Here is a 49,773-nt window from a genome sequence, read left to right as displayed (position 1 = left end):
CAAATCAATTGATAATGTGCTAATTTTCATGACGGACGTTCCCTTTTAACTGAGTGAGTTCAATTACCAGTTTGGCGCATTGACGCCGTTTTGGGGAGCGTCCATCTCATCACCCATCCTATTTTTTGCAGTTTAGTGAACTAAGTACTAGGCTTTTATCAGTGTGAAAAATAAGCAGGGTGTCTTATGGCAATTGCAAGAAAGCGCCAAGTAAGTTTGGTTGATACAAAGTACTACCATTGCATATCACGTTGCGTACGCCGTGCATTTTTATGTGGGGAAGACCACTTTACAGGTCAATCCTACGAGCATCGTAGAGGCTGGGTTGAAGATAAACTGCTTGAGTTAGCCAAAGTGTTTTGTATTGATGTATGTGCTTATGCTGTTATGAGTAATCACACCCATTTAGTGCTGTATGTTGATGATAAAAAAGCGAATAGGCTGAATGATAAAGCGATTGTTATTCGCTGGCACAAGCTGTTTAAAGGCACTGTACTTACGCAAAAATACATACAGGGTGAAAAGCTAAGTAAAGCTGAACTTATCTTTTTTAATCAAACAGTAAAACAATACCGCGAGCGCCTATCAAGTATTAGCTGGTTTATGCGGTTGTTAAATGAAAACATTGCTCGCAGAGCAAATAAAGAAGATAACTGCACTGGCCGTTTTTGGGAGGGACGATTTACGTCTCAAGCATTATTAGATGAAGCAGCCCTTGCGGCCTGCATGGCGTATGTCGATTTAAACCCCATTAGAGCCAAAATGGCTAACACCTCAGAAGAGTCAGACCATACCAGCATCAAACAGCGTTTAACGTATGCAAAGGATGGCAAGCAACCAAAACAACTACTGCGCTTTGCAGGCATGCCACGTCAAATTATGCCAAAAGGGCTGCCGTTTGAGCTTAAATCGTACCTTGAACTTGTTGAGCTAACAGGGCGCTGTATACGAGAAGACAAACGTGGTTATATTGAAAGTACACACTTACCCTTACTCGAAAGAGTTAATATCTCTCCAGAAAACTGGTTAAAGCTCACCACACAATTTACGCGTGTATTTCATGGTGCAGTCGGCAGGTCAGCCTCACAAGAAGGTTATTGTGAAAACTTAAACCGAAAGCGGCGAGCGAATATCAGTAACTGCGAAAAGCTACTGGCATAAAACTTAAACTACTCAGTAATAAATCACAACTGCATTATGCAGTCATTTTCATGCGTGTAATTTAGGTTTAACAGTGATAATTGCTTATTTAATGTGTAACGCGCGAGTAAAGATATAAAAAGAGGTGAACTCTTAGCCCAAAAAAGTAAATTTAGTGGCGCGCTAGATTAGTTTACAATTGGGGTGGCTGTCTAATTTAATGTATTATGAGGCAACGCAAACATGCCGCTGCCCTGCAGGCAATGCCATGTGGCGAAGCGGGGTCAATGTAAACAGCCATAACCAACAATACACACGATTCTGCGGTTACTTAAAAGATTGCAAAGTATGTCCACTACAACAGCAATGTATGCGAAAGCCACCCATTAAAACGGGGCGACAAGTACAGTTTATAAATAATAAATCACGCAAAAAGCTGAGCTATGTAGACAAAATGAAAGTAAAAATAGACAGCCCCATAGGTCGACGACAATATAGCAAACGACTTGGTTGTATTGAGCCAGTGTTCGGGAACATTACAGTGAATAAAGGCATGAATAAATTGACCTTACGGGGTCAAACAAAAGTGAATGCGCAATGGCAACTGTATTGCCTTGTTCATAATATAGAAAAGCTGCAGAACACGATGCATTAAGAAGGGTAAGCCCTCTTACTCTAAATAAAAGCCACTCAAACACCCGTAATCCCTTCCAAAACGCCAATTAAAACAATATCAAACACTTCTATATTCTGCGTAAAAATACAGTAATCAATTGAACCAAAATAGGAACTCAGCTATGGTTTGTTTATCAATAAAAAACAAATTTAAAAACGAGTTAATCTACAGGCTCGTTATACGCACAAAGGACATGTAGTTGAATAACGAAGCTGTTAAACCAAAATACTTAAATTACACTGAGATATTGGGTTTTAAAATTCCTTTAGTGTGGTGTTCGTTAGCTATGTTAATTGGCCTAATATTTCATGAAGTTGTAGAAGCTATTTTAGTACCGCCGCTAACGTTATTGATGGTTTATATTTGTCATAAAATAACCAGTTTTTTCTTGAGCTTTCAGGAACATAGTGGGATTTTGAGTGAGAAAGTTTATGGTGTGATAATTAAATTCATTTGGTTTAGTGCTGTACTTGGATTTTTCATACCTCTTTTTAGTGCCGCTTTTGAATCTGTAAACAACGAAGTAAATTTTGAATTTTTCAATGGTGTTTTCAGTATTGTCTATTTTGGTTTTGCTTTGGCAGCGGCTAATAAGTGGGGTAAAACCTATGTTCCCAAACATTAGCGTAATATGTGCGTATAACAAAAACATCAACTGGGAAACTACTCGCTGTAAAGCGCTCGTATTTTCCAGTTATATTAAGCGTTATATGCCACAGGAAATTTTGTGAAATTTTTTATGTTGGGTGCAAGCCCATCAAGCTGATTCGCAACGCTGTTGCAAAGAACAAAGGCGCAACAAATTGTGCCAGCACAGCTCACGGCTTATGGGAGCGTTAGCTGTATTGTCGTACTGTTGTGATTATATAATGTTACAGATTTGCCCTTGCCCTTGCTCAAAAAATATTCTGCACATATATTTAATTGGTACTTAATTGTTTTAATAAGAGGGATTTATGAAAATATTACACAAATGGATAATTTTGGCGGGTTTATTATTAGCCGCTCTTATTTCGTATGGCTACGGATTTTCTCAAGGCATAGTTATCTTTGTTGTTTTAGGTGTGGCTTTGGAACTTACATTTTGGTTTGGTGTTTTTGGTAAAAAGCAGCAATGTAACGAACACCCCCGCAACTAATCTACAGCTAACAACACGCCCTGAGGTGGACAGCAAGCGCTAAAGCTCACTTTCCACCGCAAATTTTAACAGCGGTGATCCTTTACTTTTCAATGCAGTTAAGTAAGTTGATTCATCGTATGGCGTATGTGTTTTCCAGCACCTAAATAGGATTCGTATCCACTTAAATACCAATGATTTGATGATGGTATTATGGGGCTTTCTTTTTGCCATTAGCTTTATTGTTGGTTATTTCATGTAAATTAATTCGGTATCACCAACATAAGCTTTGAATCTTCCCCATCGGTTAATATAGCTATATTTTCCTCAGTTGTTACAAACATATCTCTTAATCGCCCTGCGACCTCAGGAAATACGTGAGACTGCGTAAATTAACCATTAGCCAGATTAATTTACAATTGGAGTGGCTGTCTAGTTTAATGCGAGCTTTGATATCACGCGTAAACATTCAACAATCGATTGTACCCAGGTAGAAACCCGGCTATGGTTTGTTTATCAAGATAAATAAACCAGCTAATTTACAGATTCGTTATGTCTCACGGAGGTTTTATCGCTCTATGAATGTTTTTCTAATAATTGCAGGTACATTAAGTGCTGTTGTAGCAACTTTGCATTTGGGTTGTATCTATTTTGGAGGTTCTTGGTATCGGTTCTTCGGTGCAGGAGAGCAAATGGCATTACTTTCTGAGCAAGGAAGTATTAAACCAACTCTTATTACTAGTGTAATTGTTCTGATTCTATCAACTTGGTCATTGTATGCATTTTCAGCCGCAGGTGTTATTTTTAAACTTCCATTCATCCGCCTAGCTCTTGTATTAATAACTTTTATTTATTTAGCCCGAGGTGTTGCAGGGTTCTTTCTAATAAATAACCCTATGGGGCGTTCGCCTGAGTTTTGGGTTTGGAGTTCTATTATTTGTTTATCTTTTGGTATTGTTCACCTTGTTGGTTTAAAACAGCAATGGGCAAGCTTGTGAGTAAAGTGTAATCTAATAAAGAATCAAACAAGGGCTATTACAATTGGCTTTTGGTAAAGCATTATATTTATAGTTAACTACTTCTCGCTAATAATTGACGGAACAAGGAATATTAAAATGGATAAAATGTCAGTTCACATAACCTCTAAACCTTTAGAAACTTACCCGCAAAAACAAATTTTAAAGGTGGTAGCTGATGAAGTAACCGAAAAAGCGACTGTGCACAAAGCAGCGGTTCAAAGTGACCAAGTGGATATATCCGAAGAAGGAAAAGAAAAAAGTCTGGGAGATCAAAATCGTGAAGCGTTACGTAAATTATCAGGCAATGAAGATGCAAGTCAGGCATCACAATCTGAAGAAGATCCTATTGATGAACAGATTGCTGAAATACAAGAAAAGATAGAAAAACTATTACAGGAAACTGCATTATTACGCAGTAAAGATGATGAAGAGTCGCAGGCTAAAGTGAGGGTACTAGAAGCAGAAATTACCGGGCTTAACACTCAACTTATTGAATTATTGAGACAGCAATTAGAATCGGGTAAATAACAAGCACAGTAAGTATATGCAAAGGCAATTGGAGACAAGAACGTTATTAATAACATAATAAAGACGCTCGCTTTAATCTTAAAACTAAAGGGGTTAACCCCTGATCTTACTGATCAAATTACTTAATTAACCAAAGTGGCTTATTTAAAGCCGCTACTTACTTTTAAAGCGCAGCGGCTTTTATTTGCTTTATGAATTAGTTTGCTGTCATCAACATTAGCTTTGCCTCTTTACCGTCAGTTAATACCGCGACGTTACCTTTATCAGTTATAAACACATCTCTTAACCTGCCTGCGGCCTTGGGAAATACGTGAGACTGCGTAAATTCACCATTGGCCAGATTAACGCTGTAGAGCTTTTTATCGACAAGAGTAGTGATAAGCACATGTTGCTGTAATGAGGGAAACGCTGCATGTTTAGAGCCGTAATACGCCATGCCTGATGGCGCTATTGATGGCGTCCAATTAACACTTGGTTTTTGCATGCCTTTATATTCGGTAAATGGTGAAATACGCGCTTGCGAGTAATCTTTGCCATAGGTGATTACCGGCCAGCCATAATTAGTCCCAGCGGTTAAGTAGTTTAGCTCGTCACCGCCTGCAGGGCCGTGTTCGTTGCTAACAATTTGCTGCGTATCGTAATCATAAACTAAGCCTTGAGGGTTACGATGACCAAGTGAGTAAACAGCATGTGCATTTGGGTTTTTGTGATTAATAAATGGGTTATCTGTTGGTATGGTGCCATCTAGGTTTATACGTAATATTTTACCAAGTTGGCTGGTGATAACTTGTGCTTGCTCTCTAAAGTCAAACCCATCGCCCGTTGAAATTAATAACGTATTGTCGGGTAGGACAAGGGCGCGTCCTGCGTAATGTTGCGGTGTGTTTTTATCAGTCGCTACTTTATAAATAACGTTAGGCTTTGAAAAGTCAGTGCCATTAAACGTGGCTTTGGCAACAACAAGCCTGTTTTCGCTTGCATCACCTTGGGCATAGGTAAAAATAACTTCTTTGGAGTCGTTATAATCTGGTGATAATACAATGTCGAGTAAACCACCTTGGCCTGCAACGTATAAACCTGTTAGGTTTAATTTTACTCTTGATTGCACGTTGTTTTTAACTATAACTACGTGGCCATCACGCTCTGTAATTAACCATGTGCCGTTTGGTAGTTCAACCATGCTCCACGGAGACTGTAATTGCGTAGCCAGTGTTTTTGTACTGTATTGCTCCTTTGGTAGCGCAACATCTGCATTAACAGAAAACGAAAAAAGCGAAAGCAAAGTAAAAAAAGAGATACATTGTTTACGGGGCAAGCCTTTGCTAGCATGACTAGTATAAGAGAAAAGCTTTATTTTAATTTGAGATAACCATGTCGTTTTTAACACGTATATTGCCTTCATTTTTAGTTTCTTGGTTACTTACATTCACACTTGCTAGCTTGTTTCATAGCCAATACGTTGTCAATCAATTAGTTAATGTAGGTGTAGTGGTGGGCTTTAGTGATCGCGTTAGTTTAACGCTTGATGATTGGTTAGGCCTATTACCTACCTACGGCGCTATTATTTCCGTAGCACTTGCCATCGCTTTTTTTGTTACCACAAAGCTTAATAAAAAGGTTCAAAAATACAGTACTCAGCTATTTGTTATTGCTGGCATTGTGGCATTTGCTATTGTGTTAATTGCCATTGAATCAATTATGAATATTCATATTATAGCCGGCGCAAGAGGCTGGGGTTTTTATGCTCAACTGCTTGCAGGCGCGGTAGGTGGTTTGGCGTTTTCGCAATTAGTTAAGGCAACTAAAACCCAAAAAGCGTGTTAGATGTGTGAATATAAATACGGCTTATACGTTATTTAGTGATTAATATTTAAAGGCCGCTGTTTATTGTAAACAGCGGCCTTTAAATATGGTTTTTAGAATTTAATCAAAAAATTAAACTAATTAGTTTGTAGCTACTTAGCCCAAAAATTAGGATTAAAACGGGCAGGGTCACCAGGTTTAACACCAAAGAGTTAGTGTAGTTTCCCATAACCCCTTTTTGATTAACCAGCCATACAAGGTAGGTGCTAACAATAGGGAGTAATAACCCGTTAGCCGCTTGCGCGAATATAATTACCGCGACAGGGTCTAAACCGAGTGACGCCACAGCAGCACCAAACAATAAAATAACAATAGCGACGCCTTTAAAGCGCGTGTTACCCATATCGTTTGACCAACCTAACATGCCACACACAGCATAAGCACCGGCAAGTGGCGCTGTAATAGCACTTGTTAAACCTGCAGCAAATAAACCAATAGCAAAAAAGTAATGAGCGGCGTCACCAAGCAATGGCTCTAGCTGCACGGCCATATTGGCCGCACTAATTTGCCCCGCATCGGTGCCATAAAATGCAACTGAAGCTGTAGATAAAATAGCTAAAGTGATCACACCGCCTAAGGTGATTGATAGGCCTGTATCAACATTTGTTTGTTTAATCACTTTTTGCATGTCGCTGTTACTGTCGTGTCTAGCAGCGAGTACGCCGGAGTGTAAAAATAAGTTGTATGGCACAATGGTAGTGCCTACTAATGCCAATATGGTCGTAATAGAGCCTTCAGGCATACTAGGAATAAAACCAGCAAATACATCACCCAGTGAAGGCGCTGCCATTACAAGTGTTGAGATAAACACTAAGCTCATTAAAATAACGAGTAAAATTAGCGCGTTTTCAACCACTTTATGTTTGCCGCTATACAGTAAAGCTGCACTAAAAAAAGCAATAAGTGGTGTCCATAGTTGAGGACTAACTTGAGGGAATATTTCAATTAATCCCATGCTAGCGCCACTTAAATTACCCGCTTCATAAGCTGCACTGCCCACACCAATGGCGCTAATGACTAAAAATATAGCTAAAGATTTAAATAAAGGCGTTTGAATATGTGCTCTGAGCGCTTGAGCTAAATCTTGCCCGGTAGCAACGCCAAGGCGCGCCGCCATAGATTGTAATAATATAGTGGCAACTACTGAAAACAGTAATGTCCATATAAGTGCAAAACCAAAGTTTGCACCTGCCACGCTGGCGGTAGTAATAGTCCCTGGTCCAATGAAGGCAGCGGTGACGAGTAGTCCTGGTCCTAATCGCATAATTGACCTTAATAGTGCTATTGCATGTTGCTATTTAAAGTTACATCTAACGTTTAAAACCAATATTTATACGCGATGCCTGTAGTGTTATTGCTGCCACTTTAATTAAGTGCCCTGCAGCGATTATCGCCCCTTGGCTGGTTCTTTTTTAATAAGCATATGTTATACCAACCCGCAATAATACTTAATCAATTTGAGGGATTAAATCTGACGCTAACTGCGTTAAAAATTTCTAATATACGACTGCATGGATGCAGGAGGTAGAGCAATGCAGGAGCAATTAGTGATAACAACTAAATAACGAAATTTTTGCCTGGTTATCAATACGATTTTCTCACCTCAGAATAGATCACTTAATTAAGCGAATTGCTATTAAAAAATGTCGAGTAGGATACCAACTTGTATATAAATTTAAAGGGGATACAGTGCGTTTGCATGAATTTTAAACGTATATATAAGCGAGTTAAATGACTGATGCCGATATTAATATCGGCATCAGTATATTTACTTTATTAAGTTTTTAATCGCTTCTAAGCCTTTTTTTAAGGTATCTGCATCGGTAGCATAGTTAATACGAATACACTCGTGCTTGTGCGACCAGCTGTCGTCAATGCCGATAAAAAAGTTGTGACCTGGGATCACATACACGTCTTGCTCTTTAAGCTTTTGATACAACACCTCGCTTGTCATTTTTGCATCTTTAAACCACAGCCACATAAAAAATGCGCCTTCAACTTTGTGCAAATAAACAGGCAGTTGGGCAAACACTTCATCAAACAAATCAACCGCTATGTGTGCTTTATTACGATAAAAAGGCAGTACAACATTACGACACAGTGGGAGTAGTTCGTTGTCGTTAATTAAGCGTGTCACTAAGCTTGGGCCAATACTATTTGGCGATAAAACCATGCTGCCATTTACGCGGCCAATTGCTTTAATAATCTCATTGTTTGCAACCACAATACCGCTGCGTAAACCCGGTAGGCCAAGTTTTGAAAGTGACATACATAAAATAATGTTTGAGTTCCACGTTAGGTTTGCGTCGGTGTAAATACAACCTGGGAACGGATCGCCGTACGCGTTATCAATAATGAGTGGAATGCCATATTGCTTAGCGAGCAAATCAAGGTGTTTTACTTCATCGTCAGTAATTACATTACCTGTTGGGTTAGTAGGGCGTGATACGCACAGCGCGCTTATGCTGCTGTCGTTTGCTAGTACTTTTTCAACTGCTTTAAAATCAATTACGTATTTAAACTGTTTTGATGCACTACCTGTATTTAAAATTTCGATATCAGGCTTTATGGCAACAAACATATCAGCCGATAAGCCTTGATCGGCATAACCTATGTACTCTGGCGCAAGGGGAAATAAAATCTTTTTATGGCTGCCATCCGGCATTTCGCCTGCCAACATATTAAACAGCACAAAAAAGTTAGCTTGACTGCCATTACCAAGTGCTACGTTATCGGCGCTAATATCCCATGCGAACTCTTTACTTAGCTGGCCTGCTAATGCAGCTCTAAACTCGTCGTTACCAGTCGGGCCGTCGTAAAGGCCAAATACCTGCGATACCTTGTTACTGGCAACGAGTTTTTGTAATTCACTTAAAAAAACCTCATTTACTTGTGGTACTAGTGCGGGGTTACCGCCACCCAGCATAACAATATTAGGATTATTGCTGTTTTTAGCACCGCCTAAATCTTCCATTAACTGAGTAATGCCGTTGGGTTGTGTGAATTTAGTGCCAAAGTTTGAGTAGTTCATAATGCATAGCGTTTGTTAGTAATGGGGAGGGCAGTATAGCGTAAATAAAGGGCTTAAATCCGATGATGAGAATAATTCAATGCTTAGCTTTGTAGTTGGCTATGACAATAAAATTTCTATAAAACAAAGGCTAAGTTAAGATTTTTTAACGCCGTATAAAAACTCTTCGCCGCAGTCCATATACAAATCAAATTTGGTCATAACTTTGGTAAACATGGGGGCATGTAAAAATTCGTTTAACCATGCGCGTACATGCGTGTATTCACTTTGTAAGTACCAGTGTTTATCTACGCGGGCAAACTGTCTAATAAATGGCAGCAGAGCATAGTCGGCTAGGCTTTTTTCATTGCCCATTAGGTATTTATGGGTAGTTAGCTTTGCTTCAAATTGCTTAATAAACTCTTCGCAGGCTTTTTGATAATAAATTTGTGCCATGTCTTTTGTACGAGCATAAAATTTGTACTTTTCGAGCACCGGTTTAAATTGCGTGTCGTTTAGCTTAATTAACTCAAGCATGCGCTCAAATGCTAATGGGTCTTGAGTATGCAGTAAATTATACGGATCGTTTTGCTTTAAAGCCCAGAGCATAATGTCTAGGCTTTCGTCTATAACTTGATTATTCGGCAACAATAAAACTGGCACCGTGCCTTTTGGCGATATTTTCAAAAGATGCGGCGGCTTATTTTTAGTTTTTATAGCGCGTAGAAGCACATGTTGCTCTGCCATTAAAATACCCATTCGTGCGCGCATTGCATATGGGCAGTGTTGTAATGAATATAATAATGGCAGTGTCATTTTAATACTTACCTTAACTGTTTAAGCCTTCAACATATTGCTGACGTGTTTTTACTTTTACCATATGATTTAACTGATCAGCTGCTTGTGTTTGCCCGCTAATTAAATCTTGGAAATGGGCGAGTAACACGGCTTTATCTAGTTTTTCTTTATCGCCTGAGCCAATGTCAGTTAAATCAATCATGAACTCGTCAAACTTATCGGCATAATCGGTCACAATATCCATATTTAAAAATTGCTCATGATTATAAATGCTCGGGTAGCCGCCTTTTTGTTTATCAATAGCAAAGCTAATGCCTTTTACATTGGTAACGGTTGTTTCCTTTTTACAGCTCAGCATACAGCTGGCATCAATACGTGGTTTTTTACAGCCAACGGTTTGCTGGAAAAAACACTGGCGGCTGGTCATCATTAGTATTGGGTGATAAATGCTGTACATCATTTTAAAGTTGTTAGGGCGTTTAATACTGCGCATTTGCTGCTTGTTTATTTCGTTTGAAATAAACGCGCCTTTAGCATTTAAATCTTCTTGTAGCGTTAATAACGCATAAGAGTTTGTCGTATTTAGTAAAGGACCTGCAATCCAGTCAATGCCCATTTGCACTGCTTTGTATGCCACGCCGGTGTTATTACTAATAATAAGTTTAGGTTTCGCTACTTCTAATAAACGCACGGCTTCGTCAAAGTCTTTACCAATTAACACGGCTGGAAACCACGGAATTAACTGTGGGTGCTCTAAAAATACATTTATGTATTTATCGTTATCGGTTCTAAAGCTTTCAGGTAATTTAAAGTAAACATCGCCATTTGTTAAATCACATAGGTGAACGTCTTTTATGTCCGATATTAAAATAGAGAGTGTTGTTTTGTTTTTATCTGCTTTTTCGTGGTTTACTAGTTTAGGCAGTTCAACAGGGGCGAGTACGTCTTTACCTTCGTTTAATAAAAACGCGACTTGCTTCTTAATACGGGCAAGCTCTTTAAACGGAATGCTTAAGTTGTTGCCTAAGTTTGAGTAATCCATATTTTTAATTTCAAAATTGGCATTACTAAAGCTTTTAAAGCGCTTATCAATGGCAGCAATATCAACAACTGATTTATCAGCGGTATGCATAACCATTTGCGATTGCACTTCAAAGCGCTGAGGTTGCTCAGTGTTTAAATTTGCGCTTTCATTTATTAACGAACTATCGTTTTTATCATTAATAACCAGCGTTACAGTAAATGGCTGGTTTAACTGTCCTGAAAATTCAAAACGAAGCTCACGCTTTGAAATATCTAAAAACTCAATTTTCTTTTTAACTAATGAATCAATTTCACTTTTTTGGGTAGAAAGCTCTTGTTGCGCATCGTAAATTTGTACAACTGAAATAGCGTTACTTTTTTCGTTTGCGTGATCAAAGCTATGGTCGCGCGGGTTGTCGGTAAACATGTTTTTGGTCATGTCGCCGGTTAAAAATTTATTAGTAAAGTTACGGTTAAACACTTTATACAAGCTTGAGTCGTCTTCAATTAAGTTACCGGTTTGCACAAACGTGTCTATCTGTTTACGCCAGCTATCAATAACCGTATGTACGTAGTTAGCGCCTTTAATACGACCTTCTACTTTTAACGAATCAACACCTGCGGCTACCAGCTCTGGTAGGTCAAAATAAGCTGAATTATCTTTTAAGTTTAATGGGTGTTTGTTACCCATCGCCGTTGGCTCGTATTCATCACGACACGCTTGCGAGCAGCGACCACGATTGCCCGAGTTACCCACACTTACTGAGCTTGAATAGCATTGCCCTGAAAACGCAATACATAAGGCGCCGTGCACAAATACTTCGGTTAATACGTCGCATTTATGCGCTACGTCAGTCAGTATTTTGATTTCAGTTAAGTTAAGCTCGCGCGATAAATTTACACGTGTAGCGCCAATGCGGGCTAAAAACTCAACTTGTGATTCGTTATGCGTAGTTAACTGCGTTGATGCGTGAATATGCAAAGTAGGAAAGTGCTTTTTAACTATATTGAATAACCCTAGGTCTTGCACAATAATGCCGTCGAGCGTGGTATTTACTAGCTGATTTAATAGCTTAAATAGCGCACCCATTTCGTGCTCTAATATAACTACATTTAGCGTTAAAAAAATCTCACAGCCGTATTCATGGGCTAGGCGAAGTGCGCCGTTAAGCTCATCAAACGAAAGATTAGACGCTCGGTTACGTGCATTAAAGGTATCTAACCCACAATAAACCGCATTAGCACCGGCTACAATGGCGGCTTTTACTGCGTTTACATCACCGCCTGGGGCTAATAGTTCAATCTTTCTACTCATTACAACTTCACTTCGCTCATATTTAATTGCCGCGAATTTTATCTGGTTAAGCACGTTAATGCTATTTATTGAGGGATATAATAAAGACTAAAATAAAAGAGTGTATAAAATTACAATTAAGCAGGCTGATTTATTACGTAAACATGTAATAAAATGATAGTTTATAAGCAAGCAACACTTTCAACTTTACTTAGGCGATACCCATCAGCAATCAAGATCTTAAACAGTTAGATACAGATTTAAATAGTGATGAATCTGTAATTATTAACACCCAACTAAAAATAGCCACATTTAACCTGTTTAACTATCTTGAGCCACCCAATGCATACTATGAGTTTGAGAAAATTTATACCGCGCAGCAGTGGGCTAAAAAGCAGCGTTGGATTGTTGATTACTTAACAGAGCATACCCCTGATGTGATTGGTTTTCAGGAAGTGTTTAGTATTGATTCGTTAAAAGAGCTAGTTGCTGAGCAAGGCTATAATTACTTTGCAGTAGTTGATACGCCAGAGGTGATTGATGATTTTATTTATAAACGTCCCGTGGTAGCAATTGCCTCTAAATATCCCATAGTTGAGGTAGCAGCGGTTGAACACGATAGCGAGCTTGCAAGCACGCTTGGCCTTAATAGTGAGTTTACTTTTAGTCGTAAGGTATTGAGAGCGACCGTTACTTTGCCGCACATAGGCAATACTGATTGTTATGTGGTGCATTTTAAATCTAAGCGCCCGATGATTAATGTTGATGAACACAACAAAGAGCTAGCGCCCGAGCAAAACATAATTGAGATTTTAAAAGCAAATGTAGCAGGAGGGTGGGGCTCAACTATTCAGCGTGGCAGTGAAGCTACATTGCTAATGATACAAATGATTACTCGCCGCGAAGCTACGCAACAACCCATGCTATTAATGGGGGACTTTAATAATGAACTTGCGGATGGCGTATTAAGCCATTTACTGACGAGTACGCTGCGCTTTGCACCTGCGTTTGACGCTAAAACCTACTTAGCAAAATATTGTTTAAATGATTCATGGGATTTATTTGTTAAGTCGCAGCTAAGTAATGATGAAGTGATTAGCGATGAAGCAATAACAAACGATGTACAAAGTGATTGTGATAGCAATAACAGCGAGATTGTTGGTTCAGCGGATAAAAGCCAAGTAAAAAATATAAATATAACAAAGCCTGCACCGTTAAGGCCGCCAACACATTATTATGGCGCGAGCAGCTCTGTGCTTGATTACATTTTATTGTCGTGTGAGTTTGACGCTAGCTACGATGACAGCTTTTTTGAAGTAAGCGCTTATAACACTTACGACAGGCACTTAATAAACCCCGAGTATGAGCGTGATGATTTAACTACCGACCACGGTGTTGTATTGGTTACCCTTAAACTAAGAAGCTAGGTTTTCTCATTTAATAACTTACAGCGTACGATTAAGCTAAAAAAGAATTAAGCTGCAATATGCATAATTATGCTAAAATCATAAATTAACAATTACCCATATTGCAGCGAAACTTGACCTGCAGTCTTTGTGTGTATATTTTATCGCCAGAATTTTTGCATTAAATCAATAACAAATCACTAAAATGGTAAATATGGAATTTTACACTTACTCGTATCACACGCGAAAGATGGACTTAACTTCGCAAGTACACACTTTCTTCGTAAATCGAATTTATAATTCTAAATTGTTAGTGAAAGCTTTGCTTTTTGCTTTGTTTATTAGTTTAAGTAGCGCTTACGCGCAAGAAACCACCTCATACAGTTTAATCAATGAATCTAATGCAGGGCTGCTAAAAAGAGCCGAATTACTTATGGATACTGACGTTATAACAAGTATCGAACTAAGTAAGGCGTTGTTGTTACAAGCGCAAAGTGCTGATGACACGTTACTCAGCGCAAAATTACATAACTTATTAGGTAAAGCGAATAAAAAAATAACAATATTAATGAATCGCTTCATCACTTTTCACAATCCTCGGCTTATTACAGTAAATTAAATGATTCACGCAACCAAATAAAGGCGTCTATTAATTATATAAAAATATTATCAGATGAAAAACGTTATGACGAACTTGCTAACCGCATTGAAACTTTATTACCAACAACGCTTGTGTATGGCGATGAGTTTTTTATAGCACAAGTACTCCTAACAAAGGGGGATTCGTTTTATGAACAAAAAAAACACAATGACGCGATCACGCAATATTCATCTGCTTTAAAATACCTTGTAAATAAAGACGAACAAATACAAAAACAGTTAGGTGAAACGTATAAAAAATTAGCTCAGTCGTATAAGCGTCTTGAAAATAGAGAGCAAACAGCTCATTTTTATACCAAAGCTTTAGAGATATATACTAATTTAGATGATTTAAAGTTGATGGCGCGTACATTAAATACACTAGCAGAAGCGCAGCGCTATTTAGACAACTTAGTTTTAGCCCTTGATTACTCCACTCGTGCATTAGAAATACATAAAGACATTGACGATCCTGTGGGCTTAGCTAAAGCATTATTAGGTGCTGGTATTATTTATCGCCATATCAACCTTTATGAAAAATCACTTAAGCATATAAATGAGGCATATTTATATTATAAAAAAGTAAATAACGTGCTTGGGATTGCTAAAACATCCAATCAAATGGGGCTGCTATACACACGATTAAAGCAGTTTGATCAGGCCGAGATTTTCTATCAAATAACCATTGATTTACCAAAAGGTGTGGTCGAGGAAAAAACGCTCGCGTCGGCCTTAAGAGAAATGGCTGTTATTAACTATGAGTCTGGCGACTTAGAATCAGCGATGAAATTTGCTCAGAAAGCTTACGTAACTTATAAAACCAAAAATCTTACATCCTACATTTCTATAACAGCGCGTATTATTGCTAATATTTATCGTGCCCAAGGGAATAAAAACAAGGCTATAGAGTATTACAAAGAGTCGTTGTCGTTCGCCAGAGAAACGGGCAGTAAGCTTTATGAGATAAAGTCGCTAACAGCGCTTGCGGCGATTTTAATTGGTATTGATACAAATGAGGCGATTTCTTTACTAAAAAGGTCACTCGCTTTATCAACCGAAATAGATGATAAGTTACATATGCTATACGCTTATCGTGAAATTCGAATAGCAGAAAAACAGCGTGGACGAATAAATTAATCACTACGTTACGCGGAAGAAGAAATAGCCCTGACCGGAATCATTCAATACGAAAGAGACGAAAGTAAGCTTGCTCTTGAAAAAGCACATTTGCATTCTCACAAAATGGAAATAGAGCTTGTAGTGGTACAGTGATTTTGGCCACCCATTAAGAAAGAAATGTTATGCTAATAAGCATACAAATTTGGGTGAAAAAATGACGAAATTAAAACGCGCAACGTATTCTGCAGCAATAAAATTAGAAACAGCTCAGCTTGTAGTTGACCAAAGTTATACTCAAGAAGAAGCAGCCAAAGCGATGGGGGTGGGTAAATCAACCGTCAGTAAGTGGGTTACTCAATTAAAGCAAGAGCGGAATGGCCAGACACCATCTGCTTCGCCAATGACGCCCGAACAAATTGAAATCCGCGAACTTAAAAAGCAAATCCAACGCATCGAATTAGAAAAGGATATATTAAAAAAGGCTACCGCTCTCTTGATGTCCGACTCCCTGAACAATTCTCGTTAATCGAGAAACTAAATCAACGAGAGCGTTACCCAATTAGCGTGCTGTGTAACGTATTCAATGTGCATCGTAGCAGCTATAAATATTGGGCTATACGGGATACAACGCCGACGTCAGAGCAAGTAAGGCTAGAGGCTGAAGTTAAAGCAATACATGCAATGAGCGGTGGCTCAGCTGGGGCGCGGACAATCGCGGCAATAGCAACGAACAATGATTTTGAATTGAGTCGTTATCGTGCTGCTAAGCTAATGGTTAAATTAAAGCTTGAAAGCTGCCAAGTACCTCAACATTCATATAAACGCGGCGGTAATGAACACCTTGAAATTCCAAACCTGCTTGATAGACAATTTGATGTTGTTGAGCCAGATACCGTGTGGTGCGGTGATGTGACGTATATTTGGGTAGGTAATCGCTGGGCTTATTTAGCCGTTGTTGTTGATTTATTTGCACGTAAAGTAGTTGGCTGGGCCATGTCGTTGTCGCCAGATACTAATTTAACGCTAAAAGCGCTTGAACTCGCGTATGAAAGCAGAGGAAAACCGACAGGACTGATGTTTCATTCAGACCAGGGTAGTCATTATACAAGTTTAAAATATCGCCAACGTTTATGGCGCTATAAAATCAAACAAAGTATGAGTAGGCGTGGAAACTGTTGGGATAATGCACCAATGGAGCGATTTTTTAGAAGCTTTAAAACGGAATGGATGCCAAAGGTTGGATATGGAAATTTTATAGATGCTAAATATAGCGTTAGTGATTATATCAACGGATATTACAACAACGTTAGGCCGCATCATTATAATGCCGGTTTAGCGCCAAATGAATCTGAGGTTAGATATCAAGATTCTAAAACTGTGGCCAAATTTTATTGACCACTACAGCTGGAGACGTTAAGAGAAAAAGAAAAACTCCATCAACTTGAGCTTGAAAAGAAAAACAATGAAATTGAAATATCAGGCCAAGCTAGGGTTATATCAGAGCTAGAGCTTGCAAAAAACAAATACGCGAGTATTGCGCTCGCATTTTTATTAGCCGCTTGTTTAGCTATTGTTTTATTGGTTTATCGAAGCTTTATTGCCTCTAAAAAACGTAATGAAGAGTTAGACTATTTGGCCGCGAGAGACCCTTTAACCAATTGTTATAACCGCCGCATTTTATTTGAGATTATGAATCGCGACTTTTTGGATTTACCTCAGATTGAAGAATATTGTATTTTAATGGTCGATATTGACCATTTTAAAAGTGTTAACGATACTTATGGGCACAGCATTGGCGACACCGTACTTTGTGGTGTTGCCAGTCTTTTACAAGCCAATATACGTACGAGCGATAGCGTTGCCCGTTTTGGTGGCGAGGAATTTTGTATTATTTTACCCAATACGACTCAAGAGCAAGCAATACGTATTGCTGAGGCTATTCGTATTAAAGTAGAAAAAGCGATATTTGATGATATTCCTGTTACGTGTAGTTTTGGGGTTACGTCTATTAAATTTAAAGCCAGAACGCCTTCTGAGTTAATTGAACAGGCCGATTTAGCACTTTATGAGGCTAAGTCTTTGGGTCGTAATCAAGTTGTGTTGTGTGATTGTGCGTTTGAAGAGTTTAAGCTTTTTAGATCGGAGTAAACCCAGCAGTATACAGCTCAGTTTTGATGTTATTTTTAAAATCATAACAAGTAAACTTTATACAACGCCGTGAGTTACTTACACATGTAATCAGGCTTATTAAATTAACCCTTTAAATATCAGTGTATTAACTTAGGCTTTAAAATTGCATTCTAAACTAAGTTAAAAAACAAAATAAAGGATTTAGTAATGACTGAAGTTGCACTTTCGGCCTATTTGGCATTTTACCTCTATTTAATTATGTTGCTTGTACAGTGGGCTGTGGCTACGTTTAGCAAAGCTAAAGAGCCAAATGCTGTACCAGGTAAAATTGACGAGGATTTATCGCACGATAGCTTTATATTTAGAGCGCATCGTACGTTTCATAATACGCTTGAAAACAGCGCATTATTTATAGGTACGGTGTTATTTGCGTTTGTAATTAATTATCAAAGCCCGATTTTTGCTATGTGTATTTGGGTGTACTTAATTGCGCGTTTAATTCACATGGTGCTGTACTACGCTATAGCAACAGAGAGAAACCCAAGCCCACGTAGTTACTTCTTTTTAATCGGTGTGCTTGCTAATGTGGTTATGCTGATAATGATAGGGTTAAGACTAATCTCTTAATTTATAAAAAAAGTTATAAGCTCTATTTATAACTTTAAACAAAAAAGCGAAGAGCCTTTAAGGCATCTTCGCTTTTTTATTTAGGTAGCAGCAGAATATAAACCACGTCTACCGTAAGGTAATATTAATGGCTAATCGACGCCTATAAACCCGCCTGTTTGGTGTGTCCACAGGGCTGCGTAAATCCCGCCCTTAGCGATTAGTTCTTCATGAGTGCCTTGCTCAACTACGCCGCCGTCATCAAGTACAATTAATCTATCCATTTGTGCAATGGTTGAGAGCCTATGCGCTATGGCAATTACTGTTTTGCCTGTCATTAAATCATCAAGGCTTGCCTGAATTGCTGCTTCTACTTCTGAGTCGAGTGCGCTGGTGGCTTCGTCGAGTATAAGTATGGGTGCATTTTTAAGTAGCACACGTGCAATAGCAATACGTTGGCGCTGTCCGCCCGAAAGAGTAACACCGCGTTCGCCCACTTGAGCATCAAAGCCTTTGTTGCCTTTGCTATCTACCAAGTCGTTTATAAACTCAAGTGCTTTAGCTTGTTTGGTGGCGTTGATCATCTCGTCTTGCGTTGCATCGGGGCGACCGTACAAAATATTGTCTTTTACTGAGCGATGAAGCAGGGAAGTGTCTTGCGTAACCATTGCTATGTAGCGGCGTAGACTTTCTTGGCTTACATCTGTGATGTTTTGCCCATCAATTTTTATTGTTCCTGAGTCGGTATCGTAAAAACGCAGTAATAAGTTAACAAGCGTTGATTTACCTGCACCAGAGCGGCCGACTAAACCAATTTTTTCGCCAGGTTTAATGTTTAAGTTTAAACCGTCCATTACTGGGCTGCGATTAGTCTCGTTTGCTGCTTTACCGTAATTAAAGTGTACGTTGTTAAACTCAATGGCACCTTGGCTTACGTTAAGCGTATCAGCATTTGGTTTATCGGCAACTTCGATAGGGTTTGATAGTGTTTTCATACCATCGGCTACGGTGCCAATGTTTTCGAACAAGCTGCTTATTTCCCACATGATCCATTGCGCCATACCGTTTAATCTAAGCGCTAAACTAACAGCAACTGCAATGGCACCTGCGCTAATTGCACTCAGTGACCATAAATAAAGTGATACAGCGGTAACTGAAAATACTAATAAATAATTTAAGCTTTGAATAACAAAGTTTAGGCTGGTTACCAAGCGCATTTGTTTGTACACAGGCTGTAAAAATACATCCATGCTTTGTTTTGCGTATTGCTCTTCACGCTGGGTATACGAAAACAATTTAATAGTAGAAATATTTGTGTAGCTATCAACAATTCGACCGGTCATTTCTGAGCGCGCATCGGCTTGTGAGCTGGCAATTTTTTTAAGGCGCGGTACAAAATAAAGCTGTACGCAAATGTATAAAACTAACCAAACCAGTAAAGGGATCATTAAGCGCCAATCAGCTTCGGCAACTAAAAATACCATTGAGCCAAAATAAACCACTATGTACATTAATACATCGAGTAGTTTGGTCACTGTTTCGCGAACGGCTAAAGAGGTTTGCAATACTTTGGTGGCTATTCTTCCTGCAAACTCATTTTGATAAAAGCTCACACTTTGGCGCAGTAAATAACGATGCGCTAACCAGCGAATCGACATAGGGTAATTGCCCAGCAATGCTTGGTGCAAAATAGCAGAATGAAAAAATACGACTACGGGCAATACCAGTAAGAGCATGACAGCCATTTTGATAAGTTCTGATTTTTGCTCTACAAACAAGGTTTCGGGTGTGTAGGCCGTTAACCAATCAACAAGCTGCCCCATATAGCTAAATAAAGAAACCTCTAAAATAGCGAGCATGGCAGCGCTGATTGACATTAGCACCAACGACAGTTCCATTCCTTTGGTGTAGTGACGACAAAAAGCAAATAAAGTCGAAGGCGGCTGAGTAGGTTGATCCTCAGGAAATGCTTTTGTCATTTTTTCAAATAATCGATACATTTTAAAAACTTAAATGGCAAATAATGGTGGCTATTATACCATTTAAGTATTTTTAAATGCAGGTTTGTAAGGTATTAATTGTGAATATGCTAGAGCGTTATTAATATAAACTTATGTATAAAAGAACACCTAAAAACACTTCACTTACTTTTATAGCATTGGGTTATTTAGGTTTGTACCTTTGCTCATGTATAAATCGTCATATCTGAGACCACCATTTCCGTAAGGCTTTTTAATTGGGCCTGTATTACAGTTTGCTAAAAAATATATAAGAGGTTGTTCGCGCTTCATTCTAAATTGTGCATTTTTATACACCAGTGTTTGCTTGCTAAATTCACCACCTTTTACGTAAACATCATATTGCTGACCTTGCTCTGAGGCTGCTGCGTTATTAACAACATACCATACGTCGTACCAGGTATTTGTTTGCAGTGGCTTGGCCGATTGTTTGGTAGTGTAGTTTTGAATGTTGCTATACCCGCTGTCGGTTTTAACCATTAATGCGCCATCGTTTACAAGCCCGTTTGATTCTGTTTTATCGGTTACGCGAAGTGTAGGCTCAAACGCATCGTACGCATGTTTATTAATTAGCTCTGGCGTAAGGTTGCTTAATCCAAAAGCATGGTTATTAGGAAAAGCAGCCACGTTTATACGCATATAAAATGTGTAGGTTTGACCAACTTCAACCGCTTGTGGAAGTTTTGTATAAGAAAGCGCTTTACGATTTCCTACAATGCCCTCAGCCGCAGGCTTTTTTAGTAAATAATGATTTATTGATGCAGGTGCTTGTTCTGGTTGTATAACTGTTATTTGTGGATTTTTGACCTGTGGCTTAGTTTCATTTTGGGTATCGACACTTTGCCACTTGCTAAGTGAATTTTCAAAATTATCAATAAGTAGCCAATCGCTCGATGTATTTTTTTGAATGGTTGAACATGCTGATAGCGTGCTAAACAAACATAGAATTAAAATGTGTTTGGAAGACATAATTGGCTCTCGTAATATTATTGATATTTGGTTAACCAATTTAAATTTTGGCTATAGTTTTTATTGAGAGTTATGTAACCAATTTAATGTTTTTATGTCAATCATTAAAGCAATACGTAATGGCGTGGGAACTGCGAAGATATAAAAATTATTATTCCATTCAGAAAATTAACCAGTAAACTTATCCATTAAATCAACTCAGCAAATTTCAGCTGAGTTTAAAATAATTTAATAGTTAGGATGTTATATGTATACGGGTTCGTGTTTGTGCGGTGAGGTAAGCGTTGAAGTGTCGGGCAGTATAACCAGCATTATTCATTGTCATTGTTCACTGTGCAGAAAAAACAGCGGGACTGCATTTGCAACCAATGGCTTTGTAAATACAGATGACTTTACAATAACTAAAGGGCAGGCACTACTTAGCGAGTATAGTTTTAAAGTAGGGCGTACTCGTTACTTTTGTAAATGTTGTGGCTCGCCGGTTTACAGTAGCAACAATGATGACAAAAGTAGAATACGAATTCGTTTAGGAATATTTGATAGCGATATTACTGAGCAGGTTTTATCGCATAATTTTGTTACGTCTAAAGCTAACTGGGAGAAGCTAGAAACAAGCTTACCGTGCTATGAAAAACATGAACCTGGGCGTTAACGCGTTTTATTCAATGTGGTAAATGCTGTTAATACTTTTATAAAGGTTTGGTGAAAAATTTATAAACACAGGTGAGTTTTGTATTTCATCAACGTTTATGTACATTAATGTTTGCTGGCTTAGTATGATCACTATATTTTTGTATTCGTTAAACTCTATTATTGCTAAGCACTTAAAATGTTGCCTTAAAAGTACTAAAAGCATTTGCAGCTCTTGGCCAGTTTGTGGGTTTAAATTAATGATTACTTGCGTATTTTGCTCACTGCAGCTATTTATATTTTGCCAAAAGCTATCGCTGGTTAAAAAAGGCTGGTGATATTCACCACTAAAAATATCGATAGTGATTACGTTAAAGTGATCAGTGCATTGGGCAATATATTGTTCGGCGCATTGTAAATAGGTGCTGTGCTTAATTGGTAACTTAAAGTGCTGGGCAGCAATTAAGGCAATGTTTGGGTTTATTTCTACCGTGTTAAATGTATTGATGGTGTTTATGTAAGGCGTATTACTTTGTAAGTGATACATAATTCGCTCAAACCCTGCAGTGCCTAAACCTAGATTTAATATATTTAGTGTATCTACCGGTTTAAGTAAAAATAACATCATACACTGGTTTACAGGTACTATTACTTGCTCAGGGTGTATAAGGTTCATAACGCCTTGAACTGTTATGTCTTCATTGGTTTTTTGTGCAAGCGTTAACCACCGGTATTCTTTATTTTGATACACGCATACGGGGCCGTATGCACTTTGCTGCGACTCAATAAGGTTACTTTTAATTGTATCTTCTTTTAGCTTACGCATAACTTAAACTATTAATATATACACAATGACAGTGTGCCACGAAAAACACATTTTTTTATAGATTATTGTGTAACAAGGTTTGTAATTTAACCTCTAAATATAATATTGTATTAGCAATTAATTACTTAGACGTTATTCAAGGATTGAAAATGAGAACATTTATTTGCGCTGTTCATTTTGTGTGTGCTCAGTGGATGAAAAAATTAGACTCAAGAAATAAAAATACGGCCATAAATGCTGCAGCATTGTTAGCCATGATATCTACTGTATATAGTTTTCTTTTAGCTATGACGTTTGACATTCACTACTTAGATAAAATAATCAGTACTTTTAAGCAAAACCCTTTACTTATTGGTGCTCTATTTTACGCAATCGTAATTGGAATTGTGTTTTTAATTTTGGGTGATTTTAACGGTTATAGAAGTAGAGTTAGATCTTGTATAAATAAAGGGAGCTTTAAAAAATATATTTTAGGAATAAAGCTGTGGATGTTTGGGTTAATTCCTATGACCGGTATTATGTTGATTGTACGACTCAATTAACTCTCTAAGTATTACTATAACTGCGCTTTAGCGTGCTCCTTTCTACATCTACCTCAAATGTATTGCCATAAAATCTTAGTTAAGTAATGGTTACACTATAATAATTAGGAGCTAATAGATGCTTAAAACACCTTTGAAAATCACAACAACGTTACTCAAATTTACTGCAATTGCAGGCGCTTGCACACTTGCATTATCAGCACATGGTGAAACGCAATTACAATATACCGACCAACAAAAGTTACACGATATAGCAAGTGAAGTGTCGGCTACCCGTATCGGTAGTGACATTCAAACGCTGGTGGATTTTGGTACTCGCCATACGCTTTCAGAGACTAAATCGGATACGCGAGGTATTGGTGCGGCTAGGCGTTGGATAAAAAAAGAATTTGAAAAAATATCTGTGCAGTGTGGTGGTTGTCTGGAAATTATTGAAGTAAAGGACACTATATCGGGCGAAAAACGCATTCCTAATCCTGTTGAAGTGGTTAACATAGTGGCTATTCAACGTGGGTCGAGCGAGCCGAATCGGATGGTGATGATGTCGGGTGATATAGATTCACGTGTAAGCGATGTTATGGACTTTACGAGTGATTCACCGGGTGCTAACGATAATGCATCGGGCGTGGCAGGAGTAATAGAAGCAGCTCGTGTTTTAAGTAAATACAAATTTAATGGTTCGGTAGTTTACGCGGCGCTTTCGGGCGAAGAGCAAGGTTTGTTTGGCGGTAAAATATTAACGGCTTATGCACAAAAGCATAACTGGCAAGTTCATGGCGTTTTAAACAACGATATGATTGGCAATATTACCGGTATTAATGGGGTAACTAATAACACGACTGCACGTATATTTTCAGAAGGTACCCGTGTTGTAGAAACAAAAGAGCAAGCTAATACTCGGCGCTTTACAGGTGGTGAAGTCGATTCTGCGAGTCGTAATTTAGCTCGCTACATAGATACTATTGCTGACAGATACATTTCTAATTTAGATACAATGCTTGTATATCGATTAGATAGATTTGGTCGTGGTGGGCATCATCGCCCATTTAATGATGCAGGTTTTGCAGCAGTGCGTATTATGGAAACTAACGAGCACTACGATCGTCAGCATCAAGATTTACGCACTGAAAATGGTGTTGAGTATGGCGATACCATTGAAGGTGTTGATTTTGATTATACGGCTAAGTTAACTTCACTTAATGCGGTAACGATGGCGTCTATTGCGTGGGCACCCGCACCGCCAAAAGAAGTTAAAATAAAGGGCGCTGTTACAGCTGATACGTCGTTTTCATGGCAACAAAGCAGTGATGAAAATATTGCTGGCTATAAAATTTATTGGCGTTACACGAGCGAGCCGCAATGGCAGTTTAGTAAATACGTTGGTAAGGTTTCACAGTACACACTTAAAAACGTAGTGATTGATAATTATTACTTTGGTGTAGCCTCTGTTAGTAAAGACGGTATTGAGTCTCCAGTAGTTTTTCCGGGCGATGTAGGTTCGTTTGATCACAATATAAAATAGCAATTTGGCTAAAAACACAGCAAACAGAAGGCTTTAAAGTGCAAATGGCCGTTTTATACTTGCACCTTATTTACTAAGCCCTTAGAGTGTAAAAAAAGAAGTAAAAGGTTACTAAACATGGAACAACAAGAAAAAAAATCGTTAACAGCACAAGAGCAAGCGTTAGCAGATCAACAACGTGTTGTATGGCAACGCGAGTGTTTTCAAGCAGCACAAAAATATTTAGCCGAAAAAGGCATTATGCCAAAATCAGTAGTTGATAAAGACAGCCGATTTTTAGCACCACTTTGTGCAATGTGGAAATTTAAAGCCCAAAACGGTAAAACATATTGGGTAGTAACAGGGCGCTTACCTACAGATCATGCTGAAGTAAGTGCAGCTACAGATGCTCGCGATGCAATGCGTTATTTTTCTTTGCAGTGGCAATTAAAAGCGGATCAAATTATGAGTACAGGCGCGCGTGATAAAACGCAGGTAGATTTTGCTAACTTACTTATAAATAGAGCACATGGCTTGTACGAAATGTATGATAATGAACCACTATGGGCAAATGAACCAAAGTAACTACAGTTTGGGTTAAGTAAAAAAGTAGAGGGTGGTAGCTTATTTATTGCCCTTTTCTTTATCTAATGGACAAGTGTGAAGGGAGTTGTATTAAACGCTGAAACAGGGCATTGCATACGTTGCCTTGGAATTCCCGCCTCCATAAAAACATTTCCTTGCTGAATAAAGCCATTTCGCTTAAAACGCTCTACCTCATTTAAAATACAATTAATGCTTACTTCTTCTATACCTTGGTTGGAAGCTAATTCAACAATAAAGTTGAGAAGCGATTTATATACTTTGCGATTACGGTGCTCGGGTAATACCGCTATTCTGCCGATTAAGCCATCTGTACACAGCCGACCTGTTGCAATAGGGCAGTTTGCATCGTCTGTAACAAGTATATGTAATGCAATTTTATCTAGGCTATCAAATTCGATGTGCTTGGGGATATGTAACTCGTAAACAAAAACTCGCTCTCGAATTTTTTGTAGCATATCTTTTTTTATATCCCACTCAACCTTATCAACCAGATAGCCCATTGCAAACTCCTATTGATAGCCAATTAAAATGAGTAAGCAATCACAGCAAAATTATTTAAGCCAATATCAGGTGAAAATTAAAATTTTTAACTAACCTGTATACATAATATTTTACGCTGCAAAATGCTCACCATTATTAATAAAATTGGTATTATTACTCTTGGTCTATATTAAACCAAAGCCCCTCATTAACAAGTGTAGTAAAAGTTTGAGTAAAAACTAAACTTGGGTTTGTTAAATTTAATGCTGAACTTTCAAATTCAGTATGATCGGTAAGTAGTTTTACCGCCGCTAAGTCAGTTAATGGCATAGCGTAATTTTCACCGTTTACACTTAATAACACTTCGGTATCGAGTTGCTGATAAATAGCACGCGTGCCACCTAAACGCTCAAACACAGTTTCTTCATCACTTAAATCATCGCTTATTTGCTCAGGTGTAAATGGAGGTTCTACTGGTGCTAAATCCATTTCATGTTTGGGCTGACTAAGCGTTGAGCCTAACCATTGTTTAAATAAATCGTCATTTTCTAAAAGTGCCGCCATCAGTGTTTTAACTTTATCAACTTCAAGGTTTGTAAGTTCACCTTTTGATTTTCTTAATGTGATGTTGTGATCGGTATAACGTTTTTGTCCGCTTTCGGTATCAATAATATGATCGGCAAAGCTCGACAATAAATCTTGTTGATTTGGCGCCCTAAAACCAACTGAATAATTTAGTGCATTTTCTACAGCGTAACCTTCGTGAGGGCACCCTGGTGGAATATACAAAATATCGCCTGGTTCTAATATGCAATCTATTACGGCTTCAAAAGGTTCAACTTGTAGTAATTTTTTGTTTTGAGCAAACTGCTTAAGTGTTGGGTCGGGTAAGCCTACACGCCAATGACGTTTACCTTCGCCTTGAATAATAAATACGTCGTATTGGTCTAAATGTGGACCAACACCACCATTAGGCGTTGAATAGCTGATCATTAAATCATCTATGCGCCAGTTGGGAATAAACCTAAAAGGTTCTAGCAGTTGTGCAGCATCGCTATGCCAGTGATCAACTGCTTGAACGAGTAAAGTAGAGTGATCGTCGGTTAACTGCTCAAAGTCTGCAAATGGACCTTGGTGCGTTTGCCAGTCATTTTTATGATTGGTGATAATACGTGACTCTATGCTTTCTTCCATTGCTAGGCCGGCAAGTTCATTAGCATCAAGCGGGTCTTGAAAATTAGCAAAACCTTGTTTGATTAAAAGCGGCTTTTTTTGCCAAAAATGGCTTAAAAACTCTTGCTCAGACAAATTATTTATTTTTAATTGATACATACATTATGCCTACTAGTTAGTGCAATGGGGTTAAAAAAAAAGCGAAAGGATGATCCTTTCGCTTTTTAAAAGAGTAATTTAGTTTTTAAACTAAATCATCAATAAACTCAACAGCACGACCAATGTAATTAGCAGGTGTTAGTTTTTTCATTTCTACTTTAGCGTGCTCAGGAAGGTCTAAACCATCGATGAAGTCAGCCATTATTTCTTGATTTACACGTTTGCCGCGTGTTAAATCTTTAAGTTTTTCGTATGGCTTTTCAATACCATATTTACGCATAACTGTTTGAATCGGCTCGGCTAGCAATTCCCAGTTTTGATCAAGCTCGTCAGCTAAACGTTGCTCGTTTACTTCAAGCTTGCTCACACCTTTAAGTGTTGATTGGTATGCAATAATCGCATAACCCATACCTACACCTAAGTTACGTAATACCGTTGAATCGGTAAGGTCACGCTGCCAGCGAGAAACTGGTAATTTTTGTGCAAGATGAGCAAAAATAGCGTTTGCTAAACCTAAGTTACCTTCTGAGTTTTCAAAATCAATTGGGTTAACTTTATGTGGCATTGTTGATGAGCCAATTTCGCCAGCAATTGTTTTTTGCTTAAAGTGATTAAGGGCAATGTAACCCCACATGTCACGGTCAAAATCGAGCAGTATAGTGTTAAAACGTGCAATTGCGTCAAACAACTCTGCAATATAGTCATGCGGTTCAATTTGTGTAGTAAATGGGTTTAGTGTTAAGCCTAAACTTGATACAAATTTATCTGCATGTGTATGCCAGTCGTAATCAGGGTACGCGCTAAGGTGTGCGTTGTAGTTACCTACAGCACCGTTAACTTTACCTAGCATTTCTACTTGTGCAATTTGCCCGCGTTGACGCTTTAAACGCATATATACGTTAGCAAACTCTTTACCCATAGTTGATGGTGTAGCAGGTTGTCCGTGCGTACGAGTCATCATTGGGATTGTTTTGTATTCAATTGCTTTAGCTTTAATTGCGCTTAAAAGTTCATCGCAATAAGGAAGTAAAACATTTTTACGCGCTTCGCTTAGCATTAAACCATGAGATAGATTGTTAATATCTTCTGAAGTACAAGCAAAGTGAATAAATTCGTTTATTGCATGAAGCTCACTGTTATCGGCTACTTTTTCTTTTAGTAGGTATTCAACCGCTTTAACATCGTGATTTGTAGTGCGTTCTATATCTTTAACGCGTTGTGCATCAGCTTCACTGAAGTTATCTACAATGGCGTTTAGAAGTGCATTAGCTTCTTCGCTAAATGCAGGTACTTCTTTAATATCGCTTGCTGCAGCTAACGCTTGCAACCAACGCACTTCAACAATTACGCGGTATTTGATTAAGCCAAATTCGCTGAAAATACTGCGTAGTTCAGTGGTTTTGCTGCCGTAGCGACCATCCACTGGAGAGATAGCCGTTAACGCTGAAAGCTCCATAATAACTCCTAAATTTTAGTTTGAACGATAGTTAAATTTTTGTTTTAGCAATGGCGAGTATTTTTCTTTTTGCAAAGAAAAAGTGACGGCGTTTACCGCCCATTTGTCGCCATAATACTGCACTTCTAATGCCGGCGAGTAATAACGCACGGATTTTATTTTGAGTGAGCTGCTGTTTTAATAACTCGGGTTTACCATAAACCTGTATTCGGTGCCCAAGGGGGCTCAGCACCGACGAGTATATATCTGCTAAACCGGCAACAACGCTCTCATCGGTAATAGCAAAGTGGTCTAAACGACGATGAATATCATCAATTCGTTTACCTAATTCGTTTAAGCTTTTGTCGTTTGCACTTAGTGCTCGCTCAAGCTGCATTAAACCACCTACGTACTTTACAATTTCAACATCTTTTTGAGCGCCTGCGGTTAGCTGCGCCATTAATGTTTTGTAACCATCACGTAAGTTGTCAGTACCTTGGTAAACATCTTCTGGCGATGCCGGAGATGTTTGAATAATACTTGAAAGTAAGATTTCTAAATCATGTTCGTTATTGTTGCCGTACTGGGCAATTTTTTGAACTTGTTTAGCAGCCTGGCACATGGCGGCAAGCGCCATGACTTGGTGTTCATTCATTACTTAATCACCGAATCAATAATACCGCCACCTAAACAGATATCTTCTGCGTAAAATACGGCAGATTGACCAGGCGTCACTGCTTTTTGTGGCTCGTCGAACAATACGCGGGCCATGCCGTCTTCACCTACAAGTAAAGTACAGCTTAAGTCTTCTTGGCGGTAACGCGTTTTTACTGTGCAGCGAGTTGTGCCTTTAGGGCCAATACGGTCTACCCAGTGAAGTTGGTTTGCGTTAAGACCGTTGCTGTATAGGCGAGGGTGATCTTTACCTTGGCCCACAATAAGTACATTTCGCTCAAGGTCTTTATCTACCACGTACCAAGGCTCACCAGAACCTTCTTTCATACCACCAATTAACAAGCCTTTGCGTTGTCCAAGTGTGTGGTACATTAAGCCTTCGTGCTCGCCTACGTTGTTACCGTCTGTGTCTTCGATAACGCCAGGTTGTGCTGGTAAGAACTTTTGTAAAAAGTCTTTAAATTTACGCTCACCAATAAAGCAGATACCTGTACTGTCTTTTTTATCGTGAGTGATTAGGTCTTGTTCTTCTGCTATGCGGCGTACTTCTGGTTTTTCGATATCGCCTACAGGGAATAACGTTTGGCCAATATGTTCATGGCTTAGAGTATATAAGAAGTAGCTTTGATCTTTATTGTTATCAAGTCCGCGACACATTACATATTTGTCATCGCGAAGCTCACGGCGAACATAGTGACCCGTTGCAATAAAGTCAGCACCTAGTGCTTGAGCAGCAAATTCTAAAAAGGCTTTAAATTTAATTTCTTTGTTACACATTATATCTGGGTTAGGTGTACGACCTGCTTTGTACTCAGCTAAAAAGTACTCAAATACGTTGTCCCAGTATTCTGCTGCAAAGTTAACAGTGTGAAGCTCAATGCCTAACTTATCACACACTGCTTGTGCATCTTTTAAGTCATCAGCAGCAGCACAGTATTCATCATTGTCGTCTTCTTCCCAGTTCTTCATAAACAGGCCTTCTACTTGGTAGCCCTGTTGTTGTAATAAATATGCAGATACAGAAGAATCAACACCGCCGGACATGCCAACAATGACTTTAATGTGACTATTTTCGCTCATGAATAATTTCGCTTATACAGATTGCTGTTAACTTGGAAAGGCCGCGATTATAGCATGTATTTTGTTTGTGCTTAAAGAGACTAAGGGCGCAAAGAGGGGAATTAGTCAGTATTTTATTTATATAACAAATAGCAAACTAGACTTACGAAGTATTGTATAAATTAATTTATCTGTTTATTTAATTAAAAACGATACTTTGAAGCACCTATGGGTGCTTAAATTAATCGTTGTAAATTGTATCTAAACTCAAAGGTATCTTGTTTAAGCTATCTTCAATACATTTAAGGACTAAAGGGCTTCTAAGCGGTAGTGATTTTATTTGCTCTAATGTGTACCAGTTAGCGCTGATAATGTCGGTATCTATTGGCGTTGGCGCTTTTATATTATCAGGCGCTTCGAAAAAGAAGCAGAATCGTAAATAGTGCACTCCATTTTCGGCATGCAAATTATACACACCTAAAAAGCCGACTGGCTCAAGCGCTAAGCCTGTTTCTTCAAGTAGTTCTCTGCTTGCAGCTTGTGCAAGAGTTTCGTTTTGCTCTAAATGACCCGCAGGTTGATTGTAACAAACCTGCTGTGTAAATTTATCGCGCTCTTTTACAAGTAAAAACTCATTTTGCTTTTTTACTATTGCCGCAACTGTTACATGCGGTTTATGCATCAACTACACCCTTAATTACTTTGTATTCACCACAATTAATATCATCCAACGTATAGTTGCCAATACTGTAGCGAATAAGGCGAAGTGTAGGGTGGCCAATATGCGCGGTCATTCGACGAACCTGTCTGTTTTTACCTTCATTAATTGTAATACTTAGCCAAGTGGTAGGGATTGCTTTTCGCTCGCGTACAGGCGGATTACGCGTCCAAATTGTAGGTTCATCAATTATTTTAACGTTAGCGGGGAGTGTAAGCCCGTCTTTAAGTTCTACGCCATTGCATAAATCATTAATTGATTCACTCGTTGGTTCACCCTCAACTTGTGCCCAGTAGGTTTTATTCGTTTTTTTATCAGGTGCCGTTAGGGTGTTTTGCAATTTTCCACAGTTTGTTAAAAGTAATAAACCTTCACTGTCTCTGTCTAATCTTCCTGCTGCGTAAACTTCTTTAATAGGTATAAATTCAGCGAGAGTTTTTCTGTCTGCGTCATCCGTAAATTGGCATAGCACGTCAAACGGCTTGTTGAATAACACAATTTTTCTGTCTTTAGATGCTATTTGCGGCTTTATTTCTCTTTTACCAGATGGCGTTTTGTTAAGTGCACTGCGTGAATAAGTACGGCCTGTACTTCTTTTTGGCTTGGATTCAGTTACTTGATTATTGCCTGATTTAGATCTCATTATATGCACCTAGCTGGTTTTGGTAATCCGGCGATTTTTGTTGCTTGCTTAGCAGGGCCTTTAGGGAATAATTTATATAAATAAAGGCTGTTTCCTTTGTCTTCACCGAGTGCTTTAGCCATTGCTTTTACAAGCATCCGAATTGCTGGACTGGTGTTATATTCAATATAAAAATCACGAACAAAGTTAATTACTTCCCAGTGTTGAACGCTAAGGGTAATGTTTTCTTGGATAGCAATTACAGGTGCAAGCTCCTTTGACCACAAAGTATGGTCAAGCAAGTAGCCTTGTTTGTCGGTTTCAATCTGTTGGTTGTTAAATTCAAGCATGAGTTACCACGTAATTGATTGATTAGTTGATAAAGTGAGTGCTACAAAGTCTTCATAGCTAATGGCTTTATCGTTATCTGTTAATTTTATTGCACGTACTTGCGCGTCTTGTTCAAGTATTAACAGTGTATCTGCAAATTGCCTAAATTGTTTTTTTGCAAAGCAGGCATCACCAACAAGTAGCACGTTATCGTCTGATAAAATTAAGTTCTCTAGCTGATTTGCCGAATAATAGTTAAGCGGCTTAGAAAAAATATGTAATGTACTCATAAATTCACCACATGTTGCTGCGCTTTAATTAATGTTTGTTGTTGGCTAAAGTTAAGAGCTTTTGCCTCTATGAGTAGATCATGTTTATTTAAACCATAATCAAGCAATGATTTCTCACACACGAAAATGTTTTCAACATCATAAATTTCGAGTGTTTTAATATTTTTAAAAAAATCTTTTAATCCAATATTGTTTGGTTGTTGATGCTTTTTTAAAGCCAAGACGGCGGGGCCGCTAAACAACCAACTCACATTTTGGTCAACGGCAGCAAATATCAATGTCATATCAAGTGCATCACGAATATTTAAATCGTCAAATGGACTGCACTGACTCATTACTAATACGTTTATCATTTAAATTGCACCCATTTATCAGCGTCGCTTGCAAGCATTGCAAATTCAGCTAGCCCTGCGACTGCAAATACACCTGTGTTTTTAATATCTAACCCGCGTTTTTCAGCGGCGGTAACACACAGCATTAAATTTAGTTTTCGATCGGCGAGTTGCTGCCAAAGTGCTGAAATTTGAAGTTCGTCTGAGGATAAATCAAAGTGAGTAGATGCATGATAAATACCTTGCTGGTATAAAAAAATAGCATCAATGGTGTGCCCTTGGGCTAAACATGCATTCGCAAACTTAACTAACCTTTGCGTTGTATCGTGATCGGATGGTGGTGTATGTAATGAAAGAACAAAACGTGACAAAACAATTCCAATAAAAAAGCCCCAATTAAGGGGCTATTTTAACAGAACTATTTAATTAGTCATCACTTGCGCCAAGTAGAGCAAGTAAAGACGTAAATAAGTTATATACGCTTAGGTATAAAGACACTGTTGCGCGAATGTAGTTGGTTTCGCCGCCATTAATGATTCGGCTTGTATCGAATAAAATCAAACCAGACATGATCAATACAACAGCCGCATTAAGCACCATAAACATAAGTGAACTGCCAACAAAAATATTAACAATGCTAGCTACAATCACAACGATTAAGCCAACCGTTAAAAAGCCACCCATGAATGAGAAGTCTTTTTTAGTATTCAGTGCGTAAGCAGATAAACCAAAAAAGATAAGCGCCGTAGAACCTAACGCTTGCATAATAAGCATTGGGCCATTAGGCATTGCAGCATAATGGTTAAGCAATGGACCTAATCCTGCCCCCATTAAACCTGTGAAAGCAAACACCCAAAATACACCAGATGCTGTATCTGCTTTTTTATTTACAACAAATAATAAACCGAACGAAACAAGTGTAAACACAATTCCCATAAAGTAAGGTAATTGTAGTGCCATTGAAATACCGGCTGTGACAGCACTGAAAGCAAGTGTCATAGCTAGTAAAAAGTAGGTGTTTTTAAGTACCTTGTTTGTTTCAATGGTAGACATTACCGGTTTCGCGGTATTGTACGATTGATTAAACGCCATTGTAGAGCTCCTTTAAGTGAAACGTGTGTGTTTCGATAATTTAACTAAAATTAGATTACCAACTCTTATATGTTTGGGCAAACCTTTGTAGATCAATAGAGTTAAATATTTAAATAAAAGAGTATTGACGGCTAAATTAAAAACACTTTGTTCTAACTTTAGACAAATTAATTGTTTTTTAAGCACTTAAACAATTAATTTAAAAAAAAGCTTCACAAAAGGGATGGGTTTCCCTATTATGCAGGCCGTGCGGAGAGATGGCAGAGTGGTCGAATGCACCGGTCTTGAAAACCGGCATGGGTTTATAGCCCATCTAGGGTTCAAATCCCTATCTCTCCACCACTTATTTAATAAGTGTGTGGTAATTAAAGTATCATTCATTTAAATAGTTATTAGTACACTCTTACTTTTAACTTAGCAGTATCGGAGAGATGGCAGAGTGGTCGAATGCACCGGTCTTGAAAACCGGCATGGGTTTATAGCCCATCTAGGGTTCAAATCCCTATCTCTCCACCATATAACAAAATAGCCCGCTAATTTAGCGGGCTTTTTTGTGTTCAAAAAAAGTACTGCACTTGCTCATGCTTGAGATTCATTCTAAAACTCAAAAGAGAACATATCGTTTAATTGAAATGTTATACCAATTTGCATAAGTATTTAAGCAATTCAACGAATTAAATCACGCGCTAAACTACTGAACGATTTTATTTGATACGTTAATGGTCAGTAGTGGAGTTGTTAGCTACTTGCGAGGCTCTGCAAGGCATTGGTGATCTCATTCATTCGGATTGTTGTAACTTTACCATGAACCTGCGATATCAGATCACCGTTCTTATCCAAAACAACAATGACTGCTTCATCACTATCTGAGGGCACACCTAACGCTTCTTCCATGACCTGTGAGTTCAGAATCCAAGTTTGATCGTGGTAGCGTTGCGGTACTTTTTCTTTTGCCCGACCAATCGCATCCTCTTCCGACATAAAGAATGGTAAATTGACAGCTAGGACGTCCCGAATCCGATATTTATCATGATCGATTTTTGAACGTAATGTGTTAACCCACTCCCGAGTAGATTTTGCGGCATTACGAGTCGGCGTAAGTATGAGCAGTGTTGGTTGACCTATCAGTTTGTTACTGTCTACTTTTTCGCCATTGAGTGTTGTCGCTGTAAACGACGGCCATGGTCCATCGCCTGCAAAAGCGGACGGCCCGCATAGTGTTAGTATCGCAATAAGCGGGAGCTTAAAAATAAGTTTAAATGTTGAGTGGTAAAGTGTTTTGGGCTTTATTGGTCTGGGCATTATAGTATTTCTCAGGTCAGTGGTGGGGCGCAAAATATCAGAGCAAGCAAAATTCAAACACATAAGCAGTAGTATTCAGAGCAGACTCTTTTTCAAATTATCTTAGCTCTCAGATCCAATAAGCAAACAGCAAATAAGCGATTGCAGAGATTTCATCTGTTTGCATTCGAACTTTTAGCTAGCTTGGTAGGTCGTTGTAACTTATTCATTGTTGATATTATCAAGCGCTTGGCGAACTTCATTCACAATTAAATTTTTTGCCAATTTTTCATCGATATCGGGCACATCCCAGCCAAAAATAGTGCGATATTTCTCAATCAAATTACTGACGTCTTCAATAATATCGTTGCGATGGGCTGCTAACTCTAGTCTTTCTATTTTAGCCATATTCAATTCACCTTAAAATGTATAGATAAATCTAGATTAGCCTTGTATTCATGCTACTTCGGTGCGATAACGAACAGATTGAATGAGAATATTGCTGCAAGCTTTTAAATATAAACTCTATTAACAAAACAATGATTTATTGTTTGCCATCTTTAACTTGGAGCAAATACGTCATGTTACATACTCTGAATGATTTAAAAAATTTAGCCATTGATGCATCGGATGGAGATATTGGGCTTACCAAAGATTTTTATTTTGATGATAAACACTGGGTGATCAGATATTTGGTGGTTGAAACTGGCACTTGGCTATTGAGCAAAAAAATATTACTTTCACCTATATCAATTAAAAAGTTGAATCAGAAACCACAGACGCTCACTGTTGCAATTTCAAGAAAACAAGTTAAAAATTGCCCTGATATGGATAGCGAAAAGCCAGTTTCTAGGCAGTATGAGCTAGAATACATGCGATATTATGGTTACTCACATTATTGGGATAACACTGATATTTTGGGAGGTGATCCCGGCCCTAATATGATGTCACCTGGTAATTATAGTGTCGCACCAAAGCCTGATAACTTAGATGCACCAGATAATTTCGCAGATGTTGATGCTGCATTATCTCAAGATAATGATCATCATCTACGCAGTAGTAATGCAGTAACGGGTTACAAACTTGATGTCATAGACGGTGATCTAGGTCACTTACAAGGTATGTTGATAGATACCGACACCTGGGAAATTCGTTATTTGATTATTAACACCAGTAATTGGTGGTTGGGTCATCTGGTTTTGATTGCTCCCAAATGGATTAAAGAGGTGAGTTGGCCTACTTCTAAAATTTATGTTGATATGACGCAGCAGCAAGTGAAAGATGCCCCCACTTTTGACCCCTCAGTGCCTTTTAATCTAGAACAAGAACAAAATTTGCAAACTCATTATGGTTGTAATGTTGAATAACAATATTATCTTTAAATGAGGTCTTTGATTGGTTTGTTTACGTTATTAAATAAGTATTCTTGTAGTAAGTCGTTTAATTCAACTATTTAATTCGAGAGTGTGGGTTCAAATCCCGACCTCTCGATCCATTAACAAAAAAGTCTAGTGCTTGTCTTTATTAAATTACCTAGCTTATATATTGTATGTTTTATCATCATAAGTTACGACCATAGTCTCTATTTCTAAGCTTTAGATCTTGGTGCATGCTTAATACATTAAAATTTATACTCTGTATTAAGGATTATTAGATGAAACATCAACTCGCAAAAAGCGTCGCGCTTTCATTATTGTCCCCGGTAATTATTGGCAGCTTGTTAGGATTGTATTATGCACTAACGCTACAGGGTGATTTCTTATCCGTATTTTTTCAACTGTTGATGACTGCTATCTCAAATGCACATATTGTAGGCTTAACAATGGCGGCCTTTGTTGTGCCAGGGTATTTACTAATGTTTAAGTATTCTAAAGTTAATTATTCAGGTGTATTAACGCTTGGTTTGTTAGGTGGCGCTATATTTAGTTACTTATTAAGTGCCTCAACTGGCGAGATATTTTTGATTAATAGTGTTATGTCAGCATTTGCAGCCGGACTGTTTTTATTTGGTCTTCGCAAATCGGTAAAAAAATAATCGCAGCATTATTAACCAAGCACGCTGATAAACGGTGCGATTTCCTTTTTTTTACCTCCAAAAGGTTCCAATTTTTCACGACAAAGAGTACCTTTAGCTACTGTATGTTTAATAAGAAGTAGTTTGGTATGCAAAAGCACGATTTTTACCAGTCATTAGTTAAGCAAACTGAATCGCTGATAGCTGGTGAATCTAATGTAATTGCCAATTTGGCAAACATAAGCGCGCTGTTATTTACCTCTTTAGAAGATGTAAATTGGGCGGGCTTTTACTTTATGGATTCTCCTACTGAATTAGTACTTGGTCCGTTTCAAGGTAATCCTGCATGCATCCGTATTCCCGTTGGGAAAGGGGTATGTGGAACAGCTGCGGCAACCGCTGAAACACAATTAATTGAAGATGTTCACGCTTTTGACGGGCATATAGCCTGCGATGCAGCGTCTAACTCTGAAGTGGTTGTACCTATCATGAAACATGGTAAAGTATTCGCAGTACTAGACATTGATAGTCCAAGTATTGGCCGATTTGATGCTGATGATAAAGCTGGCCTTGAAGCATTAGTGAAATGCTTAGAGGCGAGCCTGTAATGAAAGATTTGCTAAATGTTCAAGACTACCTATTTGCTGTGCAAGATGTTGGCGACTGGGAAGGCGAAGAAGAGCATGTAGCGGAAACGCTCAATGATTTAATTCATATTGCATGGGATCGTCTTCCAGATGATTCAGAATGTGAATTTATTGATGAAACAATTAATGGTATTTGGGAACACCTTCGGGGTGATATGGCTGTAATAGAAGCCGATTTCGAAGAGTTGGTCGACTGGGTAACACACTACGTCGATTCGTCCCTTGATGAAAAGATGTGAAAAATAGGTTCTAAAATGGAAACCACAAACAAGCTAAAAGATATTAATGAAGTGTTGGAATTTTTATATCAAGAATTCCCACAATGTTTTAAACAAAAAGATGGCATCAAGCCGCTTAAAGTAGGTATTTTTAAAGATATTGCTGAGCGTATTGAAGGGTCTGAAAAAGTAAGTAAGACTCAAGTTCGTCAAGCGCTTAGAAAATACACGTCTAATTGGCGTTATTTAGAAGCTGTGACAAAGTCAGAGTTTCGTATTGATCTTGATGGTAATCAAGGTGAAAAAGTTGAGCAAGAGCATATCGACCATGCACAAAAAGCATTGGAAGAAAGCCGCGCTAAAATGGCAAAACGCAAAAAACAACAGCGTCCTCGCCAAGATTCTGATTCTAAATCTTTCAAGAAAAAACCAGCTCATGCTAGCAAAGCAGGCGATAAAAACGCACCTGCAGCTAACAAACCTGCTAAAGCAGCGCCAGTTAAACGTTCAGGAAAAATTGAACCTTTACCAGCAACTGAGGTCAAGGTTAATAATAAGGTTAAGGTTAAACTTGGCCAAGCACTTGTAAATGCAGTAATCACTGAAGTGAACAAAGATGACGTTCATGTTGAATTAGTGACAGGTATGCAAGTTAAAACCAAAGCTGACAGCTTATACATCGTTTAAGTTGTAAATAAATTAAGGAGTTGTGTATGAGTAAAAAGTTTACGCTCATTCCGTTAGTTGCTGCCCTGTTTTCAGGTTCATTATTTGCTGCTGTAGAAGCCGTTACAATTGACGATTTACCCCAGCTTAAGCAAGAGAGTCAACATGGTACTGCTAGCAAACGAGTGGCCAGCTTATTTGCTCGTTCACACTATACACCGGTTCGATTTAACGATGAGCTTTCTAGTAAAGTGTACGATCGTTATATCGAATCCCTTGATTTTAATAAAAGCGTTTTCTTAGCCAGCGATATTGCTTCTTTTGAGCAATATCGTGATGACTTTGATAACGCTATTACTACCGGTAAATTAGACTTTACGTTTGATATTTTTAACTTAAGTCTTAAACGCCGTTTTGAACGTTACGAGTATTCACTTACTTTACTTGAAAAAGAAATGACGTTTGATAAAGAAGATGAATACTTTTTTGACCGTGAAGATTCAGCATGGCCTGTGTCACAAGCTGAGCTTGATGAAATTTGGCGTGAGCGTGTAAAGTACGACGCACTGCGTTTAAAAATGACGGGTAAAGATTGGGAAGGCATTAAAGAAGTGCTGACCAAACGCTATAAAAATGCTGAAAAACGTTTAGTACAATCTAATTCAGAAGATGCTTTTCAAATTGTTATGAATTCGCTAGCACGTAGTATTGAGGCGCATACGTCTTATTTATCGCCACGTCGTGCAGAGCAATTTAAAATGGATATGGATTTAGAGCTTGAGGGCATTGGTGCCGTACTAAGCCCTGATGAAGACTACACTGTTATTCGCAGCTTAGTGCCGGGAGGCCCTGCAGATAAAACAGATCAAATTAAAGCTGATGATCGCATTATTGGTGTTGCCCAAGATGGCGAAGAATTTGTAGACGTAATTGGCTGGCGTTTAGATGACGTAGTTGATTTAATTAAAGGTCCTAAAGGGACTAAAGTACGTCTACAGTATTTAAAAGGTGTTGACGCTCACGGCGCACCTAAAGTTGTTGAAATCACGCGTGATAAAATTCGACTTGAAGATAGAGCGGCTAAATCAGAAGTATTTGAAGCCAAATACTCTGATTTAACAAGTAAAGTTGGCGTGATTGAAATTCCAGGCTTTTACAATAATCTTTCGAAAGATGTAAAAGTTGAACTGGCTAAGCTTAAAGAAGAAAAAGTTGATGGTATTATTATCGACTTACGCCAAAATGGTGGTGGTTCTTTATATGAAGCAACACAACTGTCTGGTTTGTTTTTTGACCAAGGTCCAGTTGTTCAAATTCATACCTTAAATAACCGTATTGAAGAGCAAAAAGACCGCGATGGTATAACTTATTATGATGGTCCTTTAACTGTTTTAGTTGATCGTTACAGTGCCTCTGCTTCTGAAATATTTGCAGCAGCTATGCAAGATTACGGTCGTGCGGTTATTATTGGCGAACAAACTTTTGGTAAGGGTACTGTGCAGCAGCACAAAGGCTTAGGCCGCGCTTACGATTTATACGATAATGCGCTGGGTAGCGTGCAGTATACAATTGCTAAGTTTTATCGTATTAACGGTGGTAGTACGCAACATAAAGGTGTGATCCCTGACATTTCGTTTCCATCAGCAATCGATCCTGCAGAGTGGGGCGAAAGTAAGCAAGATAATGCACTTCCTTGGGACAGCATTGTTAAAGCGAAATACAAAAAACTAGGTAATCTAACACCTATTATTACGTACCTTGAGAAACAACACGAAGTACGAATTAAATCAGAACCAGAATTTGGTTATGTATTTAATGACATTACCTTATACAACGAAGAGAAAGACCGTAAAACTATCTCTTTAGTTGAAGCTACGCGTATTAAAGAAAAAGATGAAGGTGAAGCACGTGCACTTGTACGTACTAACGAACGTCTTAAGCGTTTAGGTAAAGATCCGGTAGAAAACTTAGACGATTTACCTGAAGTAATTGAAGAGCTTGACCCATTTTTGGAAGAAGCTGCATTAATTACTCAAGATTATATTAATTATGGTCGTATAGCTAAGAAGTAACAACTGGTTTTACCTCTATAAAAAAGGCGCTTTAGCGCCTTTTTTACTACCTAAAATTTACTAAATTGTTATAATCCTTGATTACATAAAGTTGAGCTAGATTAATGACGCTCAATTAATGCGCTTTACGTGCTAAAAATAATAATTAAACACACAGTAAGTGTGTGTAGGAGTCTCTACTTTGAAGCTATTGGATGACAAACCAATCAAGCCCGCCTCGTTTTTTGATGCATTAATTCCTATCTCTGTATTAATTTGTTTACTTGGTGCTGCAGTTTACTTATTTGGTGATAACTCTTCATCAGGCCCTAACCAAATTGCACTTTTATTTGCTACTTTTGCAGCGGCTTTAATCGGGCTTAAAAACGGTTATACATGGAAAAAATTAGAACAAGCCATGATTGAAGGTATAACGCTTTCACTTGGCGCTATCCTAATTTTACTTATGGTAGGTGCGTTAATTGGCACTTGGCTACTTTCTGGAACTGTACCAACTTTAATTTATTATGGCTTGCAAGTTATAAACCCAAGTTGGTTTTATGCAGCGAGTTGTTTAATTTGTGGCATTGTAGCTATGAGTATAGGTAGTTCTTGGACTACTGCCGCTACGATAGGTGTTGCTTTATTAGGCGTTGCAACGGGTCTTGGACTTGAACAAACAGTTACAGCAGGCGCTGTTATATCTGGCGCGTACTTTGGTGATAAGTTAAGCCCACTGTCTGAAACAACCAATTTAGCGCCAGCAGTTGTAGGCGCTGATTTATTTGAGCATATTCAACATATGCTGTGGACGACAGTACCAAGTTTTGTAATTGCACTGATTATATTTATATTCATGGGCTTTAACGCAACTGCTTCAAGCGAAGCGGGGCGCATTGATGAAATAACGGCTATTTTACAGCAAAACTTTAATATTGGTTTTGAAATGCTAATCCCGCTAATTGTACTTTTAGTTTTAGCGATTAAAAAAATGCCAGCCTTTCCTGCTATCTCTATCGGTGCTGTTGTGGGCGCTGTTTGGGCCATGTTGTTTCAATCTGATTTAATTGCTAGCCAAATTGATGTTTCTCAAGGGCAGCTAGTTGGCTATTTTAAGCTTGTTTGGACGACGTTTTTTGATGGTTTTAGCATAAGTACAGGCGATGACAAAATGGACTCCCTACTCAGTGGTGGCGGTATGTCCGGAATGCTTACAACCACATGGCTTATTATGACTGCACTGATGTTTGGTGCCATTATGGAAAAAACAGGCCTTTTGGATATTTTTGTTAAAAGCATACTTAAAATAGCTAAAAGTACGGGATCGTTAATTGCGGCAACAATAGCAACGTGTATCGGTACTAACGTGATAGCGGCCGATCAATATATTGCAATTGTTGTACCTGGTCGTATGTTTAAAGATGAATATGAAAAACGTGGTTTGAAGCCTGTTAACTTATCTCGTACATTGGAAGATGGCGGTACAATTACCAGCCCACTAATTCCATGGAACACGTGTGGCGCATATATGCAAAGCGTTTTACTAATAAATCCTTTTGATTATGCACTCTACGCTTTCTTTAACTTAATTAACCCTGTTTTAGCGGTGGTTTATGCCTACTTGGGCATTAAAATTTTACGTATTAAGCCAAATCAATCCGCCTAATTTTAAACAGCTCCTTTTAACTTAAAAGGAGCTGTTTTGGAGTATCTATGACTGAATCAAGTAAACCTCAAGCACAATATCTTAAAGACTATAAAGCTCCTGATTTTTTAATTGACCACACAGAGCTAACCTTTGACTTACAGCCATTATCAACCAAAGTAAGCTCTTTGCTAACGCTTACGCGTGTTGGTGATAAAAAAGCACCTTTAGTGCTTGATGGTATTGATTTACGCTTACTGTCTTTATCTATTGATACGGTTGATATAACTGATTATGAAATTATTGGCGAGCAGCTAATAATTAATAACCTACCGGATAGTTGCCAATTAAGTATTGTGACCGAGATATCGCCTGAGACGAATACTTCTTTAGAGGGTTTGTATTTATCTGGCGGTGCGTATTGTACACAGTGTGAAGCGCAGGGTTTTAGAAAGATCACCTATTACATGGATCGCCCTGATGTACTTGCCACGTTTGATGTAACTATTATTGCCGATAAAAAGTATCTACAACTTCTTTCTAATGGTAATCAAGTAGACAGTGGTGAAACACAAGATGGTCGTCATTTTGTGAAATGGCAAGACCCATTTAAAAAGCCGAGCTATTTATTTGCACTTGTAGCGGGCGATTTTGATGTTTTAAAAGATACGTACACGACTAAAAGCGGCAGAGATGTAGAATTAGCATTGTTTGTTGATAAAGGTAATTTATCTAAAACACCCCATGCTATTGCCTCACTCAAAAAGGCAATGCAGTGGGATGAAGAACGCTTTAATTTAGAGTATGACCTTGATATTTATATGATTGTAGCCGTCGATTTTTTCAACATGGGCGCGATGGAAAATAAAGGGCTAAACGTTTTTAATAGTAAATGCGTATTAGCTAATCAAGAAACAGCCACAGATAAAGACTACCATACGATTGAATCCATTGTAGGGCATGAGTACTTTCATAACTGGACAGGTAACCGAGTTACTTGTAGAGATTGGTTTCAGTTATCGCTAAAAGAAGGGTTAACTGTATTTAGAGACCAAGAGTTCAGTAGTGATTTAGGCTCTCGTGCACTTAACCGAATTGATGCGGTCAAAGTTATGCGTACGCATCAGTTTAGCGAAGATGCAGGCCCTATGGCTCACCCAATTCGCCCTGAGAAAGTTATTGAAATGAATAACTTTTATACAGTAACTGTATACGATAAAGGTGCTGAAGTTATCCGTATGATGCACACATTACTGGGTGAAACTAACTTTCAAAAAGGGATGACGCTTTACTTTGAGCGCCACGATGGGCAAGCAGTTACATGTGATGACTTTGTAAGTGCGATGAGCGATGCATCAGGTGTTGATTTAGAGCAATTTAAACAATGGTACAGCCAATCAGGTACACCGCGTTTAAATGCAATTCAAGAATTTGATAGCAGCTCAAATACATACACTTTGACAATCGAGCAAACAGCGCCAGCTAATCAGCCAGAGAATAAAAAGCTTCATATACCTTTTGCTATTGAACTACTTGATGCCAATGGACAAAGTATTGCTCTGCAATATAAAGGTAAAAAGCTAGATCATGTACTCGATGTAACTAATGCGACTCAAACATTTAGCTTTGATAATATTTTAGAAAAGCCTGTTGCGGTTTTACTCGAAGACTTTTCTGCTCCTTGTATTTTAAACCAGCAAACAACAGAGCCAGAACTATTGCATATTATGCGTTTTGCGCGCAGTGATTTTTCACGTTGGGATGCACAACAGCAGCTATTCATTAAGGCGATTAAATCTCAAATCACCGATGCAACGAATAGCGTATTAAGCAGCGAAATTATAAATGCGCTACGTGTACTTATAAACACCAAAGAGGGCGATTTAGCTTTAATTGCAGAGCTGTTTAAATTGCCGAGTTTTGACACGTTAGCTGCTGAATTTGATGTAATACCTGTAGATGACATTATTGAAATAACAGAAAAGTTTGAGCAACAAATTGCTGATGAACTTGCTGATGAGCTGCTTAGTTGTTACGAATCTCTTGAAGATGATGGCAGTATAAGTGCAAGCGCTGTTGCGAATCGTGCTTTAAAGCAAATATGTCTGCACTACCTTGCTAAAACACAAAGTCCAGAAGCTGTAACCTTTATTAAAGAAGCTGCAAGCTCGACTAATATGACTAATGTACTTGGTGCCCTAAGCGCTGTGGTAAAAGCTTCACACCCTGTTAGAAATGAGCTTTTGAGTCATTTTGATAGTCAGTGGCGTCATGATGTTTTAGTCATGGATAAGTGGTTTGCACTGCAAGCTATGCAATCAGGCAGTACTGCTATAGATGATATTAAGGCACTTTACGAACACCCGTGTTTTGATTTTTCAAATCCTAACCGTGTACGTGCACTTGTAGGAAGTTTTAGCCACTTTAATACAGCACAATTTCATCGAGCAGATGCTCAAGGCTATGCGTTATTAGGTGATTTATTAATAAAACTTAATGCAATTAATCCACAAAATGCATCTCGTATGCTAACACCGTTTATGTCGTGGAAGCGTTACGATGATGTTCGCTCACAAGCAATGAAACTGCAATTAAAACGCTTAGCCAATCTAGATGGGCTAAGCACTGACTTGTATGAAAAGGTTGAGAAAGCACTCGCATAAATGATTGAGTATTATTTTACCCTAAGATTGAGCTATAACGAGTGCATGGATTACTACCATGGCCGTTTTAGCTCTTTACAAGTTGTAGAGGATGGCGGTAAAACGATTCGTTTTGCTGCTACGCATTTGAGGCCCTTCATTTCAAGCTTAGGTGTACGTGGCCGTTTTAGACTCTTATTAACCCCCGAAAACAAGTTCATCCGCCTAGAGCGAGTGGCCTGACACTCGATTTTTATGTTATATATACATAAAAATATTGTATTTTTGTTAATTTCAATTTGTCCTATTGTTAAATTACGTGTATAAATTATCTGGTACGACGTCTTACTAATACGTAAGCGTCAACCAGAATAAAAAGTATATAACAGATTAGAGCGAGTATTTGTAATTTCACTGATTCGCTTCTATCGTTATGATTACACTAAAAACAATAACTTGATCACACAAAATGACCCGCGACAGGGGGGAACCAAAATGATAAGAAGATCGCTTTTTGTTAAAAATAGAATCGCTATAGGTTTAGCAGCCGCTAGTTTAGGTTTATCTGCAGCAAGTACACAAGCTGTAACATTTGAAGCTGGAGGTTTTGATATTACCTTCGATTCAACCTTTTCATATGGGCAAAGTGTTCGCGTAGAAGACAGAGACTTTAACCTAATTGGTAAAAGTAATAATCCAGCATTTGATTGGACAGGATACAACCCAGCGCTAAACAACACTATTTACTCATCTCAAGATGTATGGGCTCAACCTGGGTCTTATTCAAATAACGGTGATGCGGGTAATTTAAATTTTGATAGTGGTGACTCCTTCTCAAAACTATTGAAGGGCACACACGACCTTTCAATAAATAAAGATAACTACGGTTTGTTCACTCGCTTCATGTATTTTTATGACTTTGCGTTGATGGATGGCAATCATGCATATTCAAATCCTACATCAGGGCAGGGTGTTGATCCATGTGACGATAAAGACACGAAAGCACAAAGTTGTGCCGACATACGTTTATTAGACGCGTTTGTATGGGCCGATTTTGATTTTAATGATGGTAATAACCCTTTATCTGTCCGTTTAGGCCAGCAAGTAGTTAACTGGGGTGAAAGTACGCTTATATCTCATGGTATTAACGTAAACCCAGTTGATATAGATCGATTAAAAGCACCTGGCGCTGAGCTAAAAGAAGCATTTATACCAATCGGTATGCTTTGGGCATCGCTCGGAATTACTGAGAATATTACGCTTGAAGGTTTCTACCAATATCAATGGCAAGAAACACGTTTACCAGCAGCAGGTACATACTTTTCTACTAATGACTTTGCAGCAGAAAATGGTTATCAGCAGAATGTTCAATTAGGCTTTACGTCTAATCCTGATATTGATGTTGCTTTTTTAACGGATAGTTTAAATAACCTAACATCTGATTTTGCATTAGCAGCAGCTGCTCGAGGTATTGATCCTTCAAGTGCTGAAGGAAGCGCTTTATTAGCTCAAATGTATCTTGCTTACCCAACTAAGGTTGCGTTAAAAGGTAAAGGAGATAATGGTAAAAATGAACCTGAAGATGGCGGACAGTACGGTTTACGTTTAGGTATATTTTTACCTGAATTTAATGATACTGAAATTGCGTTATACCACGTGAATTACCATAGTCGTCGTCCACTTATATCTGGTCGTGTATCAAACTTTTCACAGGCAGCAATTGCTCAAGATTTAGCAATGATCATGACAACAGAAATCACGTCAGATAATGTTGCTGATTTAGCCGCTTTCTCAAAAGCTGAAAATGACTATCCTGAAGATATTAAACTATATGGTTTAAGTTTTAACACGACTATTGGTGAAACAGCCTTTGCAGGTGAATTTGCGTTTCGCCAAGATGAACCACTGCAAATTGATGATGTAGAGTTACTTTATACAGCTATGCCTGAGCAGTTAGCTCTTGCAGGTCTTCGTCCTGATTTTGCAGGTATTTCGCAAATGAGTTTTGGCGATGATATTAGTTCTGTTGGTGCGGGTGAAGTTGCTCAAGGCTATATTGAACGTGATACATCGCAAATTCAATTTACGGCTACTCACTTATTTGGTCCTTCATTAGGTGCTGATAGTTGGGCTGTTGTTGGTGAAGTGGGTGCTGTGAAAATTCATAACATGCCAGACTATGACGAAACGCGTTTAAATGTATCCGGTACTGGCCGTAGTGGCACAATTACAGGCCCAGGTACTACTGATTATTCAACATTGCAACTTGGTTTATCAAACGGCGCTGAAGAAAAATCATTTGCTACTGCGTCTTCTTGGGGTTACCGCTTAATTGCTAAAGGTGATTATTTTAACTTTTACAAAGGTATTAACTTCTCTCCACGTTTTGTATTTTCACATGACGTAAATGGTAATACACCAGATCCTATGTTCTTATTTATTGAAGACCGTAAATCTTTAGGTGCAACCATGAACTTTAACTACCAAAATGCGTGGTCACTTGATGTGAGCTATAACTCGTTTTGGGGCGGCGGCGATATAAATACTTTCTCAGATCGCGATTACGTTTCTTTTAACTTAAAATATTCTATTTAGGGGTAACATTATTATGATTAAAAAACCTACCCTCATCGCTACAGCTTTTTGTAGCTTGTTTGCAAGCAGCGCAGCTTTAGCTAAATTAAACGCTGATGAAGTTGCCCAATTAGGTCAAAACTTAACGCCAATGGGCGCAGAAAAAGCAGCTAATGCTGATGGCTCTATTCCAGCATGGAATAATGGCATTACTTCTGCCCCAGCAGGTTATGAAGCTGGTATGCATCACCTTGACCCATTTACAGCTGATAAAGTGCTTTTCACTATTGATAAAAGTAATATTGAAAAGTACAAAGCCAATTTAAGTCCGGGTCAAATTGCCTTATTTGAAGCATACCCAGATACATTTAAAATGCCAGTGTATGAAACACGCCGTTCTGCGTCTTACCCTCAGTTTGTTTATGACGCGACTAAAAAGTTTGCACCGACTGCTGAGTTAATTGAAGGCGGTAACGGTATTAAAAATACGGCGATTGGTATTCCTTTCCCTATTCCTAAAACGGGTTTAGAGGCAATTTGGAATCACTTATTGCGTTACCGTGGCCAGTCTATTGAGCGTTTTGGTGGTCAAGCTGCACCAACTGCATCTGGTTCTTATAACTATGTTGGCTTTGATGAGCAGTTATTAGTTAAATACTCAGACCCTAGTGCAACACCAACAGAGCTACAAGACTCAAATATTTTGTTTAAGTTTAAACAAAGCGTTACAGAACCAGCTCGTTTAGCGGGTACTGCATTATTAGTTCATGAAACAATGGATCAAATATTAACGCCGCGCCAAGCTTGGACTTATAACTCGGGACAACGTCGTGTTCGTCGTGCACCTAATGTTGCATATGATGCACCAGGCACAGCTGCAGATAGCCTGCGTACTACCGATGATTTTGATATGTTTAATGGCTCGCCAAATCGTTACAACTGGACACTAAAAGGTAAGCAAGAGTTATATATACCTTATAACAGCTATAAACTTCATAGTGATAAGCTAGAGTACGATGATATTTTAATGGCTGGCCATATTAATCCGGAGCATACACGTTACGAAAAACACCGTGTTTGGGTTGTTGAAGCTAACTTAAAAGATGATACACGTCATATCTATAAAAAACGTGTGTTTTACATCGATGAAGATAGCTGGCAAGTACAGGTTACTGATATTTATGATAACCGCGACCAACTTTACCGTGTAGCAATGGCTTATGGCCTTAACTACTACGAAGTACCTACACAGTGGAGTACGCTTGAGGTTTATCATGATTTGAATTCTCGTCGTTATTTAGCAATTGGTTTAGATAACCAAGAAAAAATGTACGATTTTTCACAGTCATTTAACGATAACGAATTTACTTCAAGCGCTTTACGTCGCGCAGGTAGATAGTATTAAACTAGGCACTTAACAATTTGTTAAGTGCCTTTTCCTTTCTCATCGCGTTTGTCTTACAGCGCGCAACGCTTTCCCCAGTAAAAAGACAAACAACTCTCTCGTACAAGGCGATTAAAATTTATGAAGTATTTGATATATGCCAGCCTGATAATAAGCGGTGCGAGTGTTGCACAAGAAGCCCCTAACAATGCGATCAGTGCAACAAATGCAGCTAAAACCTTACTCACCGACATAACCAACACGGGCAATGGTCTAATTGCAGTAGGTAAACACGGTACTGTTATTAAAAGTATCTCGGGTGATAAATGGCAACAAGCTGAGCTAGTCCCAACTCAAGTGCTATTAACTGCCGTTGATTTTAGTAATGAAAATAATGGATGGGCGTGTGGCCACGATGCAACAATAATAAATACTACTGACGGTGGTGTTAATTGGCAACTACAACAAGCACAACCAAAATTAGACAAACCATGTTTAGATATTCTATTTGAAGATGATTTAAAAGGTTTTGCAGTGGGCGCATATGGTATGTTTTATCAAACCACCGATGGTGGTAAACATTGGCAAAAACGCTTTTTAGATTCGCTATTATTTAGTGATGATCGTGATTACTTGAACGATTTAAAAGAAAATGATCCCGAAGGATACGAAGCCGAAACTGCTTCAATTTTACCGCACTTTAATCGAATCGAAAAAACAGATAATGGTTTAATGCTGGTTGGTGAGATGGGCTTGATGGCCAGAAGCATTGATGATGGTCAAACTTGGCAAAGGATAGAAGAAATTTATCCTGGTTCATTCTTT

The 49,773-nt window shown here is 38.4% G+C and carries 50 protein-coding genes, 2 tRNA genes and 3 pseudogenes (1 of these 55 cut by a window edge); 31 read left to right on the top strand and 24 right to left on the bottom strand.

The window, feature by feature from the left end:
* Positions 1-186 precede the first annotated feature (186 nt).
* The 4 genes and pseudogenes from I6F44_RS11245 (at position 187) to I6F44_RS11230 (ending at position 2,955) form a co-directional block, all read left to right on the top strand.
* Positions 187-1,161, top strand: coding sequence for a transposase (locus I6F44_RS11245; protein WP_197173785.1), 975 nt, complete (start codon positions 187-189; stop codon positions 1,159-1,161).
* 202 nt (positions 1,162-1,363) lie between these two features.
* Positions 1,364-1,795, top strand: a pseudogene (locus tag I6F44_RS11240) (transposase); the annotation flags it as partial.
* A 220-nt stretch (positions 1,796-2,015) separates the two neighbouring features.
* Positions 2,016-2,441: a hypothetical protein gene (locus I6F44_RS11235; RefSeq protein WP_197173783.1), complete on the top strand. Its 426-nt coding sequence runs from the start codon at positions 2,016-2,018 to the stop codon at positions 2,439-2,441.
* Positions 2,442-2,772: 331 nt separating this feature from the next.
* A complete protein-coding gene (locus tag I6F44_RS11230) occupies positions 2,773-2,955 on the top strand; it encodes a hypothetical protein (RefSeq protein ID WP_010552629.1) in 183 nt (60 codons plus the stop codon).
* Positions 2,956-2,994: 39 nt separating this feature from the next.
* Here I6F44_RS11230 and I6F44_RS19615 read toward each other — a convergent pair.
* Together I6F44_RS19615 and I6F44_RS19610 are read right to left on the bottom strand one after the other, a co-directional pair.
* Positions 2,995-3,132: pseudogene (locus tag I6F44_RS19615) on the bottom strand (IS110 family transposase); the annotation flags it as partial.
* A 65-nt stretch (positions 3,133-3,197) separates the two neighbouring features.
* A pseudogene (locus I6F44_RS19610) lies at positions 3,198-3,347 on the bottom strand (PQQ-dependent sugar dehydrogenase); the annotation flags it as partial.
* Between the two features lie 165 nt (positions 3,348-3,512).
* Between I6F44_RS19610 and I6F44_RS11225 the strand changes: the two are divergent.
* Both I6F44_RS11225 and I6F44_RS11220 read left to right on the top strand, forming a co-directional pair.
* Positions 3,513-3,932, top strand: coding sequence for a hypothetical protein (locus I6F44_RS11225; RefSeq protein WP_007375679.1), 420 nt, complete (start codon positions 3,513-3,515; stop codon positions 3,930-3,932).
* A gap of 117 nt (positions 3,933-4,049) precedes the next feature.
* Positions 4,050-4,481 carry a hypothetical protein gene (locus I6F44_RS11220; RefSeq protein WP_197173782.1) on the top strand — a complete coding sequence of 144 codons (432 nt, stop codon included), beginning with the start codon at positions 4,050-4,052 and terminating at the stop codon, positions 4,479-4,481.
* Between the two features lie 196 nt (positions 4,482-4,677).
* Here I6F44_RS11220 and I6F44_RS11215 read toward each other — a convergent pair whose 3' ends face one another.
* A complete protein-coding gene (locus I6F44_RS11215; protein ID WP_197173781.1) occupies positions 4,678-5,868 on the bottom strand; it encodes a PQQ-dependent sugar dehydrogenase in 1,191 nt (396 codons plus the stop codon).
* On the opposite strand from I6F44_RS11215, the gene I6F44_RS11210 reads away from it, so the two are divergent.
* Positions 5,853-6,305 carry a hypothetical protein gene (locus I6F44_RS11210; RefSeq protein WP_197173780.1) on the top strand — a complete coding sequence of 151 codons (453 nt, stop codon included), beginning with the start codon at positions 5,853-5,855 and terminating at the stop codon, positions 6,303-6,305. The genes I6F44_RS11215 and I6F44_RS11210 overlap by 16 nt on opposite strands.
* Before the next feature lie 103 nt (positions 6,306-6,408).
* Here the strand turns inward: I6F44_RS11210 and I6F44_RS11205 are convergent, their stop codons facing one another.
* The 4 genes from I6F44_RS11205 to I6F44_RS11190 form a co-directional block, all read right to left on the bottom strand.
* Positions 6,409-7,608 carry an Nramp family divalent metal transporter gene (locus I6F44_RS11205; protein ID WP_197117628.1) on the bottom strand — a complete coding sequence of 400 codons (1,200 nt, stop codon included), beginning with the start codon at positions 7,606-7,608 and terminating at the stop codon, positions 6,409-6,411.
* Positions 7,609-8,112: 504 nt separating this feature from the next.
* Entirely contained in the window at positions 8,113-9,375 is a 1,263-nt protein-coding gene (locus tag I6F44_RS11200) for a valine--pyruvate transaminase (protein WP_197173779.1), read from the bottom strand.
* 135 nt (positions 9,376-9,510) lie between these two features.
* Entirely contained in the window at positions 9,511-10,170 is a 660-nt protein-coding gene (locus tag I6F44_RS11195) for a glutathione S-transferase (RefSeq protein ID WP_197173778.1), read from the bottom strand.
* 13 nt (positions 10,171-10,183) lie between these two features.
* Positions 10,184-12,490 (bottom strand): peptidase U32 family protein, encoded by a 2,307-nt coding sequence (locus tag I6F44_RS11190; protein WP_197173777.1) that lies wholly within the window; start codon positions 12,488-12,490, stop codon positions 10,184-10,186.
* A 296-nt stretch (positions 12,491-12,786) separates the two neighbouring features.
* On the opposite strand from I6F44_RS11190, the gene I6F44_RS11185 reads away from it, so the two are divergent.
* The 6 genes from I6F44_RS11185 (at position 12,787) to I6F44_RS11165 (ending at position 18,390) form a co-directional block, all read left to right on the top strand.
* A complete protein-coding gene (locus I6F44_RS11185) occupies positions 12,787-13,896 on the top strand; it encodes an endonuclease/exonuclease/phosphatase family protein (protein ID WP_197173787.1) in 1,110 nt (369 codons plus the stop codon).
* A gap of 229 nt (positions 13,897-14,125) precedes the next feature.
* The gene (locus tag I6F44_RS19605) at positions 14,126-14,494 is read left to right on the top strand and encodes a hypothetical protein (protein ID WP_231612828.1); all 369 of its coding nucleotides are present in this window, start codon (positions 14,126-14,128) and stop codon (positions 14,492-14,494) included.
* A 113-nt stretch (positions 14,495-14,607) separates the two neighbouring features.
* The gene (locus I6F44_RS19600) at positions 14,608-15,651 is read left to right on the top strand and encodes a tetratricopeptide repeat protein (protein ID WP_331459066.1); all 1,044 of its coding nucleotides are present in this window, start codon (positions 14,608-14,610) and stop codon (positions 15,649-15,651) included.
* A 196-nt stretch (positions 15,652-15,847) separates the two neighbouring features.
* Positions 15,848-17,028 (top strand): IS3 family transposase gene (locus I6F44_RS11175; RefSeq protein ID WP_165737964.1). Its coding sequence is split into 2 segments (ribosomal slippage): positions 15,848-16,106 and positions 16,106-17,028, totalling 1,182 coding nucleotides; the frame shifts between segments, so codons are not numbered across the junction.
* A gap of 183 nt (positions 17,029-17,211) precedes the next feature.
* Positions 17,212-17,781: a GGDEF domain-containing protein gene (locus tag I6F44_RS11170; RefSeq protein WP_331459065.1), complete on the top strand. Its 570-nt coding sequence runs from the start codon at positions 17,212-17,214 to the stop codon at positions 17,779-17,781.
* A 189-nt stretch (positions 17,782-17,970) separates the two neighbouring features.
* Positions 17,971-18,390 (top strand): MAPEG family protein, encoded by a 420-nt coding sequence (locus tag I6F44_RS11165; RefSeq protein WP_169060872.1) that lies wholly within the window; start codon positions 17,971-17,973, stop codon positions 18,388-18,390.
* 131 nt (positions 18,391-18,521) lie between these two features.
* Here I6F44_RS11165 and I6F44_RS11160 read toward each other — a convergent pair whose 3' ends face one another.
* Positions 18,522-20,369, bottom strand: a complete 1,848-nt coding sequence (locus I6F44_RS11160; protein ID WP_169043737.1) for an ABC transporter ATP-binding protein — start codon at positions 20,367-20,369, stop codon at positions 18,522-18,524.
* 150 nt (positions 20,370-20,519) lie between these two features.
* On the bottom strand, positions 20,520-21,356 hold the full coding sequence (locus I6F44_RS11155; RefSeq protein WP_197173776.1) for a hypothetical protein: 837 nt from the start codon (positions 21,354-21,356) through the stop codon (positions 20,520-20,522).
* A gap of 247 nt (positions 21,357-21,603) precedes the next feature.
* Between I6F44_RS11155 and I6F44_RS11150 the strand changes: the two genes are divergently transcribed.
* Positions 21,604-22,008, top strand: coding sequence for a GFA family protein (locus I6F44_RS11150; RefSeq protein ID WP_007580188.1), 405 nt, complete (start codon positions 21,604-21,606; stop codon positions 22,006-22,008).
* A 6-nt stretch (positions 22,009-22,014) separates the two neighbouring features.
* Here the strand turns inward: I6F44_RS11150 and I6F44_RS11145 are convergent, their stop codons facing one another.
* A complete protein-coding gene (locus I6F44_RS11145) occupies positions 22,015-22,812 on the bottom strand; it encodes a hypothetical protein (protein ID WP_197173775.1) in 798 nt (265 codons plus the stop codon).
* 149 nt (positions 22,813-22,961) lie between these two features.
* Here I6F44_RS11145 and I6F44_RS11140 point away from each other — a divergent pair, with 149 nt between their 5' ends.
* From I6F44_RS11140 to I6F44_RS11130, 3 genes are all read left to right on the top strand, one after another.
* Entirely contained in the window at positions 22,962-23,354 is a 393-nt protein-coding gene (locus I6F44_RS11140) for a hypothetical protein (RefSeq protein WP_024589167.1), read from the top strand.
* A 118-nt stretch (positions 23,355-23,472) separates the two neighbouring features.
* On the top strand, positions 23,473-24,876 hold the full coding sequence (locus I6F44_RS11135) for a M28 family peptidase (RefSeq protein ID WP_197173774.1): 1,404 nt from the start codon (positions 23,473-23,475) through the stop codon (positions 24,874-24,876).
* 117 nt (positions 24,877-24,993) lie between these two features.
* Entirely contained in the window at positions 24,994-25,440 is a 447-nt protein-coding gene (locus tag I6F44_RS11130; RefSeq protein ID WP_197173773.1) for a DUF4826 family protein, read from the top strand.
* A gap of 62 nt (positions 25,441-25,502) precedes the next feature.
* On the opposite strand, the gene I6F44_RS11125 is transcribed toward I6F44_RS11130, so the two are convergent.
* From I6F44_RS11125 to I6F44_RS11070, 12 genes are all read right to left on the bottom strand, one after another.
* On the bottom strand, positions 25,503-25,961 hold the full coding sequence (locus tag I6F44_RS11125; RefSeq protein ID WP_197173772.1) for a GNAT family N-acetyltransferase: 459 nt from the start codon (positions 25,959-25,961) through the stop codon (positions 25,503-25,505).
* 154 nt (positions 25,962-26,115) lie between these two features.
* Entirely contained in the window at positions 26,116-27,273 is a 1,158-nt protein-coding gene (locus I6F44_RS11120) for a ribosomal protein uL16 3-hydroxylase (protein WP_121955593.1), read from the bottom strand.
* 85 nt (positions 27,274-27,358) lie between these two features.
* Positions 27,359-28,729: an adenylosuccinate lyase gene (gene purB, locus I6F44_RS11115; RefSeq protein WP_010552649.1), complete on the bottom strand. Its 1,371-nt coding sequence runs from the start codon at positions 28,727-28,729 to the stop codon at positions 27,359-27,361.
* A gap of 31 nt (positions 28,730-28,760) precedes the next feature.
* A complete protein-coding gene (hflD, locus tag I6F44_RS11110) occupies positions 28,761-29,363 on the bottom strand; it encodes a high frequency lysogenization protein HflD (protein WP_024589171.1) in 603 nt (200 codons plus the stop codon).
* The gene (gene mnmA / locus I6F44_RS11105) at positions 29,363-30,463 is read right to left on the bottom strand and encodes a tRNA 2-thiouridine(34) synthase MnmA (RefSeq protein WP_007580201.1); all 1,101 of its coding nucleotides are present in this window, start codon (positions 30,461-30,463) and stop codon (positions 29,363-29,365) included. Before mnmA ends, hflD begins: the two co-directional genes overlap by 1 nt.
* A 220-nt stretch (positions 30,464-30,683) precedes the next feature.
* A complete protein-coding gene (locus I6F44_RS11100; RefSeq protein WP_121955592.1) occupies positions 30,684-31,124 on the bottom strand; it encodes an NUDIX hydrolase in 441 nt (146 codons plus the stop codon).
* Positions 31,117-31,803: a pseudouridine synthase gene (locus I6F44_RS11095; protein WP_007580204.1), complete on the bottom strand. Its 687-nt coding sequence runs from the start codon at positions 31,801-31,803 to the stop codon at positions 31,117-31,119. The genes I6F44_RS11100 and I6F44_RS11095 overlap by 8 nt, the downstream gene beginning before the upstream one ends.
* Positions 31,803-32,132, bottom strand: a complete 330-nt coding sequence (locus tag I6F44_RS11090; RefSeq protein ID WP_007580207.1) for a TusE/DsrC/DsvC family sulfur relay protein — start codon at positions 32,130-32,132, stop codon at positions 31,803-31,805. Before I6F44_RS11090 ends, I6F44_RS11095 begins: the two co-directional genes overlap by 1 nt.
* Positions 32,133-32,135: 3 nt before the next feature.
* Positions 32,136-32,402, bottom strand: coding sequence for a DsrH/TusB family sulfur metabolism protein (locus I6F44_RS11085; protein WP_007580209.1), 267 nt, complete (start codon positions 32,400-32,402; stop codon positions 32,136-32,138).
* Positions 32,399-32,755, bottom strand: a complete 357-nt coding sequence (gene tusC, locus I6F44_RS11080) for a sulfurtransferase complex subunit TusC (protein WP_002962696.1) — start codon at positions 32,753-32,755, stop codon at positions 32,399-32,401. Before tusC ends, I6F44_RS11085 begins: the two co-directional genes overlap by 4 nt.
* Positions 32,752-33,105: a sulfurtransferase complex subunit TusD gene (gene tusD, locus I6F44_RS11075; RefSeq protein ID WP_121955429.1), complete on the bottom strand. Its 354-nt coding sequence runs from the start codon at positions 33,103-33,105 to the stop codon at positions 32,752-32,754. Before tusD ends, tusC begins: the two co-directional genes overlap by 4 nt.
* Before the next feature lie 55 nt (positions 33,106-33,160).
* Positions 33,161-33,826: a Bax inhibitor-1/YccA family protein gene (locus tag I6F44_RS11070; RefSeq protein WP_007580214.1), complete on the bottom strand. Its 666-nt coding sequence runs from the start codon at positions 33,824-33,826 to the stop codon at positions 33,161-33,163.
* Between the two features lie 251 nt (positions 33,827-34,077).
* Between I6F44_RS11070 and I6F44_RS11065 the strand changes: the two genes are divergently transcribed.
* Positions 34,078-34,168: transfer RNA gene (locus I6F44_RS11065), tRNA-Ser, on the top strand.
* Positions 34,169-34,251: 83 nt separating this feature from the next.
* Positions 34,252-34,342: transfer RNA gene (locus I6F44_RS11060), tRNA-Ser, on the top strand.
* Positions 34,343-34,564: 222 nt separating this feature from the next.
* Here I6F44_RS11060 and I6F44_RS11055 read toward each other — a convergent pair.
* Positions 34,565-35,128, bottom strand: a complete 564-nt coding sequence (locus I6F44_RS11055; RefSeq protein WP_231612826.1) for a hypothetical protein — start codon at positions 35,126-35,128, stop codon at positions 34,565-34,567.
* Positions 35,129-35,329: 201 nt separating this feature from the next.
* The gene (locus tag I6F44_RS11050; RefSeq protein WP_121955430.1) at positions 35,330-35,515 is read right to left on the bottom strand and encodes a hypothetical protein; all 186 of its coding nucleotides are present in this window, start codon (positions 35,513-35,515) and stop codon (positions 35,330-35,332) included.
* Between the two features lie 173 nt (positions 35,516-35,688).
* On the opposite strand from I6F44_RS11050, the gene I6F44_RS11045 reads away from it, so the two are divergent.
* The 12 genes from I6F44_RS11045 to I6F44_RS10990 all read left to right on the top strand — a co-directional run.
* A complete protein-coding gene (locus I6F44_RS11045; protein ID WP_197173771.1) occupies positions 35,689-36,474 on the top strand; it encodes a PRC-barrel domain containing protein in 786 nt (261 codons plus the stop codon).
* Between the two features lie 287 nt (positions 36,475-36,761).
* Positions 36,762-37,142, top strand: coding sequence for a hypothetical protein (locus tag I6F44_RS11040; RefSeq protein ID WP_007586920.1), 381 nt, complete (start codon positions 36,762-36,764; stop codon positions 37,140-37,142).
* A gap of 128 nt (positions 37,143-37,270) precedes the next feature.
* Positions 37,271-37,729, top strand: a complete 459-nt coding sequence (locus I6F44_RS11035; protein WP_007586917.1) for a GAF domain-containing protein — start codon at positions 37,271-37,273, stop codon at positions 37,727-37,729.
* Positions 37,729-38,007, top strand: coding sequence for a hypothetical protein (locus I6F44_RS11030; RefSeq protein WP_002961910.1), 279 nt, complete (start codon positions 37,729-37,731; stop codon positions 38,005-38,007). The genes I6F44_RS11035 and I6F44_RS11030 overlap by 1 nt, the downstream gene beginning before the upstream one ends.
* 15 nt (positions 38,008-38,022) lie before the next feature.
* Positions 38,023-38,673 carry an RNA chaperone ProQ gene (gene proQ / locus I6F44_RS11025; RefSeq protein WP_007586916.1) on the top strand — a complete coding sequence of 217 codons (651 nt, stop codon included), beginning with the start codon at positions 38,023-38,025 and terminating at the stop codon, positions 38,671-38,673.
* A 26-nt stretch (positions 38,674-38,699) separates the two neighbouring features.
* Positions 38,700-40,724, top strand: coding sequence for a carboxy terminal-processing peptidase (gene prc / locus I6F44_RS11020; protein ID WP_007586913.1), 2,025 nt, complete (start codon positions 38,700-38,702; stop codon positions 40,722-40,724).
* Positions 40,725-40,905: 181 nt separating this feature from the next.
* On the top strand, positions 40,906-42,369 hold the full coding sequence (nhaC, locus tag I6F44_RS11015) for a Na+/H+ antiporter NhaC (protein ID WP_180961408.1): 1,464 nt from the start codon (positions 40,906-40,908) through the stop codon (positions 42,367-42,369).
* A 47-nt stretch (positions 42,370-42,416) separates the two neighbouring features.
* Positions 42,417-45,011, top strand: coding sequence for an aminopeptidase N (pepN, locus tag I6F44_RS11010; protein WP_121954893.1), 2,595 nt, complete (start codon positions 42,417-42,419; stop codon positions 45,009-45,011).
* Entirely contained in the window at positions 45,012-45,233 is a 222-nt protein-coding gene (locus I6F44_RS11005; RefSeq protein ID WP_010552655.1) for a DUF2835 family protein, read from the top strand.
* 252 nt (positions 45,234-45,485) lie between these two features.
* Positions 45,486-47,585: a DUF1302 domain-containing protein gene (locus tag I6F44_RS11000; RefSeq protein WP_121954894.1), complete on the top strand. Its 2,100-nt coding sequence runs from the start codon at positions 45,486-45,488 to the stop codon at positions 47,583-47,585.
* Between the two features lie 13 nt (positions 47,586-47,598).
* Complete coding sequence (locus I6F44_RS10995) at positions 47,599-48,963, top strand: DUF1329 domain-containing protein (RefSeq protein WP_121954895.1); 1,365 nt, start codon at positions 47,599-47,601, stop codon at positions 48,961-48,963.
* 126 nt (positions 48,964-49,089) lie between these two features.
* Positions 49,090-49,773, top strand: partial view of a WD40/YVTN/BNR-like repeat-containing protein gene (locus I6F44_RS10990; RefSeq protein WP_121954896.1) — the 5' portion only. Its footprint extends 312 nt past the window's final position; only the first 684 of its 996 coding nucleotides appear in the window; it begins with the start codon at positions 49,090-49,092; its stop codon lies beyond the right edge, outside the window.

Source organism: Pseudoalteromonas sp. NZS11_1 (assembly GCF_015864275.1).
GTDB classification, from domain to species: Bacteria; Pseudomonadota; Gammaproteobacteria; order Enterobacterales; family Alteromonadaceae; genus Pseudoalteromonas; species Pseudoalteromonas arctica.
The sequence above is the reverse complement of the archived record's forward strand: the minus strand, read 5'-3'. Positions and strand labels throughout refer to the sequence as shown.

Coding starts and splice junctions, on each gene's coding strand:
- proQ (WP_007586916.1), top strand. CDS start 38,023: ATGGAAACCACAAACAAGCTAAAAGATATTAATGAAGTGTTGGAATTT.
- I6F44_RS11090 (WP_007580207.1), bottom strand. CDS start 32,132: ATGCTTGAATTTAACAACCAACAGATTGAAACCGACAAACAAGGCTAC.
- I6F44_RS11155 (WP_197173776.1), bottom strand. CDS start 21,356: ATGTCTTCCAAACACATTTTAATTCTATGTTTGTTTAGCACGCTATCA.
- I6F44_RS11055 (WP_231612826.1), bottom strand. CDS start 35,128: ATGCCCAGACCAATAAAGCCCAAAACACTTTACCACTCAACATTTAAA.
- I6F44_RS11220 (WP_197173782.1), top strand. CDS start 4,050: ATGGATAAAATGTCAGTTCACATAACCTCTAAACCTTTAGAAACTTAC.
- I6F44_RS11230 (WP_010552629.1), top strand. CDS start 2,773: ATGAAAATATTACACAAATGGATAATTTTGGCGGGTTTATTATTAGCC.
- I6F44_RS11195 (WP_197173778.1), bottom strand. CDS start 10,170: ATGACACTGCCATTATTATATTCATTACAACACTGCCCATATGCAATG.
- I6F44_RS11100 (WP_121955592.1), bottom strand. CDS start 31,124: ATGCATAAACCGCATGTAACAGTTGCGGCAATAGTAAAAAAGCAAAAT.
- purB (WP_010552649.1), bottom strand. CDS start 28,729: ATGGAGCTTTCAGCGTTAACGGCTATCTCTCCAGTGGATGGTCGCTAC.
- I6F44_RS11225 (WP_007375679.1), top strand. CDS start 3,513: ATGAATGTTTTTCTAATAATTGCAGGTACATTAAGTGCTGTTGTAGCA.
- I6F44_RS11200 (WP_197173779.1), bottom strand. CDS start 9,375: ATGAACTACTCAAACTTTGGCACTAAATTCACACAACCCAACGGCATT.
- I6F44_RS11120 (WP_121955593.1), bottom strand. CDS start 27,273: ATGTATCAATTAAAAATAAATAATTTGTCTGAGCAAGAGTTTTTAAGC.
- I6F44_RS11005 (WP_010552655.1), top strand. CDS start 45,012: ATGATTGAGTATTATTTTACCCTAAGATTGAGCTATAACGAGTGCATG.
- I6F44_RS11160 (WP_169043737.1), bottom strand. CDS start 20,369: ATGTATCGATTATTTGAAAAAATGACAAAAGCATTTCCTGAGGATCAA.
- I6F44_RS11095 (WP_007580204.1), bottom strand. CDS start 31,803: ATGAGATCTAAATCAGGCAATAATCAAGTAACTGAATCCAAGCCAAAA.
- I6F44_RS11035 (WP_007586917.1), top strand. CDS start 37,271: ATGCAAAAGCACGATTTTTACCAGTCATTAGTTAAGCAAACTGAATCG.
- I6F44_RS11000 (WP_121954894.1), top strand. CDS start 45,486: ATGATAAGAAGATCGCTTTTTGTTAAAAATAGAATCGCTATAGGTTTA.
- pepN (WP_121954893.1), top strand. CDS start 42,417: ATGACTGAATCAAGTAAACCTCAAGCACAATATCTTAAAGACTATAAA.
- mnmA (WP_007580201.1), bottom strand. CDS start 30,463: ATGAGCGAAAATAGTCACATTAAAGTCATTGTTGGCATGTCCGGCGGT.
- I6F44_RS11130 (WP_197173773.1), top strand. CDS start 24,994: ATGGAACAACAAGAAAAAAAATCGTTAACAGCACAAGAGCAAGCGTTA.
- I6F44_RS11205 (WP_197117628.1), bottom strand. CDS start 7,608: ATGCGATTAGGACCAGGACTACTCGTCACCGCTGCCTTCATTGGACCA.
- I6F44_RS10995 (WP_121954895.1), top strand. CDS start 47,599: ATGATTAAAAAACCTACCCTCATCGCTACAGCTTTTTGTAGCTTGTTT.
- I6F44_RS11125 (WP_197173772.1), bottom strand. CDS start 25,961: ATGGGCTATCTGGTTGATAAGGTTGAGTGGGATATAAAAAAAGATATG.
- tusC (WP_002962696.1), bottom strand. CDS start 32,755: ATGATAAACGTATTAGTAATGAGTCAGTGCAGTCCATTTGACGATTTA.
- I6F44_RS19605 (WP_231612828.1), top strand. CDS start 14,126: ATGGACTTAACTTCGCAAGTACACACTTTCTTCGTAAATCGAATTTAT.
- I6F44_RS11040 (WP_007586920.1), top strand. CDS start 36,762: ATGAAACATCAACTCGCAAAAAGCGTCGCGCTTTCATTATTGTCCCCG.
- I6F44_RS11070 (WP_007580214.1), bottom strand. CDS start 33,826: ATGGCGTTTAATCAATCGTACAATACCGCGAAACCGGTAATGTCTACC.
- prc (WP_007586913.1), top strand. CDS start 38,700: ATGAGTAAAAAGTTTACGCTCATTCCGTTAGTTGCTGCCCTGTTTTCA.
- I6F44_RS11135 (WP_197173774.1), top strand. CDS start 23,473: ATGCTTAAAACACCTTTGAAAATCACAACAACGTTACTCAAATTTACT.
- I6F44_RS11210 (WP_197173780.1), top strand. CDS start 5,853: ATGTCGTTTTTAACACGTATATTGCCTTCATTTTTAGTTTCTTGGTTA.
- I6F44_RS11085 (WP_007580209.1), bottom strand. CDS start 32,402: ATGAGTACATTACATATTTTTTCTAAGCCGCTTAACTATTATTCGGCA.
- I6F44_RS11050 (WP_121955430.1), bottom strand. CDS start 35,515: ATGGCTAAAATAGAAAGACTAGAGTTAGCAGCCCATCGCAACGATATT.
- hflD (WP_024589171.1), bottom strand. CDS start 29,363: ATGAATGAACACCAAGTCATGGCGCTTGCCGCCATGTGCCAGGCTGCT.
- I6F44_RS11150 (WP_007580188.1), top strand. CDS start 21,604: ATGTATACGGGTTCGTGTTTGTGCGGTGAGGTAAGCGTTGAAGTGTCG.
- I6F44_RS11190 (WP_197173777.1), bottom strand. CDS start 12,490: ATGAGTAGAAAGATTGAACTATTAGCCCCAGGCGGTGATGTAAACGCA.
- I6F44_RS11245 (WP_197173785.1), top strand. CDS start 187: ATGGCAATTGCAAGAAAGCGCCAAGTAAGTTTGGTTGATACAAAGTAC.
- I6F44_RS11140 (WP_024589167.1), top strand. CDS start 22,962: ATGAGAACATTTATTTGCGCTGTTCATTTTGTGTGTGCTCAGTGGATG.
- I6F44_RS11045 (WP_197173771.1), top strand. CDS start 35,689: ATGTTACATACTCTGAATGATTTAAAAAATTTAGCCATTGATGCATCG.
- I6F44_RS11165 (WP_169060872.1), top strand. CDS start 17,971: ATGACTGAAGTTGCACTTTCGGCCTATTTGGCATTTTACCTCTATTTA.
- I6F44_RS11030 (WP_002961910.1), top strand. CDS start 37,729: ATGAAAGATTTGCTAAATGTTCAAGACTACCTATTTGCTGTGCAAGAT.
- I6F44_RS11145 (WP_197173775.1), bottom strand. CDS start 22,812: ATGCGTAAGCTAAAAGAAGATACAATTAAAAGTAACCTTATTGAGTCG.